59 protein-coding genes (1 of these 59 cut by a window edge) are annotated in these 56577 nt (G+C 63.7%); 20 read left to right on the top strand and 39 right to left on the bottom strand.

All coding sequences use genetic code 11. The features are described 5' to 3' along the window. The 21 genes from gltB to RSE12_00865 form a co-directional block, all read right to left on the bottom strand. On the bottom strand, window positions 1-1212 hold the 5' end (the start) of the coding sequence (gene gltB / locus RSE12_00965) for a glutamate synthase large subunit (GenBank protein ID WRH62933.1). Its footprint begins 3327 nt before the window's first position; the window shows 1212 of its 4539 coding nt (coding positions 1-1212); the start codon lies at window positions 1210-1212; the stop codon falls past the left edge of the window. 13 nt (window positions 1213-1225) lie between these two features. After that, window positions 1226-1930, bottom strand: coding sequence for a hypothetical protein (locus RSE12_00960; GenBank protein WRH62932.1), 705 nt, complete (start codon window positions 1928-1930; stop codon window positions 1226-1228). Beyond that, window positions 1927-2703 carry a hypothetical protein gene (locus RSE12_00955; GenBank protein ID WRH62931.1) on the bottom strand — a complete coding sequence of 259 codons (777 nt, stop codon included), beginning with the start codon at window positions 2701-2703 and terminating at the stop codon, window positions 1927-1929. The genes RSE12_00960 and RSE12_00955 overlap by 4 nt, the downstream gene beginning before the upstream one ends. Before the next feature lie 10 nt (window positions 2704-2713). Beyond that, complete coding sequence (locus RSE12_00950) at window positions 2714-4150, bottom strand: NAD(P)-dependent oxidoreductase (protein WRH62930.1); 1437 nt, start codon at window positions 4148-4150, stop codon at window positions 2714-2716. 162 nt (window positions 4151-4312) lie between these two features. Next, window positions 4313-5113 carry an undecaprenyl-diphosphate phosphatase gene (locus tag RSE12_00945; protein WRH62929.1) on the bottom strand — a complete coding sequence of 267 codons (801 nt, stop codon included), beginning with the start codon at window positions 5111-5113 and terminating at the stop codon, window positions 4313-4315. A 45-nt stretch (window positions 5114-5158) separates the two neighbouring features. Next, entirely contained in the window at window positions 5159-6145 is a 987-nt protein-coding gene (locus RSE12_00940) for a complex I NDUFA9 subunit family protein (protein ID WRH62928.1), read from the bottom strand. A gap of 246 nt (window positions 6146-6391) precedes the next feature. After that, a complete protein-coding gene (locus tag RSE12_00935) occupies window positions 6392-7237 on the bottom strand; it encodes a cytochrome c1 (protein ID WRH62927.1) in 846 nt (281 codons plus the stop codon). Between the two features lie 17 nt (window positions 7238-7254). Then, entirely contained in the window at window positions 7255-8592 is a 1338-nt protein-coding gene (gene petB, locus RSE12_00930) for a cytochrome b (GenBank protein ID WRH62926.1), read from the bottom strand. A gap of 11 nt (window positions 8593-8603) precedes the next feature. After that, entirely contained in the window at window positions 8604-9167 is a 564-nt protein-coding gene (gene petA / locus RSE12_00925; protein ID WRH62925.1) for a ubiquinol-cytochrome c reductase iron-sulfur subunit, read from the bottom strand. A 372-nt stretch (window positions 9168-9539) separates the two neighbouring features. Beyond that, window positions 9540-10145: a glutathione S-transferase gene (locus RSE12_00920; protein ID WRH62924.1), complete on the bottom strand. Its 606-nt coding sequence runs from the start codon at window positions 10143-10145 to the stop codon at window positions 9540-9542. A 213-nt stretch (window positions 10146-10358) separates the two neighbouring features. Then, the gene (locus RSE12_00915) at window positions 10359-10964 is read right to left on the bottom strand and encodes an FMN-binding negative transcriptional regulator (protein ID WRH62923.1); all 606 of its coding nucleotides are present in this window, start codon (window positions 10962-10964) and stop codon (window positions 10359-10361) included. Between the two features lie 159 nt (window positions 10965-11123). Beyond that, on the bottom strand, window positions 11124-11822 hold the full coding sequence (locus RSE12_00910) for a ribulose-phosphate 3-epimerase (GenBank protein ID WRH62922.1): 699 nt from the start codon (window positions 11820-11822) through the stop codon (window positions 11124-11126). Between the two features lie 3 nt (window positions 11823-11825). After that, window positions 11826-12632, bottom strand: coding sequence for an alpha/beta hydrolase (locus RSE12_00905; GenBank protein ID WRH62921.1), 807 nt, complete (start codon window positions 12630-12632; stop codon window positions 11826-11828). Further along, window positions 12629-13450, bottom strand: coding sequence for a sugar phosphate isomerase/epimerase (locus RSE12_00900; GenBank protein ID WRH62920.1), 822 nt, complete (start codon window positions 13448-13450; stop codon window positions 12629-12631). The genes RSE12_00905 and RSE12_00900 overlap by 4 nt, the downstream gene beginning before the upstream one ends. Next, entirely contained in the window at window positions 13450-14526 is a 1077-nt protein-coding gene (locus tag RSE12_00895) for a Gfo/Idh/MocA family oxidoreductase (GenBank protein WRH62919.1), read from the bottom strand. The genes RSE12_00900 and RSE12_00895 overlap by 1 nt, the downstream gene beginning before the upstream one ends. Next, on the bottom strand, window positions 14516-15766 hold the full coding sequence (locus tag RSE12_00890) for a class II D-tagatose-bisphosphate aldolase, non-catalytic subunit (protein WRH62918.1): 1251 nt from the start codon (window positions 15764-15766) through the stop codon (window positions 14516-14518). The genes RSE12_00895 and RSE12_00890 overlap by 11 nt, the downstream gene beginning before the upstream one ends. Continuing rightward, complete coding sequence (locus tag RSE12_00885; GenBank protein ID WRH62917.1) at window positions 15763-16698, bottom strand: sugar kinase; 936 nt, start codon at window positions 16696-16698, stop codon at window positions 15763-15765. Before RSE12_00885 ends, RSE12_00890 begins: the two co-directional genes overlap by 4 nt. Window positions 16699-16702: 4 nt before the next feature. Beyond that, complete coding sequence (locus tag RSE12_00880; GenBank protein WRH62916.1) at window positions 16703-17449, bottom strand: ATP-binding cassette domain-containing protein; 747 nt, start codon at window positions 17447-17449, stop codon at window positions 16703-16705. Then, window positions 17442-18500 (bottom strand): ribose ABC transporter, encoded by a 1059-nt coding sequence (locus tag RSE12_00875; protein ID WRH62915.1) that lies wholly within the window; start codon window positions 18498-18500, stop codon window positions 17442-17444. The genes RSE12_00880 and RSE12_00875 overlap by 8 nt, the downstream gene beginning before the upstream one ends. Before the next feature lie 113 nt (window positions 18501-18613). Then, window positions 18614-19600 (bottom strand): ABC transporter substrate-binding protein, encoded by a 987-nt coding sequence (locus RSE12_00870; protein ID WRH62914.1) that lies wholly within the window; start codon window positions 19598-19600, stop codon window positions 18614-18616. A 144-nt stretch (window positions 19601-19744) separates the two neighbouring features. Continuing rightward, window positions 19745-20644 (bottom strand): sugar-binding domain-containing protein, encoded by a 900-nt coding sequence (locus RSE12_00865; GenBank protein ID WRH62913.1) that lies wholly within the window; start codon window positions 20642-20644, stop codon window positions 19745-19747. 200 nt (window positions 20645-20844) lie between these two features. On the opposite strand from RSE12_00865, the gene RSE12_00860 reads away from it, so the two are divergent. The 9 genes from RSE12_00860 to RSE12_00820 all read left to right on the top strand — a co-directional run bounded on the left by RSE12_00860 (window position 20845) and on the right by RSE12_00820 (window position 29388). Further along, window positions 20845-21747: a tagatose-bisphosphate aldolase gene (locus RSE12_00860; GenBank protein ID WRH62912.1), complete on the top strand. Its 903-nt coding sequence runs from the start codon at window positions 20845-20847 to the stop codon at window positions 21745-21747. Between the two features lie 3 nt (window positions 21748-21750). Further along, window positions 21751-23139: an ROK family protein gene (locus tag RSE12_00855; protein WRH62911.1), complete on the top strand. Its 1389-nt coding sequence runs from the start codon at window positions 21751-21753 to the stop codon at window positions 23137-23139. Window positions 23140-23254: 115 nt separating this feature from the next. Continuing rightward, complete coding sequence (locus RSE12_00850; protein ID WRH62910.1) at window positions 23255-23953, top strand: SDR family oxidoreductase; 699 nt, start codon at window positions 23255-23257, stop codon at window positions 23951-23953. A 153-nt stretch (window positions 23954-24106) separates the two neighbouring features. Next, window positions 24107-24976, top strand: a complete 870-nt coding sequence (locus RSE12_00845) for a PhnD/SsuA/transferrin family substrate-binding protein (GenBank protein ID WRH62909.1) — start codon at window positions 24107-24109, stop codon at window positions 24974-24976. 34 nt (window positions 24977-25010) lie between these two features. Beyond that, window positions 25011-25781 (top strand): ATP-binding cassette domain-containing protein, encoded by a 771-nt coding sequence (locus RSE12_00840; GenBank protein ID WRH62908.1) that lies wholly within the window; start codon window positions 25011-25013, stop codon window positions 25779-25781. After that, window positions 25778-26587 (top strand): phosphonate ABC transporter, permease protein PhnE, encoded by an 810-nt coding sequence (gene phnE / locus RSE12_00835; protein ID WRH62907.1) that lies wholly within the window; start codon window positions 25778-25780, stop codon window positions 26585-26587. The genes RSE12_00840 and phnE (RSE12_00835) overlap by 4 nt, the downstream gene beginning before the upstream one ends. A 12-nt stretch (window positions 26588-26599) precedes the next feature. Next, the gene (locus RSE12_00830; GenBank protein WRH62906.1) at window positions 26600-27256 is read left to right on the top strand and encodes a class I SAM-dependent methyltransferase; all 657 of its coding nucleotides are present in this window, start codon (window positions 26600-26602) and stop codon (window positions 27254-27256) included. Next, window positions 27256-28494, top strand: a complete 1239-nt coding sequence (locus tag RSE12_00825; protein ID WRH62905.1) for an alpha-D-ribose 1-methylphosphonate 5-triphosphate diphosphatase — start codon at window positions 27256-27258, stop codon at window positions 28492-28494. The genes RSE12_00830 and RSE12_00825 overlap by 1 nt, the downstream gene beginning before the upstream one ends. Before the next feature lie 18 nt (window positions 28495-28512). Then, the gene (locus RSE12_00820; protein ID WRH62904.1) at window positions 28513-29388 is read left to right on the top strand and encodes a lysophospholipid acyltransferase family protein; all 876 of its coding nucleotides are present in this window, start codon (window positions 28513-28515) and stop codon (window positions 29386-29388) included. Between the two features lie 4 nt (window positions 29389-29392). Here RSE12_00820 and RSE12_00815 read toward each other — a convergent pair whose 3' ends face one another. Then, window positions 29393-30535, bottom strand: coding sequence for an alpha-D-ribose 1-methylphosphonate 5-triphosphate diphosphatase (locus tag RSE12_00815; GenBank protein ID WRH62903.1), 1143 nt, complete (start codon window positions 30533-30535; stop codon window positions 29393-29395). 113 nt (window positions 30536-30648) lie between these two features. Between RSE12_00815 and RSE12_00810 the strand changes: the two genes are divergently transcribed. Continuing rightward, a complete protein-coding gene (locus RSE12_00810; GenBank protein WRH62902.1) occupies window positions 30649-31314 on the top strand; it encodes a DUF1045 domain-containing protein in 666 nt (221 codons plus the stop codon). On the opposite strand, the gene phnN is transcribed toward RSE12_00810, so the two are convergent. Genes phnN through phnG form a run of 7 tightly spaced genes read right to left on the bottom strand, consistent with a single transcriptional unit; the run spans window position 31296 to window position 36349 of the window. After that, window positions 31296-31835: a phosphonate metabolism protein/1,5-bisphosphokinase (PRPP-forming) PhnN gene (gene phnN, locus RSE12_00805; protein ID WRH62901.1), complete on the bottom strand. Its 540-nt coding sequence runs from the start codon at window positions 31833-31835 to the stop codon at window positions 31296-31298. The genes RSE12_00810 and phnN overlap by 19 nt on opposite strands. Before the next feature lie 11 nt (window positions 31836-31846). Beyond that, window positions 31847-32530 carry a phosphonate C-P lyase system protein PhnL gene (phnL, locus tag RSE12_00800; protein ID WRH62900.1) on the bottom strand — a complete coding sequence of 228 codons (684 nt, stop codon included), beginning with the start codon at window positions 32528-32530 and terminating at the stop codon, window positions 31847-31849. Between the two features lies 1 nt (window position 32531). Next, on the bottom strand, window positions 32532-33320 hold the full coding sequence (gene phnK, locus RSE12_00795; GenBank protein WRH62899.1) for a phosphonate C-P lyase system protein PhnK: 789 nt from the start codon (window positions 33318-33320) through the stop codon (window positions 32532-32534). A gap of 32 nt (window positions 33321-33352) precedes the next feature. Further along, on the bottom strand, window positions 33353-34231 hold the full coding sequence (locus tag RSE12_00790; GenBank protein ID WRH62898.1) for an alpha-D-ribose 1-methylphosphonate 5-phosphate C-P-lyase PhnJ: 879 nt from the start codon (window positions 34229-34231) through the stop codon (window positions 33353-33355). After that, entirely contained in the window at window positions 34228-35316 is a 1089-nt protein-coding gene (locus tag RSE12_00785) for a carbon-phosphorus lyase complex subunit PhnI (protein WRH62897.1), read from the bottom strand. The genes RSE12_00790 and RSE12_00785 overlap by 4 nt, the downstream gene beginning before the upstream one ends. Next, the gene (gene phnH, locus RSE12_00780; protein ID WRH62896.1) at window positions 35316-35888 is read right to left on the bottom strand and encodes a phosphonate C-P lyase system protein PhnH; all 573 of its coding nucleotides are present in this window, start codon (window positions 35886-35888) and stop codon (window positions 35316-35318) included. The genes RSE12_00785 and phnH overlap by 1 nt, the downstream gene beginning before the upstream one ends. Next, the gene (gene phnG, locus RSE12_00775; GenBank protein WRH62895.1) at window positions 35885-36349 is read right to left on the bottom strand and encodes a phosphonate C-P lyase system protein PhnG; all 465 of its coding nucleotides are present in this window, start codon (window positions 36347-36349) and stop codon (window positions 35885-35887) included. The genes phnH and phnG overlap by 4 nt, the downstream gene beginning before the upstream one ends. Window positions 36350-36454: 105 nt before the next feature. Between phnG and phnF the strand changes: the two genes are divergently transcribed. Both phnF and RSE12_00765 read left to right on the top strand, forming a co-directional pair. Beyond that, the gene (phnF, locus tag RSE12_00770; protein WRH62894.1) at window positions 36455-37165 is read left to right on the top strand and encodes a phosphonate metabolism transcriptional regulator PhnF; all 711 of its coding nucleotides are present in this window, start codon (window positions 36455-36457) and stop codon (window positions 37163-37165) included. A gap of 62 nt (window positions 37166-37227) precedes the next feature. Further along, window positions 37228-38412, top strand: a complete 1185-nt coding sequence (locus tag RSE12_00765) for an alpha-D-ribose 1-methylphosphonate 5-triphosphate diphosphatase (protein WRH62893.1) — start codon at window positions 37228-37230, stop codon at window positions 38410-38412. Window position 38413: 1 nt separating this feature from the next. Here RSE12_00765 and RSE12_00760 read toward each other — a convergent pair whose 3' ends face one another. The 5 genes from RSE12_00760 to phnC all read right to left on the bottom strand — a co-directional run bounded on the left by RSE12_00760 (window position 38414) and on the right by phnC (window position 43069). Continuing rightward, complete coding sequence (locus RSE12_00760) at window positions 38414-39031, bottom strand: chloramphenicol acetyltransferase (GenBank protein ID WRH62892.1); 618 nt, start codon at window positions 39029-39031, stop codon at window positions 38414-38416. 1 nt (window position 39032) lies between these two features. Next, window positions 39033-40346, bottom strand: a complete 1314-nt coding sequence (phnE, locus tag RSE12_00755; protein WRH64710.1) for a phosphonate ABC transporter, permease protein PhnE — start codon at window positions 40344-40346, stop codon at window positions 39033-39035. Window positions 40347-40361: 15 nt separating this feature from the next. After that, the gene (gene phnE / locus RSE12_00750; protein ID WRH64709.1) at window positions 40362-41165 is read right to left on the bottom strand and encodes a phosphonate ABC transporter, permease protein PhnE; all 804 of its coding nucleotides are present in this window, start codon (window positions 41163-41165) and stop codon (window positions 40362-40364) included. Between the two features lie 136 nt (window positions 41166-41301). Beyond that, window positions 41302-42198, bottom strand: a complete 897-nt coding sequence (gene phnD, locus RSE12_00745) for a phosphonate ABC transporter substrate-binding protein (GenBank protein ID WRH62891.1) — start codon at window positions 42196-42198, stop codon at window positions 41302-41304. 49 nt (window positions 42199-42247) lie between these two features. Then, entirely contained in the window at window positions 42248-43069 is an 822-nt protein-coding gene (phnC, locus tag RSE12_00740) for a phosphonate ABC transporter ATP-binding protein (protein ID WRH64708.1), read from the bottom strand. Between the two features lie 313 nt (window positions 43070-43382). On the opposite strand from phnC, the gene RSE12_00735 reads away from it, so the two are divergent. From RSE12_00735 to phoB, 6 genes are all read left to right on the top strand, one after another. Continuing rightward, entirely contained in the window at window positions 43383-44423 is a 1041-nt protein-coding gene (locus tag RSE12_00735) for a substrate-binding domain-containing protein (protein ID WRH62890.1), read from the top strand. Between the two features lie 63 nt (window positions 44424-44486). After that, window positions 44487-45947 (top strand): phosphate ABC transporter permease subunit PstC, encoded by a 1461-nt coding sequence (gene pstC, locus RSE12_00730; protein WRH62889.1) that lies wholly within the window; start codon window positions 44487-44489, stop codon window positions 45945-45947. Beyond that, window positions 45944-47305 (top strand): phosphate ABC transporter permease PstA, encoded by a 1362-nt coding sequence (gene pstA, locus RSE12_00725; GenBank protein WRH62888.1) that lies wholly within the window; start codon window positions 45944-45946, stop codon window positions 47303-47305. The genes pstC and pstA overlap by 4 nt, the downstream gene beginning before the upstream one ends. A 12-nt stretch (window positions 47306-47317) precedes the next feature. Then, window positions 47318-48115, top strand: a complete 798-nt coding sequence (pstB, locus tag RSE12_00720) for a phosphate ABC transporter ATP-binding protein PstB (GenBank protein WRH64707.1) — start codon at window positions 47318-47320, stop codon at window positions 48113-48115. 13 nt (window positions 48116-48128) lie between these two features. Next, window positions 48129-48848, top strand: coding sequence for a phosphate signaling complex protein PhoU (gene phoU / locus RSE12_00715; GenBank protein WRH62887.1), 720 nt, complete (start codon window positions 48129-48131; stop codon window positions 48846-48848). 14 nt (window positions 48849-48862) lie between these two features. Further along, window positions 48863-49549, top strand: coding sequence for a phosphate regulon transcriptional regulator PhoB (phoB, locus tag RSE12_00710; GenBank protein ID WRH64706.1), 687 nt, complete (start codon window positions 48863-48865; stop codon window positions 49547-49549). Here the strand turns inward: phoB and RSE12_00705 are convergent. Then, window positions 49534-50607: a P1 family peptidase gene (locus tag RSE12_00705; GenBank protein WRH62886.1), complete on the bottom strand. Its 1074-nt coding sequence runs from the start codon at window positions 50605-50607 to the stop codon at window positions 49534-49536. The genes phoB and RSE12_00705 overlap by 16 nt on opposite strands. A 249-nt stretch (window positions 50608-50856) precedes the next feature. Between RSE12_00705 and RSE12_00700 the strand changes: the two genes are divergently transcribed. Next, window positions 50857-52656 carry an NAD(P)/FAD-dependent oxidoreductase gene (locus RSE12_00700; protein ID WRH62885.1) on the top strand — a complete coding sequence of 600 codons (1800 nt, stop codon included), beginning with the start codon at window positions 50857-50859 and terminating at the stop codon, window positions 52654-52656. 19 nt (window positions 52657-52675) lie between these two features. Here the strand turns inward: RSE12_00700 and RSE12_00695 are convergent, their stop codons facing one another. Genes RSE12_00695 through RSE12_00680 form a run of 4 tightly spaced genes read right to left on the bottom strand, consistent with a single transcriptional unit; the run spans window position 52676 to window position 55802 of the window. Next, window positions 52676-53461: an ABC transporter permease gene (locus tag RSE12_00695; protein WRH64705.1), complete on the bottom strand. Its 786-nt coding sequence runs from the start codon at window positions 53459-53461 to the stop codon at window positions 52676-52678. Continuing rightward, window positions 53458-54174: an ABC transporter permease subunit gene (locus RSE12_00690; protein ID WRH62884.1), complete on the bottom strand. Its 717-nt coding sequence runs from the start codon at window positions 54172-54174 to the stop codon at window positions 53458-53460. The genes RSE12_00695 and RSE12_00690 overlap by 4 nt, the downstream gene beginning before the upstream one ends. Before the next feature lie 25 nt (window positions 54175-54199). Further along, on the bottom strand, window positions 54200-54979 hold the full coding sequence (locus RSE12_00685) for a transporter substrate-binding domain-containing protein (protein ID WRH62883.1): 780 nt from the start codon (window positions 54977-54979) through the stop codon (window positions 54200-54202). A gap of 34 nt (window positions 54980-55013) precedes the next feature. Beyond that, entirely contained in the window at window positions 55014-55802 is a 789-nt protein-coding gene (locus RSE12_00680; protein WRH62882.1) for an ATP-binding cassette domain-containing protein, read from the bottom strand. Between the two features lie 245 nt (window positions 55803-56047). Between RSE12_00680 and RSE12_00675 the strand changes: the two genes are divergently transcribed. After that, window positions 56048-56464: a host attachment protein gene (locus tag RSE12_00675; GenBank protein WRH62881.1), complete on the top strand. Its 417-nt coding sequence runs from the start codon at window positions 56048-56050 to the stop codon at window positions 56462-56464. The last annotated feature ends 113 nt before the right edge of the window (window positions 56465-56577 follow it).

The following is a 56577-nucleotide window of genomic DNA, read 5'->3' as shown; positions in this document are numbered from 1 at the left end:
GGCTTCTGACCCGGCGATCAGCATCCCGTCACCGGTGATGACATAGCGCATCGGCCGCAACCCGTTGCGATCCAACCCGCCACAGACCCAGCGCCCATCCGTCATGGCAAGCGCGGCAGGTCCGTCCCACGGCTCCATCACGCTGTTGCAATAGGCATACATGTCCGCCCATGCCTGCGGCATATCGGTCGTGGTCTTGCTCCACGCCTCGGGCACCAGCATCGTCTTGGCCATCGGGGCGCTGCGCCCCGACCGCACCAGCACCTCGAACACCGCATCCAGCGCACCACTGTCCGACGTACCCGACGGGATGATCGGCTTGATGTCCTCGGCCGCGTCGCCAAAGTTGTTGGAGGCCATGCGGATCTCGTGGCTCCGCATCCAGTTGACGTTGCCCTTCAGCGTGTTGATCTCGCCGTTATGCGCCAGCATCCGGAACGGCTGCGCCAGCCACCATTGCGGGAAGGTGTTGGTGGAATAGCGCTGGTGATAGATCGCGAAAGACGATTCAAACCGCTCATCCATCAGGTCGGGATAGAACACCGCCACCTGCTCGGCCAGCATCATGCCCTTGTAGATGATCGACCGGCAGGACAGCGAACACAGATACAGCCCCTGAATCTGCGCAGCCACCGCCGCCTTCTCGATCCGGCGGCGGATGATGTACAGCTCGCGCTCGAATTGCTCCTGATCAATGTCCTTCTCGCAGCGGATCAGGATCTGTTCGATCTCGGGCCGCGTCGCATTGGCCTTGTCGCCCAGCACTTCGGTGTTCACCGGCACATGACGCCAGCCATAGATGTAATGCCCCATCCGCAGGACTTCCGTCTCCACGATGGTCCGGCACCGTTCCTGTGCACCGAAATCCGTGCGCGGCAGGAACACCTGCCCCACGGCGATCAGCTTGGTCGCGTCCGGCTCATGCCCCGTGCGCCGCACGACGTCATAGAAGAACTTCACCGGGATCTGCACATGGATGCCCGCGCCGTCGCCGGTCTTGCCATCGGCATCCACCGCGCCACGGTGCCACACCGCCTTCAGCGCGTTGATCCCGTTCTCCACCACCTTGCGCGACGGCTTGCCGCTGATGGAAACCACCAGCCCCACGCCGCAGGACGAATGTTCGTCATCGGTCTTGTACAGCCCGTTCGCATCCAGCCAGGCGCGCTTGGCTTCTTCGGCCTTCACCCAGGCGTCATCATAAATCGTCATGGCTCGGGCCTCCTTACAACTTGGGCAAAGTCTGCAACGACGACATCACGGCGTCGCAGTCGAACAGGGGTTGGGTGCTGGCAAAGCCGGGCTCACCGGGAAAGATGAACTGAACCGGGCTGCCGTCCAGCGGTAGATAGTTTCCGTCGCCGCCATCCCATTCTGACGGGCCGGAAAAGAACAGCCGCCATTCGGGATGGATGTATTCATTCCCGCGCGACCGGCGCAGCACGGTGCCGCCCAGATCGGTTTCGGTAAAGTTGAACTCAGTCTCCTGCAGTGTGATCCCGTCGATCACCACCTGCCGCCCGGTCAAACGGTCGCCACCGCGCACCTTGGTGCGCTCGCCGTTATCGTCGGACAGACCAAAGATGTAATTGTCATTCCCCGTTGCCAGCAATTCGGAAAACGATGCCGGGTCAGCCGGGCTCGGGTCCAGAAGCTGCTTCACAGGCGGGTCGATCTCATAGCTTTCCACCCACTGCGCTTCGCTGTCGATGCGCGACATGAAGAACGGCCCTTCCTGATCGAAATCCGTCCGCCACTGATCGCCCGGCGCATCCGCCGTGCATTTGTAATGGTTCGATACCCGGCACCCCTTGGCCTGCACGGTCAGGAATGTGCTGCACCCCTCCGGCGGCGTGAATGACGACGCCAAGGCGGGCGAGGTCAGGCCGAAGGCAAGGCAGGGCAACAGGGGCAGAAGGGCGCGGATCATGCGGCAATTCCTTTGCTGCGGGCGTTCAAAGTCTGCGTCAGCAAGGCCCCAAGGGCATCGCTTCGCCGTGAAAAGGCAAGGTCCAGAACGGCGGGCAAAAGCCCCGCCCGCTTGATCCGTGGCGCGGTGTCATGCTGCGTCTTGGGCAGGAAATACAGGTTCGCATTGGCCGCCTGCGGCAGCAGCCGCTGCTGCGGCTTTTCCAGCCGCGACGATCCCATGATGATGTGATGCACGGTGCCGGCCGCCATATGGTCAGCAGCACAGTGAATGCGGATCGCGCCGATCCGGTTGCGATAGCGCTTCCACCGGCCCTCATCCGGCACCAGCTCCGGGTCAATCGACATCTGCGGCGAAAAGGCCAGCGCGGCATGAACCGGCACAAACGCCCCGATCACCAGCGCCGCAAAGCCCCCCATGGAATAGCCCAGCGTCACTGTCTCTTCGGCGCCAATCTCATCGCGCGCCGCCTCGATCACCTCGACGATTTCTTCGATCAGCTTCGGCGCATTCAGCCAGCTGCGCTGCGGGTCCGCGATGAACACGGCGCTGTCACGTCCCCCCGCCGTCGCACTCTGCGCGAATTCCAGCACGGGTGGCGTGTCCGGCCCATGCCCCACGGATGAAAACACCACCACCAGCCGCCGGCTTGTGCCCTTGTGCCACCACACCCACAGCCGCCGATCCTTGCGCAGCAGCGGGATGTTCAGCCGTGGCAGGGCAGGGGCCTCTGCCCCGCCCCCCATGCTGACCAATTCCTCACTGCCCGACATGTCCAAGTCCCTATTCCGCAGCAACCTGCGCAGGCTGCGCCAGATATTCCATGATCGCCTCTGCCGCCTCGCGCCCGTCACGGATCGCCCAGACCACCAGCGACGCCCCCCGCACGATATCGCCCGAAGCGTAAACGCCCGGCAGGCTTGTCTCATGCGTGCGGAAATCCGCCTTGATGGTGCCCCAGCGTGTAACCGCCAGTTCCGGCACCCCCCAAAGCGACGGAATTTCCTCCGGCTCGAACCCCAGCGCCTGCACCACCAGATCGGCAGGCTCCACGTAATCCGCGCCCTCGATCAGTTCCGGCGATTGCCGCCCGGTCGCATCGGGCGCGCCCAGACGCATCCGCTGCACCATCACGCCTTCCACCGAAGCGCCCCCGGTGAACCCCTTGGGTGCCGTCAGCCAGACGAACTCGACGCCCTCTTCCTCGGCATTCTGCACCTCGCGCTGCGATCCGGGCATGTTTGCCTTGTCGCGCCGATACAGGCACTTCACCGATGTTGCACCCTGCCGGATCGCCGTGCGCACGCAGTCCATCGCGGTGTCGCCGCCGCCGATCACCACCACGCGCTTGCCCTCGGCGTTCAACTCACCGCTGTCGAACTCCGGCACATCATCGCCAAAGCTCTTGCGGTTCGACGCCGTCAGGTAATCCAGCGCCTTCACGATCCCTGCCGCGCCCACGCCGGGGGCGGAAATGTCGCGCGCCTTGTAAACGCCCGTCGCGATCAGCACTGCATCATGCTGACCCCGGATGGCGTCAAAGCTGATATCAGACCCCACGTTGCAATTCAGAACGAACTGCACGCCCGCCTCTTCCAACTGGGCGATCCGCTGCATCACAACGGGCTTTTCCAGCTTGAACCCCGGAATCCCATAGGTCAGCAAACCACCCGCGCGGTCATGCCGATCATAAACCGTGACCTGCACACCCTTGCGCCGCAGCATATCCGCCGCCGCCAATCCCCCCGGCCCGGCTCCGATGATCCCCACCGATTCCGTCCGCTCCGCATGCGGCCGGATCGGCTGCACCCAGCCGTTCTCCCAGGCCGTATCCGTGATGTACTTCTCAACCGACCCGATGGTCACCGTGCCATGGCCCGATTGCTCGATCACGCAATTGCCTTCGCACAGCCGGTCCTGCGGGCAGATCCGTCCGCAAATCTCGGGGAAAGTGTTGGTCGCCTGCGAAATCTCATAGGCCTCCTGCAACCGCCCCTCGGCGGTCAGGCGCAGCCAATCGGGGATGTTGTTGTGCAACGGGCAATGCGACTGGCAATAGGGCACGCCGCACTGGCTGCACCGCCCCGCCTGTTCAGCAGCCTTTTCGGCGGCATATTCACGGTAAATCTCGTGAAAATCTTGCGCCCGCAGGTTGGCGGGCCGCTTCTCGGGCGTCTCCTTGTCCACGGTCACGAACTGGAGCATGCGGTTCTTTGCCATGAGGCGCCCTCTCTGACAGGAAATCTCGGGTGCGCCTTCTTACTTTGCCCGCTTTGGGAATAAAAGTCAGTATGTATGACCTAATAAGCTGTTTTTCTGGCAATGGGTCAAAAATACTGCCCGATCTTGCCGAAAATAGGTCAGTACGCGTTCCGAACTGGCCTAGAACCCCAGCCAAAGCAGGATCAGCGCCCCGCTTCCCACAATGATTCGCCACCAGCCGAACACCGCAAAGCCATTCCGGCTCACGAAATCCAGCGTCCAGCGCACCACCAGCACCGCCGACAGAAAGGCCAGCGCAAAGCCCACGCCGATATCCACCACCGCCGAAAAATCCAGCACATTCCGGCTCTTGTACAAGTCATAGGCAAAGGCCCCGGCCATCGTCGGCATCGACAGAAAGAACGAAAACTCGGCCGAGGCGCGCTTGCCCACACCCAGCATCCGCGCCCCCACGATCGTCGCGCCAGACCGGCTTACCCCGGGCACCATGGCCAGACACTGGATCACCCCGATGATCAGCGCCTTGCGAAACGGCAGCGCCATCGCCTCCTCATGAACCGGTTCCGGTGCCACCCGGTCGATCACCAGCAGCACGAACCCGCCCAGAATCAGCATCACCGCAATCAGAACCGGCGTCTCGAACAGCACCGTCTTGATGATGTCATGCGCCAGCACGCCCACGACCACCGCCGGAAAGAACGCCAGCAGCACCGATGCCACAAACCGCGCCGAGGCCGGGTCGCTATGGATGGTCGACGCAACTTTCCACAACTTGCCCGCATAAACCGTCAGGATCGCCAGCACCGCGCCCAACTGGATGACCACCTCAAAGGTGCGGCCGGGGCTGTCAAAGCCAAGGAAATGCCCTGCCAGCAACAGATGCCCGGTCGACGATACGGGGATGAACTCGGTCAACCCCTCGATCAGGCCCAGAAGGGCAGCGGTCAGCGTGTTTTCCATCAGTCCTTCCCGGCGGCCCGTCCAGCGCTGATCGCGCGCATCGGATCAAACCTTCCGCAGGTTCTTGGCCGATTCCTTGATCGCCGCATATTGCCCCGACGGGCGATAGCGCCACAGATATTCCGGCAGCACCGGGCCCATCGCCATCGGCGTGATCCCCAACTCGGCAAAGCCTTTCGCACCGGGCGCCACCACGTTGTCGGTCCGCAAGTTGCGCACCTGATCGCGGGTGATCATGCCGTTGTTGAACAGCCCCAGCGAAAGGGTCTGCATCATGTCCAGCACCCCGCCCATAATCGACGCGGCAAAGAAAGGAATGTTCACGATTAGCCGGCGGCGACGGATCTCGGCCAGCATCCGCTGCATCAATTCCCGGAATGTTGCCACTTCCGGCCCGCCCAGTTCATAGATGCCCGGCGCGGCGGCCCCGGTAATCCCCTTCACCGCAGCCTGCGCCACGTCATCCACATGTACGGGCTGGAACAGCGTCGCGGCCCCCACCACCGGCAGTACCGGCGAGAATCGTGTCATGGCCGCAAAGCGGTTAAAGAACCCGTCCTCATTGCCGAAAATGATCGACGGGCGCAGGATCATCGCCCCCGGAAAGGCAGCCAGAACCGCCGCCTCCCCTGCCGCCTTGGTCTGTTGATATTCCGATGCGCTGTCCGCATCCGCGCCGATGGCCGACAGATGCACCAGCTGGCTCACACCTTCCTCGGCCGCGATCCGCGCGATCCGCGCGGCGCCGCTGGCCTGAACCGAGTCAAAGGTGTTCTTTCCGGCCTTGTTCAGGATGCCCACGCAATTCACCACCGCGTCCGCCCCCTGCATCGCGGCGCGCACCGACGCATCATCGCGGATGTTGCAAGCCACAGGCTCCACCTGACCCACCACGCCATAAGGCTTCACGAACAGCGCGTCATTCGGGCGGCGCACGGCTACCCGCACCCGCCAGCCTTCCTTGGCCATGCGGCGCGCGATGTACCGCCCGACGAACCCCGACCCGCCATAAATGGTGACAAGTTTGTTCATGTCCGGTTCCCCAATCAGCTTTGGCCCGTGATTACACGCTTGCGCCGCCAAGGCCAAGCACCCGCTGTGCCGCAGGGCTGGGGTCAGGCCCGGGGTCACGATTTTTCTGCGAAAAATCCGATAGGACGTTCTGCGAACGTCCGCTCGCCCAGAATTTTCGCAGAAAATTCGTTCGGTGCTGACGGTCAAAATGAAAAACCCCGCACGATGGCGGGGTTTTCCAGGATTTCAGAATGAAGGGTTGGCTCAGGCCGTCTTGCCCTTCACGCCCGCCCAGATCCGCTTGTTGGTCAGATACAGCAGCGAGGCCAGGATCAGCAGGAAGATCACCGCCTTGAAGCCCGCCTCACGGCGGTCCATCAGCTTCGGCTCTGCCGCCCACATCAGGAAGGACGACACGTCCTCTGCCATCTGGCTTTTCGTGGCCGCCGTGCCATCGGCATAGGTCACCAGATCATCCGACAGCGGCTCGGGCATCGCGATCCAGCTGCCCGGAACCGTGGAAATCCCCTTCTCATCCTTGCAGGTGTCAGGGGTGGCCCCCTTGTCGAAGGACGTGTTGTAATAGAACCCGTCGATACCATCGGGGGCACATTCCGGGTTTTCCTCGTAATGGGTCAGGATGGAATACATGTATTCCGCCCCACCCATGCCATTGAACAACTGGCTCATCCCGGTGCCATAGGGGCCGCTGAACCCGGCGCGTGCCTTGGTCATCAGCGACAGGTCCGGCGCGCCTTCCATCCCCGAAGCCGGGAAATGGTCGGTCGGCACGCCTTCACGATCCTCACCCGTTTCGGCATCGGTGACCGTGAACTGCGCCGCATAGGCGCGCACCTGGTCTTCGGGCAGCTGCGGGCCACCTTCATCGGCCAGCGTGCGGATCGGCACATACTTCAGCCCGTGGCAGGCCGAGCAGACCTCGGTATAGACCTGCAACCCGCGCTGAAGCTGGAACTGGTCAAACTTGCCAAACGGCCCTTCATGGGCAAAGGCCACATCGGTGATTTCCTTGTGACCGCCCGCCGCCAGCGCCGCCCCGGAGGACAGCGCCAGAGCAGCAGCAGCACTGAGTGCGAAATTCCTGATCATCTTCCTCAGTTCCCTTCTCACTCGGCCGGTTGGGCCGCGGCATAGCCACCGGGCTTGCCGTAATGCGCGTTGAAGTCATCCTCGATCGTCGCCGGCTGTGCATCCGGCTTCTCGATCACGCCCAGCAGCGGCAGGATCACCAGGAAATAGGCAAACCAGTAGGCCGAGGCGATCAGCGAGATGGTGGCATAGGGCTCTTCGGCCGGCATCGCGCCCACCCACATCAGAACCATGAAGTCCACGCAAAGCAGCGCAAACCACCACTTGAACATCGGGCGATAGCGGCCCGACCGCACCGAAGACGTGTCCAGCCACGGCGCCAGCGCCATAACCGCAATCGCCCCGAACATCGCGATCACACCAAAGAACTTGGCATCCACGATCCCGAAGGTGATCCATTCCGCCGCGATCACCACCCACACGTCGGCGGTAAAGGCACGCAGGATGGCGTAGAACGGCAGGAAGTACCATTCCGGCACGATATGCGCAGGCGTCGCCAGCGCGTTCGCCTCGATATAGTTGTCAGGGTGGCCCAGGTAGTTCGGCATGAAGCCCACAACCGCGAAGAACACCGCCAGAATGATCGCCAGCGCGAACAGATCCTTGATCACGTAATAGGGCCAGAACGGCACTGTATCCTTGGCCGCCTCTTCCTTGGACGTGCGGCGCACCTCAACCCCGGTGGGGTTGTTGTTGCCGGTGGTGTGGAAGGCCCAGATATGCACGGCCACCAGACCGGCAATCACGAATGGCAGCAGGTAATGCAGGCTGAAGAAACGGTTCAGCGTGGCATTGTCCACCGCCGGTCCGCCCAGAAGCCAGGTCTGGATCGCTTCGCCGATACCCGGGATCGCGCCGAACAGCCCGGTGATCACCGTGGCCCCCCAGAACGACATCTGCCCCCAAGGCAGCACATAGCCCATGAACGCCGTGCCCATCATCAGCAGATAGATCAGCATCCCGATGATCCACGTCACCTCACGCGGGGCCTTGTAGGACCCGTAATACAGGCCGCGGAAAATATGCAGATAGACCGCCACAAAGAACAGCGACGCGCCGTTCTGGTGCAGATAGCGGATCATGTAGCCGCCGTTGACGTTGCGCATGATGTGTTCGACCGACGCAAAGGCATAGTCGACATGCGGCGTGTAGTGCATCACCAGAACGATCCCGGTGATGATCTGCAGCGCCAGACAGAAGGTCAGCACAATGCCCCAGATCCACATCCAGTTCAGGTTCTTGGGCGTCGGCAGCATCAGGGTGTCGTAAAGCAGCCCGACGATCGGCAGCCGCTTGTACAGCCACTTCTCGCCACCCGACTTGGGCTCATAATGGTCGTGCGGAATTCCAGCCATCTGTCTGTTCCTTACCCAAGCTTGATCGTGGTTTCGTCAGTAAAGGCCGCCACGGGCACCGGCAGGTTGCGCGGTGCGGGGCCTTTGCGGATGCGGCCGGCGGTGTCGTAGTGCGACCCGTGGCAGGGGCAGAACCAGCCGCCGAAATCGCCCGATCCATCGCCCAGTGGCACACAGCCCAGATGGGTGCAAACCCCCATCATCACCAGCCACTCGCCCGCTTCATCCAGCGTGCGGTTCTGGTCCGAGGCATCGGCACCAGGCTGCGCATTCGCATTCTCGGCCAGCGGATCGGGCAGTTCGGTCAGCGCCGTAGCGCGCGCGGCCTCAATCTCTTCCGGCATGCGGCGGCGGATGAACACCGGCTTGCCCAGCCATTTCACCGTCAGCTGCGTGCCCGGCTCAACCGCCGACACATCAACAAAGATCGACGACAGCGCCTGCACATCGGCCGACGGGTTCATCTGGTTGACCAGCGGCCAGACAGCGGCGCCCGTGGCAACCGCACCGGCCCCTGCCGTCGCATAGTACAGGAAATCCCGACGGGTACCTGTGTTGTCTTCAGCGTGGGACACGAGAACTTCTCCCTCTTCCAGATCCGCGGGGAAGTCCCGCGACTCGAAAATCCATGTGGGCCGCAGTTTCCCGCAGCCATACCGGGCGGCTTTTAGACCGGTCGCACCAGATCGTCCAGCGGACAAACGGGCGCATCCCCGCCAAAAGGCCAAGGAAATCACGCCCTGTGGCAGTTGGGCGATCTTCCCATTGCCGGAGTCTGGGCCGCCTGCGGCCCGGCGCAACCCCCTGCGACAAGTCGTAGCGCACATCCCTGCACATCCGCCAAAAGCGCGGGGCGCGGCACCACCTCCCGCCGGTCAGCCCAATAAGGAACGGGAATCCCGTAAATTTCGTTAATCCGCGCGCGGCGCCATTCCGGCAGCCCCGCCTCAGGTCGGAACGGTGGCCCGCATGGACGCGCGCACGTCAAACCCCGCGAACCAGCCCGCCAGCCGGGGCCGCCCGTTGCGCCAGTCCCGCGCGTCATGGCGAAAATCCAGATAGCCCAGCGCACAGCCCACCGCGATCTGCCCGGCGTCCAGTGGCCCCTCCAGATGCGCGATCCAGCGCGTCTCCAGCGCATCCAGCGCCCGGTCCACCTTGGCCCATTGCCCCTCGACCCAAGGCGCAAAACGCAATTCCTCGGGCCGGATGCGCCCCTCATAAACCATCAGCAAAGCGGCATCGAGGATGCCATCCCCCGTCGCCTCCACCGTCAGCGTGTCCCAAAGCCGCGCGCCCTCGGGATAAAGCCCCGCTCCGGCGCGGGCATCCAGATAGCGACAGATCACCCGGCTGTCATACAGCGCCGGCCCGTCGGGCCGCTCCAGCGCGGGCACCTTGCCCAAGGGGTTGGCGTCCAGCGGTGCACCCGCCGGATCGACAGGGTTGCCCGACCCCATGACCAGTTCCACCTCGCCGATCTGCCCCGTCTCGTGCAGCAGGACCATCACCTTGCGCACATAGGGTGAGGTGGGCGAAAAATAGAGGTGCATGGCAGAACCCTCCGCAGGTTGTCTGGCCCGACCCTATGCCTGTCCCCGCAGCGCCGCAACCACCCGCCGAAGCGGTTTCTGACGCAGAAACCGCGCCGGAATTTGACGCAAATTCCGACGCACTCCGTGCCGCATCCCGCATCCCGGTGGTGGCCGGGCGTACCCCGGTTTTTGTGTCAAAAACCGTCGCGGAATTTGCGTCAAATTCCGCACTCACCCCAGCCGCCGCATCAGTCCCGCAATCTCGGCCGCCATCCCGCCCTGCGCCTCCAGCGCCGCGATGACCCCCGCCCGCGCCTCGGGCGTCTTGTTCTGGTTCAGCTTCCAGGTCCCGTCGACCTCGGTCACTTCCAGCCGGAACGGCAGGATGCCCCGCATCATCCGCGCCATCACCCCTTCACCCATCTTGTGCTTGGTCCATGGTCGCTTGTCCGGCAGCCGGGCCTCGAACTCGGCGGTCAGCGCATCCACCTGCGGCTCCAGCCCCGCATCGGCCATCGGATGCAGCACGCCACGCAGATGCACCGCCACATAATTCCACGTCGGCACCTGATCCGGCACCCCATACCAATCGGGCGAGATATAGGCATCCGGCCCCTGCACCGCCAGCAGCGCAGGCAGCGGCAGCGCCGCCCGCGCAATCGCGTTGGACCGCGCCAGATGCACCTCTACCGCGCCCCCCTGCATGATCACAAAGGGCACATGGGCGGCCACCGGCCCCGCATCGCCACTGATGCACAGCATCCCGAAGCCCCGCGCGGCGGCAAAGGCAAGGTTGTCGTCACGGCTCGCGCCGCGAAAGGCAGGATTCGGGTGCATCAGGCCACTCCAAAACGATTCGACTGGTTCTGGTTAACCGACCTATCACCGTGCGCTGCGTGCATACAGTGTGCTGCACAGCCTGCTGCACCGGGCGCTGCACCGCAAATCCCGTGATTTACACAGCGTTCTCAGGGCTTTGTCTAAAGATAGCCCGCCTCAGCCCAGCCCCCGCAGCCACGCCATCCGCGCCCCAAGATCCGCCGCGCCAAAGGCCAGTGATCCCAGCACCACCGTCTCGGCCCCCGCCGCCCGCAGCAGGGCGACGGTGGTGTCGCGAATACCGCCATCAGCGGCCAGCACGATCCGCCGCCCGCTTTCGGCGATCAACCCCGTCGCCGTTTGCAGCCTTGTGGTGGCCGACGGGTCCAAACCTTGCCCTTTCACCCCGATGGCGGTGCCAAGAAGTGTCAGCATATCAATATGTTGTAACCACGGCTTGGCCCGTTCCACCGGCGTCTCCACCCGCAGCACCATACCCGCCTTCACGCCATGGGCGGCAATCCGGTCAAGAGCAGGCCCGGCCACAGCGTCGTTTTCCGCATGCAGGCTGATCAGATCCGCCCCCGCTTCGGCAAACTGGTCGATCTGCGACAGCAGCACGGCATCATCCACCATCAGATGCACATGGATCGGCAGATCAGACACATCGCGAATCCGCGCCACCAGATCAGGAAAGAACAGGAAAGACGGCGCAAACACCCCATCCGCCACATCAATATGCAGAATATCGGCATGGGGCCGGATGCGCGCCATATCATCGGCAAGCCGGATCAGATCGGCAGACCAAACCGAAAACTCGGCGATCAGATGGTCGGCCGGCAGGGTGTTCATCCAGTTGGCTGCAGGGCGGGGCATGGGTCAAGTCCTTGTAAGGAAGTCAATTATTTCATGGTGAAGGGCCGCGATATGGGCCGCCTTGTCGCGCCCCTTGGCGGGAAGGTCGCACAGCACGGCCCCCGGTATCTGCGCCGCAAGATCCTGCGCAAGCGCCGCCGGATGGATCGCATCCTCTGCCGTGGCACAGATCAGAACCGGCAAACGCAGCGCCGCCAGATCGGCGCGCGTCACGCCCAAAGGCTCGGCGGACAGGGCAGACAGCAGGATCGCCGTCCGCGACACCGGCTCCCGCCCAAAGAACCCGATGAGCGAGGCCAGATTGTCCGGCGACGTCGCACGCAACTCTGCCGCCATGTCGCTCTCCAGAAACGCGGCCCGCGCCTCGGCTGCCGGAAACCGATACAGCAACTGCCCCACCGCACCATTCGGGGCCAGGTTCGCAGGCGCCTCCGCCCCGGCGCCCCAAGCAGGCCGCACCAGGATCAGATGCGATACCAACTCCGGCCGCGCCACCGCCAGACGCAAGGCCAGCGCCGCCCCCATCGATATGCCACCTACCGGCACCGCACGGCCCAAGGATGCAACCAACCCTGCCAGATCATCGGTGAATTGGGAAAGCGACGGATCGGGATCGAAGTCCGAACTGCCATGCCCCCGGCATTCCAGCGTGATCCGGCGAAAGCGCGGATCGGGGGGAAAGGCCTCTACCGTCTGGCGCGCATCGCCGCAAAGCCCGTGCTGAAAGATCACCGGCAAACCATCGCCCCCTGCATCATGCAGGGCCAGCGAAAGCCCGTCCGCGGTGATCCACCTCGCCGGGTTCGTCATGCGCCACAGTCCCTCAGATGGGCGGCAACCCCCGCAGCCTCATCCGCCGTCAGGCCATGGGTGACCAGATCGCCGTCAAATCCCGCTCTGCGAAGACGGGCTATGAAATGGGTGAAATCGACCACGCCTCTTCCCGCAGTGGCAAAGCTGCCATCCGGGTTGCGGTCCTTTGCATGCGCCATGGCGATGCGGTCGGCCAGCAGGTCGATGGCACCTTCAATGATACGGGTGCGGTCCGCGTCGGAGGCAATCTCAAACAGGTTTGCCGGATCCAGCACAATGGCCAGCGCTTGGCTTTGCATCGTGTCGATCAACAGGCGCGCGGCTGCCGCGCTATTGACCACATTGGCCAATTCCGGCTCCACCCCCAGCTTCACGCCCTTCGCCTCGGCCAGAGCGCAGGCCTTCTCCATCTCAACCAGCAAATCGCGCCAAGCCTCGGTCGTCTGGTTGTCGGGGTGGTGGCGCCATTGGTCCGCCGCATCCCGGCTGCCGGTGCACAGCGTGACCATGCCGGTTCCCATGGCGGCGGCATGGTCGATCAGCACCGACAGGCGCCGCAATCCGATGGCGCGCTGGGCCGGGTCGGGATGGATCATGTTATAGGTGCCCGAAACCGCCGCCAGCGCGACACCGGCCCCGCGCGCCGCGGCCACCAACGCTGGAACGGTGTTTTCCTGCAGGCTGTCCGGCATGGAGGGCAGGCCGGAGCAGGCCATGTTGTACTGCACCGCATCATATCCCGCCTGCTGCGCGGCCGTCAGAACCGTAAACGGATCGCTGCCCGGAAAGGTCTTGGCAAAGATGCCCAGCCGCATCAGACCGGCCCCTGCGCCTGATCAAGCCGCACGGGCTGCCCGCTGCGGGCAGATTGCGCGATGGCAACCATGGCCCTGACGGATGCAATGCCATCTTCCAGATCGGCCCCTTCCATCCGGGTGCCGCTCAGGATCACATCGGCAAAGCCTTCAAGCTGGCGGCGATAGAAATGCCCGTCGGCCCCCAGAACCCGGCGCGTCGCGCCGTCGCGTTCATCAAAGATATCGACTTCAGACGATTTGTAATACCACGGGTTGTAGGTTTTGCCCAGAATTGACCCGTTCTCACCATAGATCTGGAACCCCTCATGCCAATCCATCCGCACCGCGACGGTCAGGTCCAGATGGCCCAAAACGCCATTCTCAAACTCCACATCGACAAACCAGCAGCGGATCCCTGCCCGGTTTGACAGCCGCGCATCCACCGCACGGATCGGCCCTGCGAACAGCCGCGCGGTATCCACAAGGTGGCTGCCATGGGCCAGCATGTAGTAGCGGTCCAGATCGGCCTTGGGGTTTTCGATGGGCTTGCGGGCGGCCTTGCTGGTAACCATCAACGGCTGCACGGCATCGGTCATCGGATAGCGGTGGGTGCTGTCACAATACCATGCCTTCAGCGCGACCATCTGGCCCATGCCAGTATCGATGAAAGCCTTCGCCGCCTGCAACCCGGCATCAAACCGCTTCATATGCCCCACTTGCAGCACCTTGCCGCTGCTTGCCGCGATGTCGCGCAGGCTTTCTGCCTCTTCCACCGATGTTGCCAACGGCTTTTCGCACAGCACGTGCTTGCCCGCCTCCAGCGCCCGCCGGGCGGCCGGAACGTGAAAAGCGTCGGATGTTGCGATGATCACTGCCTCTAAGTCGGGATCGGCCAACATTGCGTCATAGTCGTTGAACTGCCGCTCCGGGGCATGGGTTGCGGCCATGCGTTCGCGCAGGTCATCGGCCACGTCGCAGATCGCATACAGCGTGGCATTGCGCGCCTTGGTGCAGCTCTCAAAATGGGCTGCCTGCGCAATCGGGCCACAGCCCAGCACGCCGACACGCAGCAGGCGGTCCTGTTTAGGGGGCATCGAAATCTCCTGTCGCGGTGCGGTATCGGGCAACAACGGCGCCCACATTGGCTTGGATAACGGTTTCCGGCAGCGTCGCGGGATCGACAGGCACGGCAAGCCCGCCCGTCACCTGTGCCACAAGGCCGGGCGGCGGGTGTGCGGCACGCAAGGCAGTGAACAAGGCAAGCTGTGCCGCCTGCACCTGCGGCTTGGGCCAGTAATAGCGCACGCGGTCCGACAGACCCCATATCATCATCTGCGGTGCGTCCGGCCCGGGGTCGACATAGGCCTGCCAATCGCGCGGATCATCGGCCATCGCCGTGCGCAGCGCAGCCTCCACCCCCGAAGGCAGGCCCATCAGTTGCGCCAGACGCTCCAGCGCCAGCACGGCCTGCCGGTAGGCAAAGGTCAGTTCCGGCCCAACCTTCAGGATCGCGAAATGCCCTTGCACCAGCGCTCGCAGCGCGGGGCCAGACTGGTAATCTGTCGAATGTGCCTCGAACACCGGGCCACCGAAACCGGCAACAGCGGCGGACAAGGCCGCAGCGGCAGGTGGATCAAAGCCGATGATCTGTGCATTGCCGAAATCCACGCCGGGCTGCACCACCAGCGCTGCGACACGCGCCATGACCGAACTCAGGCCACGCGCCGCAAAGGCATCGCGGTGCTCCTCGATGGTCTGCCGCGCTGCCTCGGCTGTGGTGATCGACAGGCGGTCCACCGGGGCCGTCTCACCGCCGGGGATCGGAACCTCGGTCCCGATCACATAGGCCAGCGCCCGCCCTCCGGCCTCTGCCTCGGCCACAGCGGCAAGGTCTGCGGCGCGGCGGGCCATTTCCGGCTGCGAAAGCACTTCACCCCCGCAGGGCATCGAGGCATCGAGGTGAATCTTGGTGAAACCGGCCTGCACATAGGCCGCAACCATGGCCCTCGCATGATCCATCGCCTGATCCGCCGGCAGGTGCCGCCACGGGTTCGGGCCCAGATGATCGCCCCCCAGAACAAGGCGCGCAGGATCGACACCCTGCGCAACGGCCAACCCTTCGACGAACCCGCGAAATGCATCAGGGGTCATTCCGGTATAGCCGCCCAGCTGGTTCACCTGATTGCAGGTCGCCTCGATCAGGACCGGCGCATCGTCATCGCGATAGGTGGCAAGGATCGCGGCCAGCGTTTCCGGATGCGCCGTGCACCATGCGGGCAACCCGCGCCCCTTGCCCGCAAGGTTCTGTGCCAGAATCTCGGCCAGCGCCGTCATGCCAGTTCCGCCTCGATCCGCGCCCTTGGGCTGTTGCCCTCCATCGGGCCCAGCGCCGTCACGGCCAGCGCGCCCGCGACCACCGCCCGCGCCAGCGCGTCCGGCATGGCCATGCCGGTGGCCAGCAGTGTAACGAATGTCCCGCAGAAACAGTCGCCCGCTCCGGTTGGATCAACCACGGTCACAGGATGCACAGGCAGATCGGTCAGCACGCCATCGGCCAGCGCCATCGCGCCCTTGTCGCCCCGCTTCAGTGCCACCACCCGTGCGGGCAGCGCCTCGGCCCAATCGGCAAACCCCGCACCGGGCCAAAGCAGCGCGGCATCCGCATCCGATGGCAGCACATAAGTCGCCAGCCCTATCAGATGGCGAACCGTGTCCAGATAGCCTGCATCCGACATCAATTCGGTGCGGATGTTCGGATCAATCGACAAGGCGACCCCGGCCTTATGCAGGGCGACAGCGACTTCGGCGATTGCAGTGCGCATGTCGGGATCACCCAATGCAGAGCCTGAAATGTGCAGCACCTCTGTTCCGGCGGCAAGAAACCCCTCGATCGCCTCACGCCCTTTGGGAAAGCGCGCGGCGGCAGAGGCGGCCATGTTGAACACGAAATCGCGGCTGCCATCGCTGTTATAGCTGACATGCGCGGTACCTGTGGGCAGGCCGGGGATCTGGCGGATCAGGCTGTCCGATACGCCATCGGCCACAAGCCTGCCCAGCACCACCTGCCCAAAGGCATCGGTTCCCACCGCCCCGGCAAAAACCGCCTGCGCGCCCGCAAGCGCCACCTGATCAATGAATATCCCCGGTGCGCCACTGGGGAACGGGCCGCGATAGACCGACGGGCGCAGATTTCGCCCGTCGGTTTCGGTACACACGAATTCCACCAGCAACTCGCCAAGCGATCCGATGACCGGACGCGCCGTCATCGCATCAGCCCCCGACCATCAATTTCACCACCTCGTCATGTGTGGTGTCGGCGATGCGGCGTTCGCCCGCCATCACGCCCCGCCGCAGCACGACGATCCTGTCCGACACCGCAAAGATGTCTTGCAGATTGTGTGAGATGAAGATCACGCCCCGCCCCTGCGCCTTCAGCTGGTGGATCAGGCTGATCACCTTGCGCTGTTCCGGCACGCCAAGCGCGGCGGTAGGTTCATCCATGATCAGGATACGCGCATTCCAATAGACCGCGCGCCCGATGGCCACCGCCTGCCGCTGCCCGCCGGAAAAGTTGGAAACAGGTGCCTCCATCCGGCTGACGTGGAAATCCAGCAGTGCCATGGTTTCCTTTGCCGCCTGCGCCATCTTCTTGCGGTCAAGAACAGGCAAAAAGCCAAAGCGTTTGGTCATCGGCTCGCGGCCCAGAAAGATGTTGGCCCCGATGGACAGGTTATCCGCCAGCGCCAGATCCTGATAGATCGTCTCGATCCCGCGTTCCCGCGCCTCTTGCGGTGATGCAAAGCTCACCTCCTGGCCTTCCAGAAGCACGCTGCCCGACGAAGGCCGATAGACGCCCGAGATCGCCTTGATCAACGTGGTCTTGCCCGCGCCATTGTCACCGGCCAGTGCAACAACCTCGCCTGCGCCCACATGCATCGTCAGATCGTTCAGCGCTTGCACCGGACCAAAATTCTTGGACAGGTTGCGCACCTCCAGCAGGGGGGATGTCTCACTCACTTTGCCGCCCTCCGCTGATCCGGCGCTGCGCCTGATCGATCAGCACCGATATGATGATGACCACCCCGACAGAGATGAACTGCCAGAAGGGTTCGACATTTATGAAAACCAGCCCGTACTGGATGACGGCAATCACGAAGGCCCCCGCAACGGTTCCAAGGATGGTGCCCGACCCGCCAAACAGACTTGCCCCGCCAATGACGACAGCCGCCACGGAATCAAGCAGCAAGGGTTCCCCCGCCTGCGCCGCGCCCGCGCTGAACCGCGCCGCATAAAGAACACCGGCCAGCCCCGCACAGATCCCCGACAGGATATAAAGGCGCAGCAGATGCGATTTGATGTTGATGCCCGCCCGCCGGGCCGCCTGTGCATTGGCGCCAATGGCATAGTTGTGCTGCCCGAACCGGGTCTGGCTTAGCAGATAGTGCATGATCAGCACGAAGATCGCAGTCACGATCACGATCCACGGGATGCCGAAGATGCGGCCGTTGCCCAGCGTGGCAAAGAACGAATTTTGCACCGGCACGGTCGTTCCGCCCGCCAGCAGAAAGGCCACGCCCCGTGCCACACCGAACATGCCCAATGTCCCGATGAAGGGCGGCACATTCAGGCGCGATACCAGCAGACCGTTCACACAGCCGGGGATCATCGCGATCCCCACCGCGACCAGCGACCCGAACAGCACCGCCATCGGCATACCCATGGTCGGGGTGGCCCAGTTGATCACATGCGCTGCGACCACGGCGGCAAGCCCCATGATAAAGCCCATCGACAGATCGATCCCGCCCGAGATGATCACGAAGGTCTGCCCCGTCGCCAACAGCAGGGGTGCCACCGCAAAGATCGCGATTGAGGTGATGTTATAGGGGTTGAAGACAAAGGAACCGCCAAAGGAAACTCGGCTCCAGATCTCGAAACCCAGGATCAGGGCGGCAAGAAACAGCCAGGCCCGCAGGTCGGCAATGCGCTGCACAACGGTGCGGCTCTTTTCGGCATGGTCAGCAGGGGGCGAGACATGCCCGCCAGCCGGTCCCGGCGCTTCGGTCGTCATGGGGTGGTCCTGTGGTCTGGGACAGCGTGCCGGACCCACGGGCCCGGCTTGCAGTCTTGTGATGTGACGCATCGGAATGGCCCCGCGCCTGTGCAGCGCGGGGCCGGTCGTGATCAGTCGGAATAGACGTATTTCGCCACGTTCGGATCGGTCACGTTGTCCTTGGTGATGATGGTGAAGCCCGTCCCGATGCTGACCGGGATGGAATTGCCCGTCAGGTGGGCAAAGGCCGACACAACACCGTAATAGCCAATCTCGGCCGGGTGCTGTGCAATGGCCACGTCCACCAGACCAGTGGTCAGGTTGTCAACGATCGACGTCGGCGCATCAAAGGCCACAACCTTGATCGTGCCCGACTGACCAGCCTGCTGGACGCCATTCGCCGCACCAAGCGCCGAGAACAGGTTCGCCCCGAAGACGCCCTTCAGATCGGCCTCGCGCGCCAGAACACCCTGCAACTGCGAGGCGGCCTTGTTGGCGTCGTTGTCGTTGAACTGGGTTTCCAGAACCGTGATGTTCGGGAATTCTTCGGCCATCGCCTGCTTGAAGCCTGCTTCGCGCTGGTCGGTGGTGGAAATCCCCGGCTTCACATTCGACACATAGACCTTGCCTTCGCCACCAATGGCCGAGGCCAGCGCGCGTGCCGCGATCTTGCCGCCCAGCACGTTGTCCGATGCGATATAGGCCAGCGGGAAATCGGCATCGCCTGCACCGGTCTGGTACTGGCCGGTCCCGATGAACGTATCCACCGTAATCACCGGGATACCCGCGTCATGCGCCTTGCGCAGCGGTTCGATCAGCTGGGTCGTGTCGGTGGGCGCGATCAGGATCGCGTCCGGAGCCCGCGCGATCACCGCGTCCAGCACCGGCACCTGCGTCACCGGGTTGAAATCGGGCGCGCCCTGGAACACCAGCTCTACCCCCAACGCATCAGCCGCGGCCTGCGCGCCCTTTTGCATGGTGATGTAGAAGGCATCCGTGGTCAGGCCCGGAACAAGTGCGATGGTGAATTTCTTGTCCTGCGCCTGCGCGGCACCCATGCCCATGGTCAGGGCGACAGAGGCAGCGGCTGCGGCGCTCAGAATCGAACGACGTTTCATGATATCTCCTCCCGGTGGGGGTGCCGTGACAGGCAGGCGGCCCGTCCATCACCCTCGTTTCAAGTAGCGTAACTGAAAGCGCGAAGTGTGAAATCGTCAAGAGCAATTTTTTGCAGCAATAACTTTCTGCACCTGCAAACGTTTTCAGATCGGGGCGCGCAGTAGCCCCAGCACCGCCTGCGCGGTGGTCGAATCCGTGACCAGCGCGTTGATCAGATTCGCCCGTGCCGCCCCGATGATCGACGGCGCCTTCGCTTCGCCCGCCGCCACGCCGATGCACAGCCGCGCCTTCTGCAATTGCGCCTCGGACACGGCGATCAACCGTTCCGCGCCGTCCCAATCGATCATGTTTCCATGCGCGTCAAAGTAATGCCGCACCACATCGCCGGCACAGTTCAGCAGGCGCTGCTCATCCGGTGTCGCAACACTTGCCTCTGGCGCGTTCAACGAATGGGGCAAACCGACCCCGACCACAGCCACATCGATGCGGTCCCACAGCGCTACCGTCTGCAAAATCGCCGGATCAGACAGAAAGATGTTGCGCGATTCCGCGCTCGGCAGCACCGGCGCATGCAGAAAGTTCGCGGTTCCATCCAGCTGTTCTGCAGCGATTCGCGCGAATTCGTTGATCTGGAAATGCGCCTGATGCTGCGACATGCCACCTGTCGCCGGCACAACCAGAACCCCCGGAATCTTCGGCAGCCCCGCCTCCAGCACCGCGCGGATCGTCCGCCCCCAGCCCAGCGCAAGCACCGATCCGGGGGCCATGTTCGCCGTCTTCAGCATCGTGCCAAGCGGACCAGCCAGCGCCATCGCCACACCGCTTGGCGCAGCTTCGCTGACCGCGACGCGCCGCAATCCCAAGTGTCGTTCCAGTTGCGCGGCCAAGGCATCGGGCACCACCAGATCGCGCACCTCGATCCGCACGATCCCCTCGGCCCGTGCCCGTTGCAACAGGCGCGAGATCGTTGCCGTGGAAACCCCAAGCTGCTTTGCGATCTGAACCTGCGGCAGGTCAGATTCATAGTGCAGCTTGGCCACCATATGAATCAGCGCGCGGGTTTCGCTCGCGTCGGATGAAGCGATCTGAGACAGATTGCAATTCCTTTCAGCAACGTGTTACACAACCTCGGTCACCATATCACCTTCGCAGTTCGTGGCAATCGCACAGATCAGCAGGGGAAGGGTGTTCGGAAGATTTTACAGCGCCGATGCCGGCGCGACGACAAAGAAAAGGCAGTGGCATGACTGGGATGACAACCGCTGAACGGCGCGGCTATCAGATGATCTGCGGCGACGAGGGCGCCATGATGGTTGTGGCCTGCGATCAGCGCGGCGGTATGCGGACCCTTCTCGCCGCCACGCCCGAGGAACAGGCAAAGATCGGCATTGATGTGCTTGGGGCCACGAAGATCGACATTGGCTCCCATCTTGCCCGTCACGCCACGGCGATTCTGGTCGATCCGGTCTGCGCATTGCCGGGTATGATTGACGAAGGGCATCTGCACAAATCGACTGCGCTGCTGGTCGGGCTGGATGATTCCGGATTTGGCACCACGCCCGAAGGCTATCGCATCTCAAAGCTTGTTCCCGGCATCACCGCGCGCCGTGTGCGGGAACTGGGCGGCACGGGTGGCAAGATCATGGTCTATCTGCGGTCCGACATTCCGGCTGCCAACACCCAGAACATCGCCCTTCTGAAACAGGTGATCGACGATTTCGCCGCCGAAGACCTGCTGCTGGTCGTAGAGTTTCTCACATACGCCCTGCCGGATGAGGACAAGGCCACCCATGCGAAAGCCATTCCCGCGCTGATCGAAGGTGGGTCGCGCATCTGCCTCGACCTTGGGTCCAAGGTGCTCAAGATCCCGTTCCCCGGCACGGCCGAGGCCTGCGCCAACATCACCCGGATGGCGGGCGATGTGCCCTGGGCGGTGTTGTCGGCAGGCGTCGATCATGCCACCTTCCTTGGACAGGTGGAGACGGCGATGGCGAATGGCGCATCCGGTGTGATTGCAGGGCGGTCCCTGTGGAAGGATTGCATCTCGCTCGACCGTGACGTTACACGCGAACGGCTGACCACGATGGCCGTACCCCGCTTGCGGGAACTTCAGGCCGTCATCGGGCGGCACATGCCGCGCGGTTGACCCATGCCGCGCAATGCCATCGGCATCGATATCGGCGGCACCAACATCCGCGCCGCGCGGGTGGCACCGGACGGCACCATCCTTGACCGTCGCGCCGTGGCCACAGACCGCGACCCGGCTGGCTGCCTGCGCACCTGCCTTGCCCTGATCTCCGCCCTGCGCGATGCCGATACCGTGGCCATCGGTGCCGGCGTTCCCGGTCAGGTGGATTTCGACCGTCAGGTCGCGCTGTCGGGTGGTTACGTCGATCTATCCAGCATTCCCTTTGCCCGGCGGTTGGCCGAAGAGGCGGGTCTGCCCGTCACCATCGACAATGACGCCAGCATGGCCCTTATCGCCGAGGCGCGGGTGGGCGCCGCCCGGGGCTGCGCAAATGCCGTCCTGTTCACGATAGGCACTGGCATTGGCGGGGCGATCCTCGACCATGGGCGCATCCTGCGGGGCCGCGGAACGGCAGGGCAACTGGGCCATCTCGTCGTCATGCCCGAAGGGCGGCCGTGCGTCTGCGGACGTCGCGGCTGCGTCGAAACGGAAAGTTCCGGCACTGCCTTCGCCACCCATCTGGCCGAGGCTGGGTTGCCATCGCATCTGCGAGCCCAGGATCTGTTGGCGATGGACGACGATCCCGCTGCGCAAACCGTGCTGATGCGCTGGGCTGCCCCGCTGCGTTCCGCGATCGACACGATGATCACGGCTGTTTCGCCCGATCTGGTGCTGATCGGTGGTGGGGCAGGCGCGGCTGCACTGGCGGCCCTTGCCCGCGTGCCATCCGCGCGGTCCTGGTTCGATGCGCCCGTGGTCGCTGCGGCCCTTCAGGATGATGCGGGCGTGACGGGCGCGGCATTGGCCAGCCTGCCGCGCGGCCGCCGCGCCATTCTGGTCAACGGGGTTCCGGCGTCGGGTAAATCCGGGATCGCCGACCACCTCTCACGCGCCGGGGGCTGGCCTGTCTTGTCGCTTGATACGGTCAAGAACCCCTTCCTGCTGGAATTCGCGCCTGTCGACCGCCCGATGAATCGCCGCTTCGGCATGGCCACATACTCCGCCATCTTCGACATGGTCGCCCAGCACCCGCCCGCCGCGACAGTCATCATAGACGCTTGGTTCGGCTTCCAGCCCCGCGCCGTGCTGGACGAGGGGTTGCAGCGCGCCGGGATCACCGAGGTGGTCGAAGTCTGGTGCCACGCCCGGCCTGATACTATCGCCGACCGTTACTCGCGCCGCGCAGGAAGCCGCCCCGCCGGCCACCCCGGTCTGGACTATGTGCCGGAACTGCGCGCACTGGCCGAACGTGCGCGCCCCTCGGGTGGGTTCCCCCTGATCGAGGTTGATACGGAGCAGCCTGTCGATCCTGCCATGCTGGCGCAACAGATCGGCCTCCTGCTGCGCTGATGCGGCATCCGCCAATCCCCATCGAAACGGATGGCTCTTTCCGGGGCGGTTGGGCATGCTGTGGGACAAGGGCATCTGCCCGATTGGCCGGGCGCAAGCGCCGAAGGGAAGAATCATGGTTCAAAAAGTCTGTCTGCTAACCGGCAGTGGCCGCGGGATCGGGGCTGCCGTCGCGCGCGAAATGCACATGCGTGGCTATGCGCTGGTCCTGATGTCCCCCTCAGAGAATTGCGAAACCCTCGCCGCCGAACTGGGCGGAGTCGCGCGCCGCGGCGTGGCGCAAAGCGCCGATGACCTGAAGGCCATCGTCGATCTGGCCATGGCCACCCATGGCCGCATCGACGCGGTGCTGAACCATACGGGCCATCCGCCCAAGGGTGACCTTCTGGAAATCACCGATGAAAACTGGGATCTCGCCAATGAGATGATCGTGAAATCCGTGATCCGCATGGCGCGGCTCGTCACCCCCGTGATGCAGGAACAGGGCGGCGGCGCCATCGTCAACGTCACCACCTATGCCAGTTTCGAACCCTCCCTCTGGTTCCCGGCCTCTTGCGTCTATCGCGCCGGGGTATCCTCCTTCACCAAGCTGTTTGCCGATCGCTACGGTCCGCAGAACATCCGCATGAACTGCCTTGCGCCGGGGTTCACCGACAGCCTTGATGTGGCGAAATACGGCGACCTTGCCGCGCTGAAGCGCATCGCAAAGGTGGAAGAGCAGGCCAAGGCCGCTGCCTTCCTGCTGACTGATGATTCCAGCTACGTCACCGGCCAGACCCTGATCGTTGATGGTGGCCTCACCCGCCATATCTGATCCCCCTCCGGGCGGCAGATGACGCCTGCAACAGGAAGATGAATTTCATGTAACGCCATCCTGTCGTTACAATTCGGCAACCAAACCATCATCCCGCTGTCATCTGCCCGCTCTACCCCGCTTGGAACGCCAATCGCATCCACTGGGGGTTCCATGACCAATCTTCTGAAAGCCGGCATCTTCGGCCTTGCCATGATGGCAGGGGCAGGCATCGCCGCGGCGCAAGAAACCATCCGCTTTGCCGTCACCGATATTGATGGTGCCGAAGCCGTGCAGCGCGAAATGGGTCCGTTCAAGGATGCCTTTGAAAAGATCTCCGGCCTCAAGGTCGAATTCTTCCCCGTTTCCGGCCGCACCGTGGCGGTCGAGGCGATGGCCGCCGAGCAGGTCGATTTCGTGCTGACAGGCCCGGCTGAATATGTCGTGTTCAACGCCCGCATGGATGCCGTGCCGGTGGTGACCTGGAACCGCCCGGACTACTATTCCAACGTAGTCGTCCTCGACAGTTCCGAAATCAAGGATACGGCGGGTCTGAAGGGCCAGAAAATCTCGTTCGGTGAGATCGGTTCCACCTCGCAGCACCTGTCGCCGGCCACCCTGCTGGCCGAAGCGGGCCTTGTCTATGGCACGGATTACGAACCCGTCTTCCTGAAGCGCAACATTGCGATGGAAGCCCTGATCAGCGGCGAGATTGCCGCCATCGGCCTGAACCGCACCCATATCGACCAGATGACCGAAGCCTTCCCCGATCAGAAACTGCGCGTTCTGGTCAAGGGCGCGGAACTGCCCAATGACATCCTGCTCGCCTCGTCCAAAGTGCCCGCCGAAGTGGTGGACATCGTCCGCAAGACCTTTGCCGACCATGGCGAAGAACTGATCGCCGCCGTCACCTCGACCGAGGAAAACGAAAAGTACATCGGCGGCAGCTTCAACGCATCGGTGACCGATGCCGATTACGACAACGTCCGCAAGATGTTTGAAAATGTCGGCGTGACCGAATTCACCGAATTCGTGGGCGAGTGATCGCCCGATGAATGCGCCACTACGCGCCCCGCTTGTGACAACAGATCCCGCGCAAGCGGGGTCTGTTCTTTCCGTCTCGAAGCTGGAGAAATCCTTTGACGGGCGCGTGGTTCTGGCGGGCATCGATTTCACTGTTCGCGCCGGTGTAGCGACGGCGCTGATCGGGGCGAACGGCTCGGGCAAATCCACCCTGATGAAATGCCTGATCCGGCTGATTGAACCCTCGGCCGGGCAGGTGCAGATGCTGGGGCAGGACGTGCTCTCGCTCTCGCCGCGTGGGCTGCGGGCCTTTCGGGCGCAGGTCGGCGTGGTCTGGCAGAAGCACAACCTCGTTCCCCGCCTTTCGGCGCTGTCCAACGTGGTGCATGGCGTGCAGGCCCGCATGTCCGGCCCGCGCGCCTGGTTCCAATCCATCGCCCCTGCCGCTGTTCGCGCCGAAGCGCTGGAATGCCTCGCCCGCGTTGGCCTAGCCGACCGCGCCCTGCAACGCGTCGACAGTTTGTCCGGCGGGCAGGCACAGCGCGTGGCCATCGCGCGGATGCTGATGCAACGTCCCCGCATCATCCTGGCCGATGAACCCGATGCCAGCCTCGATCCGCAATCCGGCGAAGAGATCATGCGCCTGCTGTCCGATCTCGCCCGTCAGGACGGGCTGACGCTGATCGTGATTTCGCACCGCATGGAACACACGCTGGAATTCTCCGACCACATCCTTGGCCTGCAACAAGGCAAGATCGTGATGGACCGTCCCACCCAAGGTACCGACGCCGCGCATCTGCGGCGCTTCTTCGAACATCAGGAATGACACGGATGGCAAACGGAACGGTCAACCTGCCACGGTTCGAACATCGCAGCATAGGCGAATACATCGGGATCATCGTTGTGCTGGCGCTGGTCGTCTCCAGCATCGCCGCCACTGCCCCGCAATTCGATGCGCTGGGTCGCGGGATCACCCGCCTCTTTGCACCCTCTGGCCTGCTGGCGCAGATGTTCCCGCCGGATATCAGCCGGATCGACCGTATCGCGCTAAAGCTGCTGGAAACCCTGCAAATGGCCGTTGCCGGGGCGGCGCTTGGCCTTGTCTTTGCGGTGCCCTTCGCCATCCTCGCCACCGACCGTCTGTCGCCGCACCCGCTGATCCGCGTCGCAGCCCGCGCGATCATTGCGCTGTTTCGCACCATCCCCGATCTGGTTTGGGCGATCTTCTTCATCATCATGGTGGGCCTTGGCCCCGCTGCCGGCGTGCTGGCCATCATGGTCGACAAGATCGGTTTTGCCGGCCGCTTCTTCGCCGAAGCGATGGAAGAGGCCGACACCGGCCCGCAAGACGCCCTGCGCTCCATCGGTGCCAGCCGCATGGGCATCATCTTCTCTGCCGTCTTTCCCGCCTGTCTTCCCTCGTTCACCGCAACCTCGCTGTTTGCGCTGGAAAAGGCCGTGCGCGGGTCGGCGGCTTTGGGTCTTGTGGGCGCGGGCGGCATCGGGGTCGATCTGAAAGTCGCCTTCGACCTGTTCAACTACGACGAGGCGCTGACCATCATCCTGATGCTGCTGGCTTTGGTGATGATCGTCGAACAAGGGTCCAGCTGGATCCGGTCCAAACTGATCTGAAAAGGCTCTGCCATGACAACCGACACGGCCCATCGCTACTGGAACGAAGAATGGCAGCGCGCTGACGGCACGTCCAAATGGGCACGCGCCGAGGATGAGGTTCTGGCCCATGGCGCCCATCTTCCCAAAGGCGCGCGCGTCCTTGACCTTGGTGCCGGGATCGGACGGCACGCTCTGGCACTGGCCCGGATGGGCCTGAAGGTTCAGGCGCTGGATGCCGCCGCTGAATCCGTCCGCGTGATCGACCTCGCAGCAAAGGCCGAAGGGCTGGAAATCGGCGTGAAGCAGGGCGCGATGACCGATCTGCCCTATGCCGACGGAACCTTCGATCACGTCCTGTCCTGGAACGTGATTTATCACGGCGATGAAACCGTGGTCCGCACCACATTGGCCGAAGTCGCCCGCATCCTGCGCCCCGGAGGCACCTTCATGGCCACCATGCTGTCCGCCCGCCGTGTTCCGGTGGAACAGGCCCTTGCACCGGGACGTGAGATTTCGCGCAATACCTGGGTCTTCGACGGCGAAGGCGACAAGGTCCACCCGCATTACTTCTGCAATGCGCGCGATCTACTGGCGCTTTTCGCCGGGTTCGAGCCGCTTTCGCTCATCGACCGGGAACATGAAAAGCCCGGCTCATGGCATTGGCACATCTTGGCGGAGCGTCTGTGATGGATGCCGTTGTCATCGAAGGCGCGCGCGTCATCCTAGACGACCGTATCGAACGCGCCTCGGTCCGGATCGAATCTGGACGCATCAGCGGGCTGGATGTGGCGTGCGACGGCGCGGCGGTGATCGACGCGCGCGGTCGCATCCTCGCCCCCGCCTTTGTCGACATCCACGGCGATGCCTTTGAACGCCAGATCATGCCCCGCCCCGGCGTGACCGTCCCGATCGACGCCGCGCTTCTGGAAACTGACCGTCAGCTTGCCGCAAACGGCATCGCCACCGCCTACCACGCCCTCACGCTCAGCTGGGAACCCGGCCTGCGTTCCGTGCAAACCGGATGGGACATGCTGCACGCCTTGGGCCGCCTGCGCCCGCGCCTGACGGTGGAAAACCGTCTGCAACTGCGTTGGGAAACCTTCTGCCCCGAAGGCATCCCCCTGATGGCCGAGGCATTGGCCGCCAAGGACGCGCCTTCTGTCGCCTTCAATGACCACACTTCATCGGCCCTGCTGCACCCCTCCATCGCGCTGCATGACCGTCCGTTCGACCTGGTGCCAGATTACCCGGTGACCGACCTTTCCACCCCCGCCTTCCGGGCCAAGATGGATGGCCGCGCCAAGCGATCGCATATGGATCTTGATGCCTATGTCGTGCTGATGATGACGGTCTGGAACCGCCGCCCGCGCGTCGGGGATGACATTGCGGTGGTGGCCGCCATGGCGGCCGAACGCGGCGCACCCATGCTGTCGCATGACGACAGCCAGACCGAGACACGCGACTTTTACCGTGCCCATGGCGCGCAGATCGCGGAATTCCCGATGCATGAACGCGTGTTCCTTTCGGCACGGGAAAAGGGCGATTGGATCGTCCTTGGCGCGCCCAACGCAATGCGCGGCGGATCACACCTCGGCTCGCCCGGCGCGGCCGAGATGATCACGCGCGGCCTGTGCGATATTCTGGCGTCTGATTACTTCTATCCGGCCATGCTGGGTGCCGTCGTGCGCCTGCTGGCCGATGGCGTGGCGAGCCTGCCCGCGCTGTGGCGGCTCGTTTCTGCCAATCCGGCGGCGGCCATGGGTCTGGCGGATCGTGGTCGCATCGCGCCGGGCCAACGCGCCGATCTGGTGCTTCTCGACTGGCCCGATCAGGGCATGCCGGCACCCATCCGCACCTGGGTTGCCGGGCGCGGTGGCTATTCGGCGCTGCCCGACGCCGCGCTTCATCTGGCCCAGATGGCTTGACCGAAAAAAGGGGACGCAATGACCGACACTTTCGCCACCGACGACACCGCGCCCGACCTCACATACAGCCATCCCGGCCAATCCCCCTTTCGCCGCGCCCTGATCCGCGCCGTCGAACGCGCCAGCGGCCAGCCCATGCTGCGCGGCCTGTACAGGGATTGGCAGGCAGGCCCGCGCCACGAGGAATCGGTCTTTGACGCCGCCCTGCGCCTTCTCCGCATTGCGCCGCGCTCCACATGGCACTTGCCCGCGTCCAACATCCCGCAGACTGGCGGCCTCCTGCTCGTGGCCAACCACCCTTATGGCATCATCGACGGTCTGGCGCTGGGCCAGCTTGGCATGCGCCTGCGCGGCAATGTGCAGATCCTGACCAACAGCGTCCTATGCCAGCCGCCCGAAGTTGCCCCCCACCTGCTGCCCATCGATTTCAGTGGTACACCGGAGGGGCGCAAGACCTCGGGCCAAAGCCGCAAGCTGGCCGTTGAATTGCTGTCAGCCGGCAAGGTCGTGGCGATCTTCCCCGGTGGTGGCATCGCCACGGCCAACTCGCCTATTCGCGGGCGCGCCCATGATGCCGAATGGCACGCCTTCCTTGGCCGCCTTGCCACGCTTCCCAATGTGACAACGCTGCCCGTGCATTTCGCAGGCCAGAATTCTCGCCTGTTCCAGATGGCTAGCCACCTGTCCTATCCGCTGCGCATCGCGCTGATCTTCCACGAAACCCGCCGTCTCATGGGACGTCCGCTGGACATGACGATCGGCCAACCGATTACGGCAGAAACCCTTGCCGGGATTGCCCGCAATGACATCGCCGCCGAACTCCGCCGCCGCACCATGGCGCTGGGCGGGCAGGGGGATGAGGTGTTCCGCTGGCCCGCCCATGTAAAGTGGTAAGGGATCAGCCCACCCGCCGCCCCGCCACCCACGTCCCGCGCAGCATCCCGGCATCGCCAAAGCGATGCACCCGGATCACATCCGCTCGCTTGCCCAGCGCAATCTCGCCCCGATCCATAAGCCCCGTCGCCATCGCAGGCGCTCGGGTCACCGTGGCCACCGCCCGCGCCGGATCGCCCCAAAGATCGCCCAACATCAGCGCCGCCGACAGCAGCGATGACGGCACATAATCTGATGACAGGATATCCAGCAGCCCCTCCTCGGCCAGCGCCTGCGCGGCGACGTTGCCGGAATGCGACCCGCCCCGGATCAGGTTCGGCGCCCCCATCATCACCGCAATCCCCTGCGCCCGGCAGGCGCGCGCCGCCTCGGCCGTGGTGGGAAATTCGGCAAAGGTCGCGCCATGCCGCGCCGATTGCGCGACATGCCCCTCGGTCGTGTCATCATGGCTGGCCAGAACCGCACCATAGCGGCGCGCCGCCTCTACCGCCGCCGATTCATGCGCGCTGCCCATCATCGCTGACAGCGCCTTCTGCCCTTCGACATGCTCCACGAATTCCGCATCCGAAAACCCGTGCTTGCCGCAAACGTAATTTTTCAACTGCGTGATGTCGCGAAACTGCCGCTGTCCGGGCGTGTGGTCCATCAGGCTGACGATCCCCACCCCATCCTCTGGCCCGAACTTGCCCAACTCCGCGATCAGCGTCTCGGAACAGACCTCGGCCCGCAGATGCAGCAGATGGTTGATCCGCAGCGCCCCTGCCTCACGCAGCGCGATGATCTCATCGGCCAAGGCACGGGCATACTCCCCGTAATTCGCCTTGGCTTTGGAGACCACCGATCCCACCCGCAGCGCATCGAACACCGTGGTGATCCCCACACTTGCCAATTCCGCATCATGCGCGATGATGGCCGCGGCATGGGGCCATGCCACCTTGGGCCGGGGCTCGATATGGCGTTCCAGATTGTCCGTATGCAATTCAATCAGGCCGGGCATCAGCATGTCGCCGCCCATATCCTCGGCCCCCGCAGGCTGCGCCGCGCCCTTGGCGATATCCGCAATCACCCCATCACGCAGCACAAGCGCCCCGGTGAACACCTCATCGGGCAGAACAAGGGTGGCATTGGCAAGGATCGTCTCGGTCATAGGTCTCGTCCGATGAAAAGGGGCGGCGATACTGGCCGCAGGGAAATGCAAAAGGCATCACATGGGGGCATTGCGTCACATCCATGTGACAGACGGGCGCTAGGGCTGCGGGCATGACAGATTTCAAACGCTTTGCCGTCTATTACGCGCCGCCGCCCGGCGATTTCGCCACCCGCGCCAATCTCTGGCTGTCGGATGCGGCCCCTGATCTGCCCGGCCTTCCCGGCCCGGCAGCCACGCTGACTGCTGCCCCCCGGCGCTATGGCTTTCACGGCACGATCAAGGCCCCGTTCCGCCTTGCCGAAGGCGTCGATGCGCGTTTGCTGCAATCCGACCTTGCTGCGCTGGCCACGCGCTTGCCCCCGGTGCGGATGACGGGCCTGCGCCTTGAAATCCTCAAGGGCTTTCTCGCCCTCACCCCCGAAGGCGATGAGACCGACCTCCTCGCGCTCGGGGCCGAGGTTGTGAGCCGCCTTGATCCTCTCCGCGCCCCATTGACCGAGGCGGAAGTCGCCCGCCGCCGCCCCGACCGGCTCAGCCCCCGTCAACGCGAATTGCTCGCCCGCTGGGGTTATCCCTATGTGATGGAGGAGTTTCGTTTCCACCTCACCCTCACTGATGACCTGCCCCCCGCTGCCGCGCAGGCGACTGCCGCGATTCTTGGCCCCTGGTTTGCCGAGGTGCTCCCGCGCCCGTTCGACATCACAGACCTCTGCCTGTTCGGCGAAGATGGCGACGGCCGGTTTCATCTGCTGCATCGCTACCCGCTCACCGGCTGAATCGCGTCCAGAAACCGCGCCACCCCGGCCTCCAGCGGCCCGTCATTGCTGACGTCGATCACGCTCAGCCCGGCAGGAACCTCATAGCTCGCCCGCTGTATCCGCGCGGCAATCTCCTCGCGCGTCTCGCGCCCGCGCGCCAGCAGGCGTTCCATCAACACCGTCGATGGGGCGGTCACGCGGATCACCACCAGATCGGGAAAGATCACCGCCGCCGCCTCCAGTGCCGCGCGCGATCCGTTGAACAGCACATCCCGCCCCGCCAGCCGTTCCGCAATCTGCAACGCGGGCAGACCATAGCGCAGCCCATGCGCCCGCCAGTCCAGCGCGAAGTCACCCCGCACCTTGCGTTTGGCGAACTCCGCCTCGCTCACCCCTTCGAAATCCTCGCCACCCAAAGCCTCGGGCCGGGTGATCACCCGCCGCACGATCAGCAGGTCGGGTCGCGCCGCGCGGGCTGCATCGATCAGCGTGTCTTTCCCCGCGCCGGACGGGCCGACAACCGCAAACAAACGCCCCATCCTATTGGCTGTCATGCTGCCGCTCTGGGGGTAAAGGCCGCCACATCCACGAACCGATCACAGACCCGCGCCCGCGCCGCCTCGTCATGGAAAATCCCAAGGATAGCCGCCCCTCGCGCCTTGGCCGCCTCGATCAGTGACAGCACAACCTCCCGGTTCGCGGCATCAAGGCTTGCCGTCGGCTCATCCAGCAGCAGCGCCGGATAAGGGTGGATGAACCCCCGCGCGATGTTCACGCGTTGCTGTTCTCCTCCGGAGAAGGTGGTGGGCGACAGCGTCCACAGCCGTTCGGGAATGTTCAGAACACGCAGCAACCCCGCGGCCCGCGCCCGCGCCTCGGCCATCGGGTGTCCCAGCGTCAGCAGCGGCTCTGCCACCACATCCAGTGTTGGCACGCGCGGCACCACCCGCAGGAACTGGCTCACATATCCCAGCGTGCTGCGCCGCAATGCGATGATCTCGCGCGGGGTGGCGCGGGTGATGTCCGTCCCCGCTATCCGGATGCTGCCCGCTGCGGCCAGATAGTTGCCATAGACCATCCGCATCAGCGTGGATTTCCCAGCCCCCGACGCACCGATCAGCCCGACACATTCGCCGGGTGCCACGGTCAGATTGGCATCCGCCATCACCCGGATCACCGCGCTGCCCTGATTGTGCAGGGTAAAGGTCTTTGAAAGCTCGGATATCTCGATCATGTCACACCTGCAAAACGGAAGAGACGAGGAGTTGCGTATACGCATGCTGCGGGTCGTCCAGCACCTGATCGGTCAAACCCTGCTCCACCACATGGCCAGATTTCATCACCATCAGCCGATCCGCCAGCAGCCGCACCACCGCCAGATCATGCGTCACGATGATGGCCGAAAGCCCCATCTCCCGCACCAGCCCTCGGAGCAGATCCAACAGCCGCGCCTGCACGCTGACATCCAGCCCCCCCGTGGGTTCATCCATGAACACCAGTCGTGGCCCCGTCACAAGATTGCGCGCGATCTGCAACCGCTGCTGCATCCCGCCGGAAAAAGCCGAAGGCCGATCATCGATCCGCTCGGCGGCAATTTCCACCCGCCCCAGCCAATCCGTCGCCCGGTCGCGGATGTCGCCATAGTTCCGCGCGCCCACGGCCATCAACCGCTCGCCCACATTGCCGCCCGCCGTCACGCCCATCCGCAACCCGTCGCGCGGGTTCTGGTGGACAAAGGCCCAATCCGTGCGCGACAGCCGCCGCCGCTCGGGTTCTGTCATGGTCAGCACATCGCGTGGCCCCTCGCGGGTGGCAAAGACCACCTCGCCCGTATCCGGCGCCAAATGCCCCGCTAGACAGGACAGCAGTGTCGACTTCCCCGAACCGCTTTCGCCGACGATCCCCAGTACCTCGCCGGGCCACAGTTCAAACCCCACATCCGCACAGCCGATCCGCGCGCCATAGCGCTTGGTCAACCCGCGAACAGAAAGAAGCGGACCCTCCGACTTAACTTCGGGCCTCATCTTGGCGGAAATACCCAATTCCACGGCCCCCATCAGGCAACCCCCTCAACCATTGGTGTCCCCAGCCGACCCACATGCCCCGCCTCGCGGCGGCAGCGGCAATGATCGGTGTCGGAACAGACGAACATCCGCCCGCCCTGATCATCGGTGATGACCTCGTCCAGATAGCTGTCCGCCGCACCGCACAGATCGCAGTCATGCGGCGCCTTCGATGCCTCGAACGGGTGATCTTCGAAATCCAGACTCACGGCCTGCGTATAGGGCGGCAGCGCATAGATGCGCTGTTCTCGCCCCGCGCCAAACAGTTGCAGCGCCGGGCAGTCTGACAGTTTCGGATTGTCAAAACGCGGGATGGGTGAAGGGTCCATCACATAGCGCCCCTCCACCTTCACCGGATAGGCATAGGCGGTGGCGATATGCCCATGCCGGGCGATGTCTTCATACAGCTTCACATGCATCAGCCCGTATTCTTCAAGGCTGTGCATCTTCCGCGTCTCCGTCTCGCGCGGTTCCAGAAAGCGCAACGGTTCCGGGATTGGCACCTGATAGACAAGGATCTGATCCTCGGTCAGCGGCTGTTCCGGGATGCGGTGGCGCGTCTGGATCAGCGTCGCCTCGCCCGTGGCCTCTGTCGTCGCTACCCCCGCCGTGCGCTGAAAGAACTTGCGGATCGACACGGCATTGGTGGTGTCATCCGCCCCTTGGTCGATCACTTTCAGCACATCCTCGGGCGTCAGACAGGCTGCCGTCACCTGAACCCCACCCGTGCCCCATCCATAAGGCATGGGCATTTCCCGGCTGGCAAAGGGCACCTGATAGCCCGGCACCGCCACCCCCTTCAGGATCGCACGCCGGATCATCCGCTTGGTCTGTTCGTCCAGATAGGCGAAGTTGTACGCTTGGTCGGTCATTCTGCTGCCTCCTGCATGGTGCTGGCCGCAACCTCGGCCCGCAGCTTGCGCACCAGTTCCAATTCGCTCTGAAAATCCACGTAGTGGGGCAGCTTGATGTGTTCCAGAAAGCCGGTCGCCTGCACATTGTCGGCATGCATCAGCACGAATTCCTCATCCTGTGCCGGGGCCCCGGTGTAATCCTCGCCCAATTCCTTCCAACGCAGTGCCCGGTCCACTAGGCTCATGGCGATGGACTTGCGCTCATTCTGCCCAAAGGTCAGGCCATAGCCCCGCGTGAATTGCGGGGGTTCCGTGCGGGATCCCTTGAACTGGTTCACCGTCTCGCATTCCGTCAATTCCACTTCGCCAATGCAGATGGCGAACCCCAGTTCGGGCACCTCCATCTCCACCGCCACCATCCCGATCCGCAACTCGCCCACAAAGGCATGCGTGCGCCCGTAACCGCGCTGCGTGGAGTAGGCGAGTGATAGGATGAACCCCTCATCTCCCCGCGCAATCGCCTGCAACCGTGTTGCGCGCGCTGCGGGCAGTTCCATCGGCTCGCGCGTCAGGTCGGGCGGCGGGGTGTCGTCATGGGGGGCTTCCTCGATCATCCCGTCGCGGTTCAAAAAGGATGTGATATGCGGCACCGCCCCCGCCATCGCGGGCGCACGGGCTGCAACCGGCGCCTCGCCATTGGCCTCCAGCGTGAAATCCAGCAGGCGGTGCGTGTAATCAAACGTCGGCCCCAGCACCTGCCCACCGGGTGCATCCTTGAACGTCGCGCTGATCCGCCGCGTCACCGCCATCTGCGCCGTGTCCACGGGGAGCGATACGCCATGCCGGGGCAGGGTGGTGCGATAAGCGCGGATCAGGAACACCGCCTCGATCAGATCGCCCCGCGCCTGCTTGATCGCCAGCGCGGCAAGGTCCGGGTCATACAAAGACCCCTCCGCCATCACCCGGTTCACCGCCAACCGCAACTGTTCGCGGATTTGCGCGGTGGACAGTTCCGCAACCGCTGGATCGCCCCTCCGCTCTTCCCCCAGAAAGGCATGGGCATTTTCGATGGCGCGTTCGCCACCCTTTACGGCCACATACATCAGATGTCCTCCACGATGGTGGATCGGGGCAATCCGGCAATCCGGGTACCCGCCGTGAAAAAGGCGTCAAAGCCCAGCGGAAACAGCGCCCGATTGGCGCGAAAAGCCGCCACTTCAGGCAGTGACAAAAGCGCGTGATCCTTGATCCCCGGCCCCGACAACCGCGCCCCGCGAGGCTCCAGCATCGCACTTTCCACAACCAGCGTGCAGGCCCGGTCGGGATATTCAGGTGTCCCGATGCCAAAGCGCGTTACAGGGTGCAGCGCGTCCCATGTCCCAAAGGCAAAGGCCGCCCCTTCCGCATCGGCAAAGGGCGCACCGGTGTGAAAGGTGATCCAGTCCCGCACCGCCGCGCAATCATGCCCGCCCGCCAGATGCACCGGCGTTGTCCCATCCAGCAGCGTCAGCGCCAGTACCCCCGCCGCCACCGACAGCGGCCCAGGCGGAACGGCCCCGTCAAGTTCTGCAATCCGGCCAGGCCGCGACATCACGTCCAAACAGGCGCGAAAGGCCCGCGCCGCATCAATCGGCGGATCGGAAAAACCACCCGACAGCACATCGGCACCCGTCATTTGTCCTCTCCCCGCACCATGGTGAAGAACTCCACCTTCGTCGCCGCCGCCTTCTCGGCCCGGGTCTGCCGTGCCGCTGTCTCGGCCTCGGCCAAGGGCACCAGAACCCCCGCCCGGATCGCCGCCGCTTCACCGGTCTGCATCAGCGCATCAACTGCTGCCGCGCGGCGCGCATGGGCGCGATCGCGGCCCTGCACCACGGCATGTCCCACCACGCCCGAGGCCAGCCTTAAACTGCACCGCGTCACCGTCATTTCACCCAGATTGAACGGCGCGCCCGTCGCACCCGCCCGCCCGCGCACCATCACCGCGCCTATTTCAGGCGCCCGCAGCAGGCTGTGATCGGGCAGCGGATCGGGCAGCAAGGCCGCCAGATGCGCGGCCTTCGCACGGGCCAAAAGACCCATCCAGTTTTGGCGCTCGGCAGTATCGGGTGCAGTATCGGGTGCTTGGCTAGACATCTTTTGTCGCTTGTCCAGATTTCTATACAACTATACAAATTCAATACAGCCACTGTCGAGTCGATGGTGCGAAGCTTTGGTGAAACTTCCATGACAGGGGGGCACATGGCCCGGTCATCCATCTGGCGGGAAATCGCCGCCACGCTTCAGGCCGAAATCGCGCGGGGCCACGTCCCACCCGGTGGGCGCCTCCCGACCGAGGCGGAACTGGCCGCCCGCTTCGGCGTGAACCGCCACACCGTCCGCCACGCGCTGTCGACGCTGGCAGAGGCGGGGCTGGTGCAATCCCGGCGCGGTGCGGGCGTCTTCGTCACCGGCCGCGCGACGGATTATCCCCTTGGCCGCCGCGTGCGGTTCCATCAGGCCGTCACCGCCGCCGGCATGACACCCTCCCGCCGCCTGACGCGGCTGGAAACCCGCCCCGCCGATGCGGCCGAGGCTGCCCAGCTTCACCTCCCCGACGGCGCAAGGGTGCATGTGGTGGAAGGCGTCTCGCTCGCCGATGGCCAGCCGCTGGCGATGTTCCGGTCCATCTTTCCGGCCGACCGCCTGCCTGACCTGCTCCGATTGCTAGAGGGGTCTGGTTCCATCACCGCCGCCCTCGCCGCTTGCGGCGTGGCCGATTACACCCGCTCTTCCACCCGGCTGACGGCCAAGGCGGCAAAGCCGATGCTGGCCCTTGCCCTTCAGATCAAGGAAGGCGCACCCGTCCTGCGCACTGTCGCCGTCAATGTCGACGCGGCTGGGGTGCCGATTGAATACGGCACAACATGGTTTGCCGGGGATCGCATTACACTTACAGTTGATCGGGCCTGACCTGTCACACCCCCGTTGCAGGGCAAGGTTATCCACAGGGCATTTAAACCGTGAGAGGTGTCATGCCCCCCTTCCTGCCCCCGTTGCGTCTTGTCGGCGCGGATGTCCTGACCGGCGATGCCTTTGCCGCCCACGCGGTCGGCATAAGCCATGGCCAGATCGTCGATCTTCCGGGCGGGGCAGAGGTGGACCTGTCCGGCTATTGGCTGCTTCCCGGCATCATCGACCTCCACGGCGACGGGTTCGAACGGCAGATGTTTCCCCGCCCCTCGGCCCCCTTTCCCCTGAAGGACGGTCTTGCCTCCACCGCGCGTGAGGCGGCGGCACATGGCGTCACCACCGCCTTCCTCGCCCAAAGCTGGAGCTGGGAAGGCGGCTTTCGCGGCCCCGACCATGCCGAAGCGGTGATGTCCGCCGTGCAGGAATTCCGTCAATCGGCGCTGGTCGACCTGCGGGTGCAGGTCCGGGCTGAAACCCATCTGGTCGATGCAGTTCCCCGCCTGATCGCGGCGGTGGAACAGTTCCGCGTCGGCTATGTGGTGTTCAACGATCATCTGGAAGAGGGCTTTCAGATGCACCGCCGCAACCCCGATGGTTTTGGCCACTGGGCGCGCAAGGCGGGCCTGACCGAGGTTCAGTTGCTCACCCGGATGGAGGCCGCCCGCGCCAAGGCGCGCGATGTGCCGCGTGCCCTGTGCATGATGGCTGGCGCCTTTGATCGGCTCGGAATCACCTATGGCAGCCATGACGACCCCGATGCCGAAACGCGCGAGGTCTATCGCATGATCGGCGCCAAGGTGGCCGAATTTCCGACCACCCGCCGCGCCGCCGCCGCCGCCCGTGCAGCAGGCGATCCCGTCATCATGGGCGCACCGAATGTTGTGCGTGGCGGGTCACAGGCCGGCAACATCGCCGCAGTGGAACTGATCCGCGACGGGCTGTGTGATGCGCTGGTATCGGATTACCACATCCCCGCTTTGCCGCTGGCGGTCTGGGCGCTGGTCGATCAGGGCATCCTGCCGCTCGCTTCCGCTTGGCGGCTGGTGTCCGAAGGTCCGGCGCAGGTGCTGGGGCTGGTGGATCGGGGCGTTCTGACCACCGGCCTGCGTGCCGATCTGGTCGCCGTCCACCGCGACAGCCGCGCCATCGAAATGGTCATCGCCGGTGGCCGCATGGCGCATCTGTCGGGCGAGGCGGCGGCACGGTTCTGTGCTATGGCCGGCGCAGCCCGGATGGCGGCGGAATAGCCTACCTGTCGTAGCGTTCCAGAAACGCCTCTGCCTTCATCGTGCGGAAATCCTCTAGCGCGCCGCGCAGGCGGGCATGGTCCCATTCCCACCAGGCCAGCGCCAGCAGCCGGTCGATCACCGCGTCCGGAAACCGCGACCGGATCGGCTGCGCCGGAACCCCTGCCACGATGGCAAAGGGCGACACGTCCCGTGTCACCACAGCGCCTGCCGCGACAATCGCGCCGATGCCCACTGTCACCTCAGGCTTGATGATCGCGCCATGCCCGATCCAGCAATCCGCCCCCAGCACCAACCGCCGCGCCGCGCGGGCGGCAAAGAAAACCGGGTCATCCGTCGCGTCGTCCCAGTAATAGCTGGACCGATACAGGAAATGGTGCTGCGCCGCATGGGTGAACGGGTGATCCGTCGGCCCGATCCGGGTGAAGGCCGCGATATTGGCGAACCGCCCCACGCTGCAATTGGCGATGTCGGCAAAGCGGTCGCAATAGGCGTAATCCCCGAAATCGGTGTTCTGCACCCGGCTGCCCTGCCCGATCTCGACATAGGCCCCGAAGGTGGAATTCACGATCTGCGTATCAGGGTGCAGCAACGGCGCATCGGGCGACAGTTTCGGCATGTCACTCGCCCTTGATCAGCTTGCGCCGCAGCCAGCCTGAAAAGCTGTCCATGGCCATGACCATAAGAACGATCAGCACCATGTAATAGGCCACCTCTTCCCAATCCTTTTGGGTAATGATGGCCTGCGTCAGCAAAAGCCCGATACCGCCGCCAACAATGGCCCCGATGATCGTAGCGCTGCGGGTGTTTGACTCGAGATAGTAGAGCACCTGCGCAAGGATGACCGGCATCAGCTGCGGCAATACGCCAAAGCGGGCGCGCTGCATGGCATTTGCACCGGTGGAGCGGATGCCCTCGACCTGCTTTTCGTCGATGTTTTCCAGCGCTTCGGAAAAGGTTTTGCCGAAACTGCCCGCATCGGTGATGGCGATGGCGATGGCCCCGGTCATCGGCCCCGGCCCAAAGGCACGCGACAGGATGATCGTCCAGATCAAACCGTCCACCCCGCGGACAAAGTCAAAGATGCGGCGGATCGTTCCACGAAAGATGCCCAGCGGCATGAAGTTGCGCGCGGCGACAAAGGACAGGGGCAGCGCCACGATGGCGGCGGCAAACGTGCCGAGAAAGGCCATCAGGATGGTCTCAAAGATCGCCCAGGCCACGTCGCCATGCCGCCACATGCGGTTGGTCCAGAATTCACTGACCATGTAGCCGATGTTGGACCGGGCAGCATCTACCCTGTCACCAACGGTGGCGAGGCTGACGAGTTCGACAAAGGATTTGCCGTAGAAAGGGCTGTCGAGGGTAAAGAACCACAGTTCCCACCCCGCCTGATACTTGAAGGTTTCCACCTTGGAACGCGAATAGCTGAACCGCCCGGCATCGGTGGTCACGCCGATGCGGTTCTGCGACACGCTGATCCAGTCGGGAATGGGTTCCGGCGCAGTCATTACCGGGCGGCCGCCCTCGGACCGGATATCGATCAGGCCATAGCCCGGAACAGCATAACGCGCACCCGCATCATCATAAGTGACAAGGTGCCCGTCGCCGAGATCGATCGTGGTCACGCCATCCGCCATGGTAACCCAGTCGGGCAGCATCCCTTCGGGATAGGTGCCCTTTCCTTCGCCTTCTATGGCAACGGTCACATCGCCCGAACGGTTGTCGCGCGTCACATGCGTCTTGTGCGACCAGAAATCGGACAAAAGAATCGCCGCATTGTCCATCCGCGCGCGCTGCACCAGACCAGCGATGTCAAAACTGATCGCCGCATAGACCAGATAGGCGATGATCGCGACCGGAACAGCCAGCGCGATGCGGCGCTTGCGGCGGAGTTTCTGAAGAACGGTTTCGGCCAGTGCGGGATCCGTCATGGTCATCGTCATGGGTCAATGGCCCTTTACCAGCTTGTGGCGGAAGTGGTCGGAGATCTGGTCGATCACCACGATGGTGATGAACAAAAGCAGGAAGATCGCCACGACCTGATCATACCGGCCCTGTCCCCATTGCATCGCCACCTTCAGGTCGCTGCCGATGCCGCCTTCGCCGACAAAGCCAAGGATGGCGCTGGCGCGGATGTTGATTTCGAAACGAAGCAGAGCATAGGAAAGCCAGTTCGGCGCGACCTGCGGGATGACGCCAAACCACATCCGCTGCGACCATGTCGCGCCCACAGAGGCGAGGCCTTCGACAGGCTTTGTGTCCGCATTCTCGGCCACTTCGGAGAAAAGCTTGCCAAGCGCGCCGCCAGTGTGCAGCGCGATGGCAATCACGGCGGGAACGGGCCCGCCGCCAAGGATATAGATCAGGACCAGCGCGATCACGATTTCCGGAATCGCGCGCAGACCGTCCATCGTGCGGCGAAAGACAGGGATGAGGCGGGGCCAGCACGCAAGGCCGCGCGTGGCAAGCAGGGAAAGGAACATGGCGGCTAGCGCGCCCACAAGTGTGGCGACAGCGGCGATGTTGATCGTCTCGATCAGCGATGGGAAATGTTCCCAGGCATATCCGGCGATATTGCCGCGGTTCATCCAGGCCTCAGTTAGAACCTCGGCCGGGAAGTCGATCACCTGCGGCAGGCCAGACCAGAAATCACCGGCATTGCGTTCCTCGGCCAGCATCCAGCCCGAGGCTGTCAGGGCGATGAAAAAGACCAGCAGAATGCCGCCATACATGCGCTTGCGGCGGACCATCTCAAGATAACGGGTGTTTGAATCGGAAAGTTCGGGACGTTTTCCCGGTTCCGGCCCGAATGCGATATCTACCATATGGCCCCCAAAAAAAGGGCCGGGCCGCCCAAAGGGCAGCCCGGCTTTGCAGTGCTAAAGATTACATGCCTTCCTGAAGCTTGCGCGCGGCCAGCACGCCTTCATAGGCCGACAGGTCCACCGGGACGAAGTCCTTGGCATCGCCGGCGGCGACGTTGTAGGCGCATTCCGGATCGGTTTCCCACAGGTCGGCGGTCAGCTGGGTGACCTTGTCCTTCACGTCCTGCGGCAGGGCCGAACGGATGACCATCGGGCCTTCCGGGATCATCTTCGAGCGCCAGATTTCGACAAGGTTGTTCATGTCGACGAGGCCAGCGTCAGCTGCGCGGCGGAAGGCGCCCGAGTTGTAGCCGTCTTCCCAGTTGCCCAGACCATCGGCCCAGGACACGGCGGCGTCGAAGTCGCCGTTGTGCACGCCGACGATGGACTGCTCATGGCCGCCCGACATCTTCACTTCGGCGAAGTAGTCTTCCAGCTTGCCATAGTTGGCGATCAGTTCTGCGCCGGGCACCAGATAGCCCGAGGTGGAGTTCGGGTCGGCAAAAGCAAAGACCTTGCCCTTGGCGTCTTCGATCGACGTGATGCCCGAGTCGGCGCGGGCAAAGCCGATGGAGTAATAGCCGGTGGAGCCGTCAACGTTCTGCTTGGTCAGCTTCAGTTCAACGGCATTCGGGTCGGTCAGGTGAATCTTGGCGAAGGCCGAAGCGCCGAGCCATGCATAGTCCAGCGTACCGCCGAGCAGGCCCTGGATCACGCCGTCATAGTCAGCCGGGGCAAAAAGCTTGACCGGAACACCGACCGCTTCTTCGATCTTGGCGCGGAAGCATTCCTGGTTGGTCAGGCGGTCCTGGGCATTTTCGCCGCCAAGGATGCCGATGTTGAATTCGGTGATTTCCTGCGCATGAACCGCGCCGGAGAGGGTGGTGGTGGCAGCAAGGATGGCAAGCAGGTGCTTCATCGGAACGCTCCGTGTTGAAAGACCCCGAAACCGGGGCCGGTTAGGGAAATCAGGCAAGCATTTCATCGGCATAGGCATCATCGCCCGCCGAACCCAGCCGCTCGATCGAGGTCGAGGTCGCGCCTTCGTTGAAGGACGCATCCGCGCCATAGATGTCGCGTGCAACGCCGGTGGTCAGTTGGTCGGGGGTGCCGTCGAACACCACCCGCCCGTCCCGCATCCCGATCACCCGGTCGCAATAGCGGCGCGCGGTATCCAGGGTGTGCAGATTGGCGATGACCAGGCGGCGATCCTCGTCATGGATGCGGCGCAGGGTGTCCATCACGACCTGCGCATTCATCGGGTCAAGGCTTGCAATTGGTTCATCTGCAAGGATAATTTTCGGATCTTGCATCAGGGCGCGGGCGATGGCCACGCGCTGTTGCTGGCCGCCGGACAGGGCTTCGGCGCGTTTGGGGGCTTGTTCGGCGATTCCCAGACGGTCGAGGATGGCCAGCGCCTTCAGCGTGTCATCATCGGGCCAGAAGCCGAACATTGACGGCAGCATTCCGCGACGGGCCAGCGTGCCATGCAGCACGTTCGACACCACATCTGCACGCGGCACCAGATTGAACTGTTGAAAGATCATCGCGCACTGGCCCTGCCAGGCGCGCTTTTCCTTGCCTGCCAGCGTCAGGATGTTGCGGCCTTCGAACAGCAATTCACCTGATGTTGCGTCGGTCAAGCGGTTCATCATGCGCAGGAAGGTGGATTTGCCCGCGCCGGACCGACCGATGATTCCGATGAAACCCGCCTTGGGAACCGTGAACCTCACATTGTCCACGGCGGATTTTGTGCCGAAAATGCGCGTCACATTGCGGGCTTCTAGCAGCATATCGGCGGTCCCCCTGACCAATCTCCGCAGTGGGGATAGCGGCGATGAATGACGGATTGGCTGCAGATTTATGAAAGTTTTCCGACGAAACCCTGTGCAGCACGCGGTGCAGACGCCGGTGCAGCAAACTGTATGCACGCAGCGGACTGTCTGCTGAGGTGCCGTTAACGCCCCAGCAATGTTTCCAACGGCCGCCTGTTCGTTACGAAACTGTCACAATAACTTTGCATAGTCGTCACGCGGCGGGGCTAGGAACCAAGGCCGAGCGGCACCCAAGGTTGGGGCGCCGTGGTCCCTGATGGAGATGCAGATGACCTTCCTGAAAATCACCCTTTCCTCCGTGGCGCTGCTGGCCGGCACCACCGGCCTCGCCCTGGCGCGCGACAACGTGCAGATCTCGGGTTCCTCGACCGTGCTGCCCTATGCCACCATCGTCGCCGAAGCCTTCGGCGAAAACTTTGAATTCCCGACCCCCGTGGTCGAAGGCGGCGGCTCGGGCGCCGGCCGCAAGAAGCTGTGCGAAGGCGTGGGCGAAACCACCATCGACATCGCCAACTCGTCCAGCCGCATCAGCCAGTCGGACCTCGACCTCTGCGCCGCCAACGGCGTGACCGAGCTGATGGAAGTTCGCATCGGCTATGACGGGATCGTCTTCGCCTCCAAGGTTGATGGCGCTGAATTCGCCTTCACCCCGGCGCATTGGTACAACGCGCTGGCCGCGCAGGTGATGAAGGATGGCGCACTGGTCGCCAACCCGAACAAAGCCTGGAACGAAGTTGATGCCGCGCTGCCCGCGCAGGACATCATGGCCTTCATCCCCGGCACCAAGCACGGCACGCGCGAAGTGTTCGACACCAAGGTGATCATCGCTGGCTGTGAAGAAACCGGTGCGTTTGAGGCCTTCAAGGCCGCTGCTGGCGGCGACGAAGATGCAGCCGAAGAGCAGTGCATGGCGCTGCGCACCGATGGCCTGTCCATCGACATCGACGGCGACTACACCGAAACGCTGGCCCGTCTGGATGCCAACCCGACCGCCGTTGGCGTGTTTGGTCTGAGCTTCTATCAGAACAACACCGACAAACTGCGCGTGGCAACGATGGGCGGCATCGTCCCGTCGACCGAATCCATCGCAACCGGCGAATACCCGGTGTCGCGTCCGCTGTTCTTCTACGTCAAGAAGCAGCACATCGGCGTGATCCCCGGTCTGAAGGAATTCGTCGAATTCTTCGTGTCCGACGATATGGCTGGCCCGGATGGCCCGCTGGCCGCCTATGGCCTGGTGTCCGATCCGGAACTGGCCGCGACTCAGGCTGCCGTGGCAGCCGAAACGCCGATGGGCCCGCTGAACTGATCCAAACCAACCGGGGCGGCGCATCATGCGCCGCCCCAACCCCTTTACTTGCGATGGGCTGACATGTCGGTTTTCCTGACCCTGTGCCTTCTGGCCGTGCTGGCATTTGCCGGTTTCGTGCTGTGCCGTGGCCGCGCGATGGCGCTTGTGGGGGGCGATGCCAAGCGGCTCCATTCGCTTCCGGGGTATTACGGGTGGTTCGGGGCGATCATGGCCGCGCTGCCCGCTGTTCTGTTTCTGGCAATCTGGCAGATTGCCCAGCCGCTGGTGATCGAGACGCGCTTGAGCGGTTTCTTTCCGGCGGAGATGATCGAAGACGATCCCGCCCGCACCCTGCTGTTCGCCGATGTACGCCGCATTGCGGCCGGTCTGGATTCGGCCATCGCATCGGGTGCGCTGTCGGCGGATGAAGTGGCGGCGCTGGACACGACCACGGGTTCCGTGCGCGACACGCTGGCCGCAACCGGTGTGGCACTGGGGGCCGAAGTGCAGCCCGAAACGCTGGTCGCGGCGCAAAGCTATCGTGAACTGGCGGGCTATGGCGCCCTGCTGCGAACCCTTCTGGTGGTGGCGGTGGCAGTTGGCGGCCTGTTCTATGCGATCCGCCTGACCAACCCCGATTTCCGCGCCCGCAATCAGGTGGAACGCGTGATGCTGGCCGTGCTGATGCTGGCCTCCACCATCGCCATCCTGACGACTGTTGGCATCGTCATGTCGATGCTGTCGGAAAGCATCCGCTTCTTCAAATTCTATCCCATCGGCGATTTCTTCTTCGGGCTGACCTGGTCCCCCGCGTTCCGTGGCGGGTCCGAGCTTGGGCTGCTGCCGCTGCTGTGGGGAACGCTTTACATCAGCTTCATCTCGATGCTGGTGGCGGTGCCCATCGGGCTGTTTGCCGCGATCTATCTGGCCGAGTTTGCCAATCCCCGCGTGCGATCCATCGTCAAGCCGCTGATCGAGGTGATCGCCGGTATCCCCACCGTGGTGTTCGGCCTGTTCGCCCTGGTGACCGTGGGGCCCTTGCTGCGTGATTACATCGCGATGCCGCTGGGCCTTGGCAATTCCGGATCATCGGTGATGACGGCGGGGCTGGTGATCGGCATCCTGAACGTTCCCTTCATCTCGTCACTGGCCGATGACATCATCACCGCCGTGCCGCAAAGCCTGCGCGACGGGTCGCTGGGTCTGGGCGCGACGCGGGCCGAGACGATCACCAATGTGGTGCTGCCCGCCGCCCTGCCGGGGATCGTGGGCGCCGTGCTGATGGCCGCCAGCCGCGCCATCGGCGAAACCATGATCGTGACCATGGGCGCGGGGGCGGCGGCCAAGCTGGACCTGAACCCGTTCGAGGCGATGACCACGATCACCGTGAAAATCGTAAGCCAGTTGACCGGGGATACCGAATTCAACTCGCCCGAAACGCTGGTGGCCTTTGCGCTGGGGATTTCGCTGTTCGTCATCACCCTGTGCCTGAACATCTTTGCGCTGTGGATCGTGCGCAAATACCGGGAGCAATACGAATGACCGAAATGTCGGCAGGCGGGCCGGACATCCGGCCGGTGGCAAAGGAAAGCTCTCTTCTGGCGGGCAGCGCACGGACACGCGCGCGCAATGCACGCGAATGGCGGATGAAGGCCTATGGCATCGGCGCCATCGTGATCAGCCTTGCGACGCTGGCCTTCATGTTGCTGACGATCTTCATCGATGGCGTGTCGGCCTTTCGGCAGGCCAAGCTGGAATTCCCAGTCTTTGTCGACGCCGCAGTGGTGGACAAGGCCGGAACCCGTGACGCGGCGGCGATGGCGAAGGTCACGACGATTGGCTACAAGCGGCTGCTGACCGCCAGCTTCATCGCGCATCTGCAAGAGCGCGGGATCGCTGTGACCGATGTGTCGGACAAGGATCTTGAGGCGATGATTTCTGGCGATGCCCCCGCGCGGTTGCGTGACCGGGTGCTGGCCGATCCGTCGCTGGTGGGCCAGACGGTTGATGTGGATGTCTTTGCGACGGGCCGGATCGACGGCTATCTCAAGGGCCGCGTCACCCGCGAAAGCGCCGCGCTCGATAGCAACGTGACGCCCGCACAGCTGGACCTGTCGGATCGGCTGGTCGAGGCGGGGATATTGTCGCTGTCCTTCAACTGGGGCTTCCTGACCGGCCCCGATGCATCCGACCTGCGGCCCGAAGCTTCGGGGCTGGGCGTGGCGATCATCGGGTCGCTTTACATGATGGTGATGGTGGCGCTGTTCACCGTGCCCGTGGGCGTGGCCGCGTCGATCTATCTTGAAGAATTTGCCCCCAAGAACCGGCTGACGGATCTGATCGAGGTGAACATCTCGAACCTCGCGGCCGTGCCGTCGATCGTGTTCGGTATCCTTGGTCTGGCGATTTTCATCAACTTCATGGGCTTGCCGCAATCCTCCAGCCTTGTGGGGGCGCTGGTGATCTCGCTGATGACGCTGCCCACGATCATCATCGCCACGCGGGCGGCAATCCGCGCGGTGCCGCCGTCGATCCGCGATGCGGCGATGGGGATTGGCGCGTCGAAGATGCAGGTGGTGTTCCACCATGTGCTGCCCTTGGCCATGCCGGGCATCATGACGGGCACGATCCTTGGGCTGGCTTCGGCGCTGGGCGAAACCGCGCCGCTCTTGCTGATCGGGATGGTGGCTTTCGTGACGAACTATCCCGCCGGGCCGCTGGAGGGTGGGGTCATGGACCCGGCCACCGCGCTGCCGGTGCAGGTCTATTCCTGGGCGTCGCGGTCTGACCCGGCCTTTATCGAACGGTCTTCGGGCGCGATCATCGTGCTGCTGGTGTTTCTTGTGATCATGAACGTCGCGGCGATCCTGCTGCGCCGCCGTTTTGAACGCCGCTGGTAAGGGGATGCTATGATGGACGACATGCGACTGGTGAAGAGGGACGTGACTCAGCTTCATAGCAAGATCGAAGCAAAGGGCGTGCAGGTTCATTACGGCGAAAAGCACGCGCTGAAAGATGTGGATGTGACCATCCTTGACCGCACGGTCACGGCCTTTATCGGCCCGTCGGGCTGTGGCAAGTCGACCTTTCTGCGCTGCCTGAACCGGATGAATGACACGGTTTCCAGCGCCCGCGTGTCGGGCAAGATCACGCTGGACGGGCAGGATATCTATGATCCGCGCGTCGATCCGGTGCAGCTGCGCGCCAAGGTGGGCATGGTGTTCCAAAAGCCCAACCCGTTTCCGAAGTCGATCTATGACAACGTGGCCTATGGCCCCAAGATCCACGGTCTGGCGCGCGGCAAGGCCGAACTTGACGCCATCGTCGAGGCCAGCCTGAAGAAGGCCGCCCTGTGGAATGAGGTGAAGGATCGCCTTGATGCAACGGGCACCGGGCTTTCGGGCGGGCAACAGCAGCGCCTCTGCATCGCGCGCGCCATCGCCACCAGCCCCGAAGTCCTGTTGATGGACGAACCCTGTTCCGCGCTGGACCCCATCGCCACCGCGCAGGTCGAGGAATTGATCGATGAGCTGCGGTCGCAGTTTTCCGTGGTGATCGTCACCCATTCGATGCAGCAGGCCGCCCGCGTCAGCCAGAAGACCGCCTTCTTCCACCTGGGCAACCTCGTCGAATACGGCGAGACGGGGCAGATCTTCACCACCCCCAAAGACCCCAGAACCGAAGCCTATATCACCGGCCGGATCGGTTGAGGAAAGGACACGAGTGATGAAGGAACCCCATATCCTTTCGGCCTTTGACCGCGATCTTGAGGCGGTTCAGGCCTATGTCCTGCGCATGGGCGGGCTGGTGGAACAGGCGCTGCTGGACGCCGCCGAGGCGCTGGAAACCCGTGACGAGGCGCTGGCCCATAAGGTGCAGCAGGGCGACAAGGCCATCGACGCGCTGGAAGAACAGATCAACGAGGAATGCGCCCGTCTTCTGGCGCTGCGTTCGCCCACCGCGGGCGACCTGCGGACCGTGCTTTCGGTGATGCGGATTGCCGCCGCACTGGAACGCTGCGGCGACTATGCAAAGAACCTGGCAAAGCGGTCGCTCCTTTTGTCGAACATGTCCCCGCTGGGCGGCACCTCTGCCTCGATCCTGCGGATGGCGCGGACGGTGGTCCTGCGGCTGAAAGAATCGCTGGATGCCTATATCGCCCATGACGTGGCGGTGGCGCAGGACGTGCGCACCCGCGACAAGGAAGTGGATCAGATGTACAATTCCATGTTCCGCGAATTGCTGACCCATATGATGGAAGACCCGCGCAATATCAGCGCGGCGATGCACCTGCATTTCATCGCCAAGAACATCGAACGTGTGGGCGATCATGCAACATCCATCGCTGAACAGGTGATCTATCTGGCCACCGGCGCCATGCCCGGCGACGAACGCCCCAAGGCCGAAATGCTCAGCGGTGCCGAGCCGGCAGCAGGCCAATGAAAGTGGAACGCGCAATGGTGCATCAGCCCAAGGTCCTGCTGGTCGAGGATGAATTCGCACAGCGCGAGGTGCTGGCCTATAACCTCGAGGCCGAAGGGTTCGATGTGATCCAGGCCGACAACGGCGAAGACGCGCTGCTTTTGGTGGATGAAGATCACCCCGACATGATCATCCTTGATTGGATGATGCCCAAGGTTTCGGGGATTGAGGTGTGCCGCCGCCTGAAGATGCGCCCGGAAACCCGGTCCATCCCCGTGATCATGCTGTCGGCCCGCGCCGATGAGGTGGATCGCGTGCGCGGGTTGGAAACCGGGGCGGATGACTATGTCATCAAGCCCTATTCGATGGTGGAATTGATGGCGCGCGCACGCGCGCAGATCCGCCGCGTGCGCCCATCCACCATGGGCGTGGTGCTGGAGTTTGAAGATATCCGTCTGGACACGGAAACCCACCGCGTCTTTCGCGGGGAAAAGGTGCTGAAGCTCGGCCCGACCGAATTTCGCCTGCTGACCGCGTTCATGGAAAAGCCCGGTCGTGTCTGGTCGCGCGAACAGTTGCTGGATCGGGTCTGGGGCCGCGACATCTATGTCGATACCCGCACGGTCGACGTGCATGTGGGCCGTTTGCGCAAGGCGCTGTGCGTGCATGGCGATGCCGATCCCGTCCGCACCGTGCGCGGATCGGGTTACGCGCTGGGCTGAAACAGGCGGCGCAGGCGGTCCGTGTCGATGGCGCGGACGGTCTGGCCGGGTGGTTTCACCGTTGCCACATCCTCGCCCGCCACAAGGGCGTTGACCACCGCTTCCTCTACCGCTTCGACCGCGGCAAGGTAAAGCGGATCAAGGAATTCCCCGTTCGCCTCGGCGCGAGTCATTATGGCGGGGGCGTGCTGCGGCATTGGCCCCGGATCGGCCACTGACAACGCAAGGAAGATATCGCCCGAGGAATTGCCCCCTGGCGTGCCGCCCCGCCCGATGCCGATGGCCGCGCGCTTTGCGATCTGGCGCAGCGACAGGCCCGACAGCGGCGCATCCGTGGCCAGCACCACGATGATTGACCCGCTTTCGCGATCTTTCAGCCGGTTTTCGGGGAACGCCTCGCCCACCGGGCGGCCAAGGATACGCAGCCATGGCCGCAAACCGTGATTGGCCTGTACAAGAGCCCCAATTGTGAACGTATGTTCACTAATGGCGACGCGGCGCGATGACGTGCCGGTTCCGCCCTTGAATTCATAGCAGATCATCCCGTTTCCGCCACCGGTCGAGCCTTCCTCAACCGGGCCGCCCTTGGCCGCGCGCAGGGCGGCAAGGGCGTGATCGGGTGTCACATGCAGCGCGTTGATGTCGTTCAACACGCCATCATAGGTTTCCGCCACCACTGGCATCGCCCAGGCGTGATCTTCGCGGAAATAGTGATCATAGGTGTCGATCATCCAGCGTGTCGCGCCATGGTGCACCGCACCCACGCCATGGGTGTTGGTGATGCAGACCGGCCCGATGAAATACCCCGCATCGTCAATCCAATGCGTTCCCGTCATCTCGCCATTGCCGTTCAGCGCGTAATGCCCGGCCCAGACGGGAACAGGGATGCCGCGATCGTCGCGCGGCAGGATGGCGGTGACACCCGTGCGCATCCGTTTCGCCGGATCGGTCAGCGTGCAGAACCCCACACGCAGGCCGGGCACATCGGTGATGGCGTTCAACGGGCCGGGCGTTCCGGGAAAGGGCAGGCCAAGATCGCGCGCGCGGGGTTTGGGCATTGGGGCGGGCCTTTGGTTGACTGTCCCTCCCAGTGATAGGCCCAACCGGCCCTCGGCGAAAACCCCCAACCCGCCACCAAGGTCGTGTTGAGCCGGGGCCGTGATGCGCGCAGGATCATCGGGTGAACAGGTCCGGGAGGGGACTTGCGCGCGATCCTGATCATGTCGGGCTGTGCAGTGCATTGTGGATGCAACGGCACGGGCGGGGCTCTGCCAGCGCCCGTGAGGGACAACAACAGGGAGGACAACATGCTTGATACATCCGCCACCGCCGAGGTGCAGGGTCTGCTGGATACGTTCGGCGCGGCGCTGGAACGCGGCGACATTGCCGCCGCCACCGCCTGTTTTCAGGACGATTGCTATTGGCGTGATCTGGTGACCTTCACCTGGAACCTGCACACCAGCGAAGGCAAGGATCAGATTGCCGCCATGCTGGGCGCGCAACTGGCCAAGACCCAGCCGTCAAACTGGCGCATCGCCGAGGGCGAAACCGCCAGCGAAGATGGCGGCATTGCCACCGCCTGGATCAGTTTTGAAACCGCCGTGGCGCGGGGTTATGGTCTGATCCGGCTGAAGAACGGCCTGATCTGGACGCTGCTCACCACGATGGTGGAGCTGAAGGGGCATGAAGAACACAAGGGCTTTACCCGCCCGCTGGGGGCAAAGCACGGGTCCGACAAGCACCGCCCGACCTGGAAAGAGGAACGTGAGGCCGAGGCGCGCGATCTGGGCTACAAGACCCAACCCTATGTGGTGATCATCGGCGGCGGGCAGGGCGGCATCGCCCTTGGCGCGCGGCTGCGGCAGCTGGGCGTGCCGGCCATCATTCTGGAAAAGAACGAAAAACCGGGCGACAGCTGGCGCAACCGGTACAAATCGCTCTGCCTGCATGACCCGGTCTGGTATGACCACCTGCCCTATATCAAGTTCCCGGAAAACTGGCCCGTCTTTGCGCCGAAAGACAAGATCGGCGACTGGCTTGAGATGTACACCCGCGTGATGGAGCTGAACTACTGGTCCCGCACCACCTGCAAATCCGCCACATATGATGAGACGACGGGGGAATGGACTGTTGTGGTGGACCGCGACGGTCAGGAAGTGGTTCTGAAACCCAAACAGCTTGTCCTTGCCACCGGCATGTCGGCCAAGCCGAACCTGCCCAGCTACAAGGGGATGGAGACGTTCAAGGGTGACCAGCACCATTCGTCAAAACATCCCGGCCCGGATGCCTATAAAGGCAAGCGCGCGGTGGTGATCGGTTCCAACAATTCGGCCCATGATATCTGCGCCGCGCTTTGGGAAAACGATGTCGATGTCACGATGGTGCAGCGATCTTCCACCCATATCGTGCGGTCGGAACCGCTGATGGAATACGGGCTGGGCGGGCTGTATTCGGAACAGGCCGTCCGGTCGGGGATGACGACGGAAAAGGCCGATCTGATCTTTGCCTCGCTGCCCTACAAGATCCTGCACGAATTCCAGATCCCCATCTATGACAAGATCAAAGAGGTGGACGCCGATTTCTACGCCGGGCTGGAAAAGGCCGGGTTCTGGCTGGATTGGGGGGCCGATGGGTCGGGCCTGTTCATGAAGTATCTGCGCCGCGGGTCGGGCTATTACATCGACGTGGGCGCCAGCCAGTTGATCATCGACGGCAAGATCAAGCTGGCGCATGGCAACGTGGCCGAGATCGTCGCCGATGGCGTGGTGCTGGAAGATGGCACCCATCTGCCCGCCGATGTGATCGTCTATGCCACGGGATACGGGTCGATGAACGGCTGGGCGGCAGACCTGATCGGCAAGGATGTGGCGGACAAGGTCGGCAAATGCTGGGGCCTTGGGTCCGACACGCCCAAGGATCCGGGGCCGTGGGTGGGCGAACAGCGCAATATGTGGAAGCCCACGAAACAGGATGCGCTGTGGTTCCACGGCGGCAACCTGCACCAGTCGCGCCACTATTCACAGTTCCTGTCGCTGCAACTCAAGGCGCGGATGGAGGGGCTGGATACCCCCGTCTACGGCATCCCGGAAACCTATCATCTGGGCTAAGGCACAGGCCGCCCCGGTATCAGCCGGGGCGGCGCATCTGCGGGCCGCGCTTTTCGATCTGGCGGAACAGGAACACGATCGCGCCTGCAAGGCACAGATAGACCAGCGCCAACAGCAGAAGCGGTTCATAGACGATGAACGTATCCTGCCGCACCCGGCTGGCCACGGCGTAAATCTCCACCACCGTGATCGTGGCGACCAAGGGCGTCGCCTTCATCTGGAGCACCGTTTCGCCCCCCAGCGTGGGCAGCACGGCGCGAAACGCCTGCGGCAGCCAGATGCGCGACAGGATCTTGTGGCGCGGCATCCCCATGGCCCGCGCCGCCTCTAACTGCCCGCGCGGCACGGATTTGAACGCCCCGCGCATCACCTCGCCCTCATATCCCGCATAGGACAGCGTCAGCGCCAGCAGCGCATAGGGCCAGGCCTGCCGCAGGATGGGCCACAGATCGCTTTGCCGTATCCACGGAAATTGCGGAAACAGCGACCCCAGCCCGTAATACAAAAGCCAGATCTGCAGCAGAAGCGGCGTGCCGCGGATCACCGTGCAGAACACCCGCGCCGGGGTGGCCAGATACCAAGGCCCCGCCGCCTGCGCCAAACCCAGCGGAATGGCCAGAAGCATCCCGAAGAACACCGACAGCACCAAAAGCCAGATCGTGCGCCAGATGCCCTCGGCCATCAGGGGCGCATATTTCGGCAGCCAGTCCCAGCGCATTGTGGTGGCGCACCAGGCCACAATCACCAGCCCGAGGATGAAAAGGAAAATCCGATGGGGTTGCAGCCAGTCGCGCATCGCGGTCAGCCCCCCGAATTGCGCGGTTCGCCGCGCCGTGCCCAGGCCTCGATCCGGGCAAAGATCCACCCCGACAGCAGGGTGATGATCAGATAGATCACCCCGGCGGCGAGGAAAAAGGTGAAGAAGGCCTTGGTCGATGACGCCGCCTGACGGGTGGCAAAGGTCAGTTCGCCAAAGCCTACCACAGCCAGCAGCGCGGTATCCTTGGTGGCGATCAGCCACAGGTTGGCAAGCCCGGGCATTGCCAGCCCCAGCATGGCCGGAAAGATCACCCGCCGCGCCATCAACAGGGGCGGCATCCCCATGGCCTTTGCCGCCTCGACCTGCCCCTGCGGCACGGCCAACAGCGCGCCGCGCAGCACCTCGGTCGCATAGGCGCCTTGCACCACGCCCAGCACGGCGATCCCGGCCAGCACACCAGAGATTTGAATCCGTTCATGGCCAAAGGCGATCAGGATCTGGTTCACCAGATCGGTGACGCCGAAATACAGGATCAGGATCAGGATCAGTTCCGGCACCGCGCGAACCACGGTCGTATACATCGCCAACAGGTCGCGCGTGATCGGGCCGCCATGGATTTTCCCCCATGCGCCAAGCCCGCCCAGAACCAGACCCATGGAAAACGCCCCGACCGCGATCAGCAGCGAATTCCACAGCCCGGCCAGCAAGGTGGCCCCCCATCCGGGGGGCGAGAGGGCCAAAAGGTCCAGCGGGCCCATGACCCCCTCTCCCTGCCGTCAGCTCTTAGTTGCCGTAGATGCTGGATGCGAAATAGCCCGCATTCACCTTGTCATAGGTGCCATCGGCCAGAACCGCTGCGATGCCCTTGTTGAAGGCGGCTTTCAGGTCATCCTCGCCCTTGCGCAGGCCGACGCCCACGCCAAGGCCCAGAATCGCCGGATCGTCGGCCACGGTGCCCTTCACTTCACAGCAGGCCTGCCCTTCCGGGGTAGCAAGGAAGGCGTCCAGCGCGATGCTGTCGGCCTGGATCGCATCCACGCGCCCGGCCACCAGATCTTGATTGGCTTCATCCTGCGTCTGATAGGTTTTCACCTCGGCCGCGACGGGGGCGAAGTACTTTTCGACATAGGCCTGATGCACGGTCGACACCTGCACCCCGATGATCTTGCCGGTCAGGCCTTCGGGTGTTGCCGCCATCTCTACGCCCTTGGTGCCGACAACGACGGTGGGCGTGTTGTAGTATTTGTCGGAAAAGTCGATCGTCTGCATCCGCTCTTCGGTGATCGACATCGACGCCATGATCGCATCGATCTGGCCCGCCGTCAGCGCCGGGATGATGCCATCCCATGCCACGGGAACAATCTCGCAGGTCAGTTCGGCCGCGGCGCAGATGGCACCGATCATCTCCACCTCCCAGCCGACCCAGGCGCCGCTGGCATCCTGGCTGGCAAAGGGGGGATAGGCCTCGGCGGCGATGCCCACTTTCACGGCGGTCTGCGCTTGGGCCACACCGGCCATCAGGCCAAAGGACAGGGCAAGCGCGGCGGTCATTGTTCTTTTCATCGGTCAGACTCCCAGTTTTGGTTTCTTGTCCCCTTCAGCCCACGGACCGAAGGAATTGTTGCAGGCGCGGCGATTGCGGCGCACCGAAAAGCTGTTCGGGCGGGCCCTGTTCCTCCACCAGCCCATCGGCCAGAAAGACGACATGGCTCGCCACTTCGCGCGCGAATTTCATCTCATGCGTGACAAGGATCATCGTCCGCCCTTCGGCGGCCAGCGCCCGGATCACGGCCAGCACTTCGCCCACCAGTTCGGGGTCCAGCGCCGAGGTCGGTTCGTCAAACAGCATGGCCTTGGGTTCCATGCACAACGCCCGCGCGATGGCTGCGCGCTGCTGCTGTCCGCCCGACAGGAACGCCGGGTAGGCCCCGGCCTTTTCCGCCAGCCCCACCCGCGCCAGCAAGGCCATGGCGCGATCCACGGCCTCGGCCTTGGGCACGCCAAGCACATGCACTGGCACCTCGATCAGGTTGTCCAGCACCGTCTTGTGCGTCCATAGGTTAAAGCTTTGGAACACCATCCCAAGGCTGCGGCGGATGCGTTCGATCTGGCGGCGGTCCGCTGCACCGCCCTCAGGCCGCTGCCGCACCTCTTCGCCCGCGATCACGATTTTGCCTTCGCTGGGCGTTTCCAGAAAGTTGATGCAGCGCAGCATGGTCGATTTGCCCGACCCGGACCCGCCGATCACCGCGATCACGTCGCCCTCATGCGCCGTCAGATCGACGCCCTTCAGCACGTGATGCGGGCCAAAGGATTTGTGCAGCCCTTCCACCCGGATCGCTTCGGGCGCGGGATCAGTCCGGTGCTGCGCGGCGGATGCGGCCAAGGAAGCGCTCCTGTACGTTTGTAAAACAAATAAGACGGCGCAGGGATACGTCTGGCAAGCAAAATCGCGCCCTGCACGCATCCTGTGCCGATCATGGGCGCATCGGGTTGAACTCTGCGTGAACTTGGCCGATCTGCGCCGGTTTTCCGGGCTTTCCGGCCTGCTGCGGCAGGGTGCCGCACTTCCGCGGGGCGGGCGCATGGCCACCTCTGACCTGCAAAACAACAAGAATGGAGGGTATCGCGATGGCAGGACTTCACCGTGGAACTTGGATCGTGGCCGCCTGTTCGGAAGGCGCGATGATCTTGGAAAACGCAGGCTGCGTGAAACAGCCCGACCTGCGCCTGATCGACCGGATGGATGCGCCCGTGGCCCCTCTGCCCGCCGAAAACCGCTCTGCGCATGAGGTGACGGATCGCGAACGCCTTGCCACCTCGGCCTTTGCCGTGCAGGTCGTGGGGCGTCTGGCGCGCGAGGCGGCGCGCGGGCGGGCGCAGCGGCTTGTCCTGGCCGCCGAAGCGCCGCTTCTGGGTGCGATTCGTGACCGTCTGGATGATGACCTGCGCGCCCGCGTGGTGCTGGCCATGCCCACGACGCTGACCCGCCATCCGCTGGGTGAGATCGTCACCGTGGTGAACAAAGCGCTGGAACGCGCGGCCTGAATCAGCAGATCAGCGCCCGGCGATTGGCGGATTTCCGCACAAAACAACATAGAGCAGTAGGTTGGCACGCCATTCGTCGTGCCAACAGACCAATGGACGGGTGGCAGACTCCT

Source organism: Fuscovulum sp. (assembly GCA_035192965.1).
GTDB lineage: Bacteria > Pseudomonadota > Alphaproteobacteria > Rhodobacterales > Rhodobacteraceae > Paragemmobacter.
Note: the sequence above shows the minus strand (reverse complement) of the source record. Positions and strands in the feature narration are given on the sequence as shown.

Excerpts from the sequence above, each read along its gene's own strand:
- RSE12_00960 (WRH62932.1), bottom strand. The coding sequence starts at position 1,930 with ATGATCCGCGCCCTTCTGCCCCTGTTGCCCTGCCTTGCCTTCGGCCTG.
- RSE12_00955 (WRH62931.1), bottom strand. The coding sequence starts at position 2,703 with ATGTCGGGCAGTGAGGAATTGGTCAGCATGGGGGGCGGGGCAGAGGCC.
- RSE12_00950 (WRH62930.1), bottom strand. The coding sequence starts at position 4,150 with ATGGCAAAGAACCGCATGCTCCAGTTCGTGACCGTGGACAAGGAGACG.
- RSE12_00945 (WRH62929.1), bottom strand. The coding sequence starts at position 5,113 with ATGGAAAACACGCTGACCGCTGCCCTTCTGGGCCTGATCGAGGGGTTG.
- RSE12_00940 (WRH62928.1), bottom strand. The coding sequence starts at position 6,145 with ATGAACAAACTTGTCACCATTTATGGCGGGTCGGGGTTCGTCGGGCGG.
- RSE12_00935 (WRH62927.1), bottom strand. The coding sequence starts at position 7,237 with ATGATCAGGAATTTCGCACTCAGTGCTGCTGCTGCTCTGGCGCTGTCC.
- petB (WRH62926.1), bottom strand. The coding sequence starts at position 8,592 with ATGGCTGGAATTCCGCACGACCATTATGAGCCCAAGTCGGGTGGCGAG.
- RSE12_00920 (WRH62924.1), bottom strand. The coding sequence starts at position 10,145 with ATGCACCTCTATTTTTCGCCCACCTCACCCTATGTGCGCAAGGTGATG.
- RSE12_00915 (WRH62923.1), bottom strand. The coding sequence starts at position 10,964 with ATGCACCCGAATCCTGCCTTTCGCGGCGCGAGCCGTGACGACAACCTT.
- RSE12_00910 (WRH62922.1), bottom strand. The coding sequence starts at position 11,822 with ATGCCCCGCCCTGCAGCCAACTGGATGAACACCCTGCCGGCCGACCAT.
- RSE12_00905 (WRH62921.1), bottom strand. The coding sequence starts at position 12,632 with ATGACGAACCCGGCGAGGTGGATCACCGCGGACGGGCTTTCGCTGGCC.
- RSE12_00900 (WRH62920.1), bottom strand. The coding sequence starts at position 13,450 with ATGCGGCTGGGCATCTTTGCCAAGACCTTTCCGGGCAGCGATCCGTTT.
- RSE12_00895 (WRH62919.1), bottom strand. The coding sequence starts at position 14,526 with ATGCCCCCTAAACAGGACCGCCTGCTGCGTGTCGGCGTGCTGGGCTGT.
- RSE12_00890 (WRH62918.1), bottom strand. The coding sequence starts at position 15,766 with ATGACGGCGCTGGCCGAGATTCTGGCACAGAACCTTGCGGGCAAGGGG.
- RSE12_00885 (WRH62917.1), bottom strand. The coding sequence starts at position 16,698 with ATGACGGCGCGTCCGGTCATCGGATCGCTTGGCGAGTTGCTGGTGGAA.
- RSE12_00875 (WRH62915.1), bottom strand. The coding sequence starts at position 18,500 with ATGACGACCGAAGCGCCGGGACCGGCTGGCGGGCATGTCTCGCCCCCT.
- RSE12_00870 (WRH62914.1), bottom strand. The coding sequence starts at position 19,600 with ATGAAACGTCGTTCGATTCTGAGCGCCGCAGCCGCTGCCTCTGTCGCC.
- RSE12_00865 (WRH62913.1), bottom strand. The coding sequence starts at position 20,644 with ATGGTGGCCAAGCTGCACTATGAATCTGACCTGCCGCAGGTTCAGATC.
- RSE12_00860 (WRH62912.1), top strand. The coding sequence starts at position 20,845 with ATGACTGGGATGACAACCGCTGAACGGCGCGGCTATCAGATGATCTGC.
- RSE12_00855 (WRH62911.1), top strand. The coding sequence starts at position 21,751 with ATGCCGCGCAATGCCATCGGCATCGATATCGGCGGCACCAACATCCGC.
- RSE12_00850 (WRH62910.1), top strand. The coding sequence starts at position 23,255 with ATGGTTCAAAAAGTCTGTCTGCTAACCGGCAGTGGCCGCGGGATCGGG.
- RSE12_00845 (WRH62909.1), top strand. The coding sequence starts at position 24,107 with ATGACCAATCTTCTGAAAGCCGGCATCTTCGGCCTTGCCATGATGGCA.
- phnE (WRH62907.1), top strand. The coding sequence starts at position 25,778 with ATGACACGGATGGCAAACGGAACGGTCAACCTGCCACGGTTCGAACAT.
- RSE12_00830 (WRH62906.1), top strand. The coding sequence starts at position 26,600 with ATGACAACCGACACGGCCCATCGCTACTGGAACGAAGAATGGCAGCGC.
- RSE12_00825 (WRH62905.1), top strand. The coding sequence starts at position 27,256 with ATGGATGCCGTTGTCATCGAAGGCGCGCGCGTCATCCTAGACGACCGT.
- RSE12_00820 (WRH62904.1), top strand. The coding sequence starts at position 28,513 with ATGACCGACACTTTCGCCACCGACGACACCGCGCCCGACCTCACATAC.
- RSE12_00815 (WRH62903.1), bottom strand. The coding sequence starts at position 30,535 with ATGACCGAGACGATCCTTGCCAATGCCACCCTTGTTCTGCCCGATGAG.
- RSE12_00810 (WRH62902.1), top strand. The coding sequence starts at position 30,649 with ATGACAGATTTCAAACGCTTTGCCGTCTATTACGCGCCGCCGCCCGGC.
- phnN (WRH62901.1), bottom strand. The coding sequence starts at position 31,835 with ATGGGGCGTTTGTTTGCGGTTGTCGGCCCGTCCGGCGCGGGGAAAGAC.
- phnL (WRH62900.1), bottom strand. The coding sequence starts at position 32,530 with ATGATCGAGATATCCGAGCTTTCAAAGACCTTTACCCTGCACAATCAG.
- phnK (WRH62899.1), bottom strand. The coding sequence starts at position 33,320 with ATGAGGCCCGAAGTTAAGTCGGAGGGTCCGCTTCTTTCTGTTCGCGGG.
- RSE12_00790 (WRH62898.1), bottom strand. The coding sequence starts at position 34,231 with ATGACCGACCAAGCGTACAACTTCGCCTATCTGGACGAACAGACCAAG.
- RSE12_00785 (WRH62897.1), bottom strand. The coding sequence starts at position 35,316 with ATGTATGTGGCCGTAAAGGGTGGCGAACGCGCCATCGAAAATGCCCAT.
- phnH (WRH62896.1), bottom strand. The coding sequence starts at position 35,888 with ATGACGGGTGCCGATGTGCTGTCGGGTGGTTTTTCCGATCCGCCGATT.
- phnG (WRH62895.1), bottom strand. The coding sequence starts at position 36,349 with ATGTCTAGCCAAGCACCCGATACTGCACCCGATACTGCCGAGCGCCAA.
- phnF (WRH62894.1), top strand. The coding sequence starts at position 36,455 with ATGGCCCGGTCATCCATCTGGCGGGAAATCGCCGCCACGCTTCAGGCC.
- RSE12_00765 (WRH62893.1), top strand. The coding sequence starts at position 37,228 with ATGCCCCCCTTCCTGCCCCCGTTGCGTCTTGTCGGCGCGGATGTCCTG.
- RSE12_00760 (WRH62892.1), bottom strand. The coding sequence starts at position 39,031 with ATGCCGAAACTGTCGCCCGATGCGCCGTTGCTGCACCCTGATACGCAG.
- phnE (WRH64710.1), bottom strand. The coding sequence starts at position 40,346 with ATGACGGATCCCGCACTGGCCGAAACCGTTCTTCAGAAACTCCGCCGC.
- phnE (WRH64709.1), bottom strand. The coding sequence starts at position 41,165 with ATGGTCCGCCGCAAGCGCATGTATGGCGGCATTCTGCTGGTCTTTTTC.
- phnD (WRH62891.1), bottom strand. The coding sequence starts at position 42,198 with ATGAAGCACCTGCTTGCCATCCTTGCTGCCACCACCACCCTCTCCGGC.
- RSE12_00735 (WRH62890.1), top strand. The coding sequence starts at position 43,383 with ATGACCTTCCTGAAAATCACCCTTTCCTCCGTGGCGCTGCTGGCCGGC.
- pstC (WRH62889.1), top strand. The coding sequence starts at position 44,487 with ATGTCGGTTTTCCTGACCCTGTGCCTTCTGGCCGTGCTGGCATTTGCC.
- pstA (WRH62888.1), top strand. The coding sequence starts at position 45,944 with ATGACCGAAATGTCGGCAGGCGGGCCGGACATCCGGCCGGTGGCAAAG.
- pstB (WRH64707.1), top strand. The coding sequence starts at position 47,318 with ATGGACGACATGCGACTGGTGAAGAGGGACGTGACTCAGCTTCATAGC.
- phoB (WRH64706.1), top strand. The coding sequence starts at position 48,863 with ATGGTGCATCAGCCCAAGGTCCTGCTGGTCGAGGATGAATTCGCACAG.
- RSE12_00705 (WRH62886.1), bottom strand. The coding sequence starts at position 50,607 with ATGCCCAAACCCCGCGCGCGCGATCTTGGCCTGCCCTTTCCCGGAACG.
- RSE12_00700 (WRH62885.1), top strand. The coding sequence starts at position 50,857 with ATGCTTGATACATCCGCCACCGCCGAGGTGCAGGGTCTGCTGGATACG.
- RSE12_00690 (WRH62884.1), bottom strand. The coding sequence starts at position 54,174 with ATGGGCCCGCTGGACCTTTTGGCCCTCTCGCCCCCCGGATGGGGGGCC.
- RSE12_00685 (WRH62883.1), bottom strand. The coding sequence starts at position 54,979 with ATGAAAAGAACAATGACCGCCGCGCTTGCCCTGTCCTTTGGCCTGATG.
- RSE12_00675 (WRH62881.1), top strand. The coding sequence starts at position 56,048 with ATGGCAGGACTTCACCGTGGAACTTGGATCGTGGCCGCCTGTTCGGAA.